The sequence below is a fragment of the Cupriavidus gilardii genome, assembly GCF_013347325.1.
GTDB lineage: Bacteria > Pseudomonadota > Gammaproteobacteria > Burkholderiales > Burkholderiaceae > Cupriavidus > Cupriavidus gilardii.
In genome coordinates this window covers 2,013,805-2,071,009 of record NZ_CP054626.1, presented here as the reverse complement: position 1 = coordinate 2,071,009, position 57,205 = coordinate 2,013,805, and the positions used below count along the sequence as shown (strand labels likewise).

The 57,205-nt window shown below is 68.7% G+C and carries 46 protein-coding genes, 1 tRNA gene and 1 pseudogene (1 of these 48 cut by a window edge); 27 read left to right on the top strand and 21 right to left on the bottom strand.

Features of this window, described 5'->3' with window-relative positions; all coding sequences use genetic code 11:
- Positions 1 to 30: 30 nt before the first annotated feature.
- The gene (locus FOB47_RS19540; RefSeq protein WP_174781882.1) at positions 31 to 432 is read right to left on the bottom strand and encodes a VOC family protein; all 402 of its coding nucleotides are present in this window, start codon (positions 430 to 432) and stop codon (positions 31 to 33) included.
- Positions 433 to 850: 418 nt separating this feature from the next.
- Here FOB47_RS19540 and FOB47_RS19535 point away from each other — a divergent pair, with 418 nt between their 5' ends.
- Both FOB47_RS19535 and FOB47_RS19530 read left to right on the top strand, forming a co-directional pair.
- Positions 851 to 1,522: a copper resistance protein CopQ gene (locus FOB47_RS19535; protein WP_174781881.1), complete on the top strand. Its 672-nt coding sequence runs from the start codon at positions 851 to 853 to the stop codon at positions 1,520 to 1,522.
- Between the two features lie 47 nt (positions 1,523 to 1,569).
- Positions 1,570 to 2,187: pseudogene (locus FOB47_RS19530) on the top strand (TetR/AcrR family transcriptional regulator); the annotation flags it as partial.
- A 115-nt stretch (positions 2,188 to 2,302) separates the two neighbouring features.
- On the opposite strand, the gene FOB47_RS19525 reads toward FOB47_RS19530, so the two are convergent.
- From FOB47_RS19525 to glpK, 13 genes are all read right to left on the bottom strand, one after another.
- Positions 2,303 to 2,572 carry a hypothetical protein gene (locus FOB47_RS19525; protein WP_174781879.1) on the bottom strand — a complete coding sequence of 90 codons (270 nt, stop codon included), beginning with the start codon at positions 2,570 to 2,572 and terminating at the stop codon, positions 2,303 to 2,305.
- Positions 2,569 to 4,170, bottom strand: a complete 1,602-nt coding sequence (bcsG, locus tag FOB47_RS19520) for a cellulose biosynthesis protein BcsG (RefSeq protein WP_174781878.1) — start codon at positions 4,168 to 4,170, stop codon at positions 2,569 to 2,571. The genes FOB47_RS19525 and bcsG overlap by 4 nt, the downstream gene beginning before the upstream one ends.
- 54 nt (positions 4,171 to 4,224) lie before the next feature.
- Complete coding sequence (bcsA, locus tag FOB47_RS19515; protein ID WP_174781877.1) at positions 4,225 to 6,792, bottom strand: UDP-forming cellulose synthase catalytic subunit; 2,568 nt, start codon at positions 6,790 to 6,792, stop codon at positions 4,225 to 4,227.
- On the bottom strand, positions 6,789 to 7,643 hold the full coding sequence (bcsQ, locus tag FOB47_RS19510; protein ID WP_174781876.1) for a cellulose biosynthesis protein BcsQ: 855 nt from the start codon (positions 7,641 to 7,643) through the stop codon (positions 6,789 to 6,791). The genes bcsA and bcsQ overlap by 4 nt, the downstream gene beginning before the upstream one ends.
- Positions 7,640 to 7,843 (bottom strand): hypothetical protein, encoded by a 204-nt coding sequence (locus tag FOB47_RS19505; RefSeq protein ID WP_174781875.1) that lies wholly within the window; start codon positions 7,841 to 7,843, stop codon positions 7,640 to 7,642. Before FOB47_RS19505 ends, bcsQ begins: the two co-directional genes overlap by 4 nt.
- 7 nt (positions 7,844 to 7,850) lie before the next feature.
- Positions 7,851 to 9,719 carry a cellulose biosynthesis protein BcsE gene (gene bcsE / locus FOB47_RS19500; RefSeq protein WP_174781874.1) on the bottom strand — a complete coding sequence of 623 codons (1,869 nt, stop codon included), beginning with the start codon at positions 9,717 to 9,719 and terminating at the stop codon, positions 7,851 to 7,853.
- Positions 9,720 to 9,735: 16 nt separating this feature from the next.
- Complete coding sequence (locus tag FOB47_RS19495) at positions 9,736 to 13,566, bottom strand: cellulose synthase subunit BcsC-related outer membrane protein (RefSeq protein ID WP_174781873.1); 3,831 nt, start codon at positions 13,564 to 13,566, stop codon at positions 9,736 to 9,738.
- On the bottom strand, positions 13,548 to 14,741 hold the full coding sequence (bcsZ, locus tag FOB47_RS19490) for a cellulose synthase complex periplasmic endoglucanase BcsZ (protein WP_244959340.1): 1,194 nt from the start codon (positions 14,739 to 14,741) through the stop codon (positions 13,548 to 13,550). The genes FOB47_RS19495 and bcsZ overlap by 19 nt, the downstream gene beginning before the upstream one ends.
- 46 nt (positions 14,742 to 14,787) lie before the next feature.
- Positions 14,788 to 17,082 carry a cellulose biosynthesis cyclic di-GMP-binding regulatory protein BcsB gene (bcsB, locus tag FOB47_RS19485; protein WP_244959339.1) on the bottom strand — a complete coding sequence of 765 codons (2,295 nt, stop codon included), beginning with the start codon at positions 17,080 to 17,082 and terminating at the stop codon, positions 14,788 to 14,790.
- Positions 17,083 to 17,742: 660 nt separating this feature from the next.
- Positions 17,743 to 18,126: a hypothetical protein gene (locus tag FOB47_RS19480; RefSeq protein ID WP_053822121.1), complete on the bottom strand. Its 384-nt coding sequence runs from the start codon at positions 18,124 to 18,126 to the stop codon at positions 17,743 to 17,745.
- Positions 18,127 to 18,209: 83 nt separating this feature from the next.
- The gene (locus FOB47_RS19475; RefSeq protein WP_174781870.1) at positions 18,210 to 18,602 is read right to left on the bottom strand and encodes an MliC family protein; all 393 of its coding nucleotides are present in this window, start codon (positions 18,600 to 18,602) and stop codon (positions 18,210 to 18,212) included.
- A gap of 62 nt (positions 18,603 to 18,664) precedes the next feature.
- Positions 18,665 to 20,275, bottom strand: coding sequence for a glycerol-3-phosphate dehydrogenase/oxidase (locus tag FOB47_RS19470; protein WP_151022861.1), 1,611 nt, complete (start codon positions 20,273 to 20,275; stop codon positions 18,665 to 18,667).
- Positions 20,276 to 20,391: 116 nt separating this feature from the next.
- Positions 20,392 to 21,966, bottom strand: coding sequence for a glycerol kinase GlpK (gene glpK / locus FOB47_RS19465; RefSeq protein WP_174781869.1), 1,575 nt, complete (start codon positions 21,964 to 21,966; stop codon positions 20,392 to 20,394).
- A gap of 95 nt (positions 21,967 to 22,061) precedes the next feature.
- Here glpK and FOB47_RS19460 point away from each other — a divergent pair, with 95 nt between their 5' ends.
- Together FOB47_RS19460 and purU are read left to right on the top strand one after the other, a co-directional pair.
- Entirely contained in the window at positions 22,062 to 22,922 is an 861-nt protein-coding gene (locus FOB47_RS19460) for an NUDIX hydrolase (RefSeq protein WP_174781868.1), read from the top strand.
- 84 nt (positions 22,923 to 23,006) lie between these two features.
- Entirely contained in the window at positions 23,007 to 23,873 is an 867-nt protein-coding gene (gene purU / locus FOB47_RS19455) for a formyltetrahydrofolate deformylase (protein ID WP_174781867.1), read from the top strand.
- 193 nt (positions 23,874 to 24,066) lie between these two features.
- On the opposite strand, the gene FOB47_RS19450 is transcribed toward purU, so the two are convergent.
- On the bottom strand, positions 24,067 to 24,834 hold the full coding sequence (locus tag FOB47_RS19450) for a DeoR/GlpR family DNA-binding transcription regulator (protein WP_053822117.1): 768 nt from the start codon (positions 24,832 to 24,834) through the stop codon (positions 24,067 to 24,069).
- Between the two features lie 207 nt (positions 24,835 to 25,041).
- Between FOB47_RS19450 and FOB47_RS19445 the strand changes: the two genes are divergently transcribed.
- The 7 genes from FOB47_RS19445 to waaC all read left to right on the top strand — a co-directional run bounded on the left by FOB47_RS19445 (position 25,042) and on the right by waaC (position 32,546).
- On the top strand, positions 25,042 to 26,235 hold the full coding sequence (locus FOB47_RS19445) for an ABC transporter ATP-binding protein (protein WP_174781866.1): 1,194 nt from the start codon (positions 25,042 to 25,044) through the stop codon (positions 26,233 to 26,235).
- Positions 26,236 to 26,239: 4 nt separating this feature from the next.
- Positions 26,240 to 27,373, top strand: coding sequence for an ABC transporter ATP-binding protein (locus FOB47_RS19440; protein WP_174781865.1), 1,134 nt, complete (start codon positions 26,240 to 26,242; stop codon positions 27,371 to 27,373).
- Positions 27,370 to 28,251, top strand: coding sequence for a carbohydrate ABC transporter permease (locus FOB47_RS19435; protein ID WP_174781864.1), 882 nt, complete (start codon positions 27,370 to 27,372; stop codon positions 28,249 to 28,251). The genes FOB47_RS19440 and FOB47_RS19435 overlap by 4 nt, the downstream gene beginning before the upstream one ends.
- The gene (locus FOB47_RS19430) at positions 28,244 to 29,065 is read left to right on the top strand and encodes a carbohydrate ABC transporter permease (protein ID WP_053822113.1); all 822 of its coding nucleotides are present in this window, start codon (positions 28,244 to 28,246) and stop codon (positions 29,063 to 29,065) included. The genes FOB47_RS19435 and FOB47_RS19430 overlap by 8 nt, the downstream gene beginning before the upstream one ends.
- Positions 29,066 to 29,092: 27 nt before the next feature.
- Entirely contained in the window at positions 29,093 to 29,401 is a 309-nt protein-coding gene (locus FOB47_RS19425; RefSeq protein WP_006576489.1) for a DUF2160 domain-containing protein, read from the top strand.
- 170 nt (positions 29,402 to 29,571) lie between these two features.
- Positions 29,572 to 31,323, top strand: coding sequence for an ABC transporter substrate-binding protein (locus FOB47_RS19420; protein WP_244959338.1), 1,752 nt, complete (start codon positions 29,572 to 29,574; stop codon positions 31,321 to 31,323).
- Between the two features lie 227 nt (positions 31,324 to 31,550).
- A complete protein-coding gene (gene waaC / locus FOB47_RS19415; protein ID WP_151022859.1) occupies positions 31,551 to 32,546 on the top strand; it encodes a lipopolysaccharide heptosyltransferase I in 996 nt (331 codons plus the stop codon).
- 198 nt (positions 32,547 to 32,744) lie between these two features.
- On the opposite strand, the gene FOB47_RS19410 is transcribed toward waaC, so the two are convergent.
- A complete protein-coding gene (locus tag FOB47_RS19410) occupies positions 32,745 to 33,491 on the bottom strand; it encodes a hypothetical protein (protein WP_053822111.1) in 747 nt (248 codons plus the stop codon).
- A 256-nt stretch (positions 33,492 to 33,747) separates the two neighbouring features.
- Here FOB47_RS19410 and FOB47_RS26210 point away from each other — a divergent pair, with 256 nt between their 5' ends.
- Positions 33,748 to 34,296: a DUF1801 domain-containing protein gene (locus tag FOB47_RS26210; RefSeq protein ID WP_174781863.1), complete on the top strand. Its 549-nt coding sequence runs from the start codon at positions 33,748 to 33,750 to the stop codon at positions 34,294 to 34,296.
- A gap of 96 nt (positions 34,297 to 34,392) precedes the next feature.
- Here the strand turns inward: FOB47_RS26210 and FOB47_RS19400 are convergent.
- The 4 genes from FOB47_RS19400 to FOB47_RS19385 form a co-directional block, all read right to left on the bottom strand.
- Positions 34,393 to 34,467, bottom strand: a tRNA-Val gene (locus FOB47_RS19400).
- A 124-nt stretch (positions 34,468 to 34,591) separates the two neighbouring features.
- Positions 34,592 to 35,317: a DNA polymerase III subunit epsilon gene (gene dnaQ / locus FOB47_RS19395; protein ID WP_053823139.1), complete on the bottom strand. Its 726-nt coding sequence runs from the start codon at positions 35,315 to 35,317 to the stop codon at positions 34,592 to 34,594.
- 10 nt (positions 35,318 to 35,327) lie between these two features.
- Positions 35,328 to 35,777, bottom strand: a complete 450-nt coding sequence (rnhA, locus tag FOB47_RS19390; protein ID WP_053822109.1) for a ribonuclease HI — start codon at positions 35,775 to 35,777, stop codon at positions 35,328 to 35,330.
- A gap of 129 nt (positions 35,778 to 35,906) precedes the next feature.
- Positions 35,907 to 36,710, bottom strand: a complete 804-nt coding sequence (locus FOB47_RS19385) for a class I SAM-dependent methyltransferase (RefSeq protein WP_053822108.1) — start codon at positions 36,708 to 36,710, stop codon at positions 35,907 to 35,909.
- 10 nt (positions 36,711 to 36,720) lie between these two features.
- On the opposite strand from FOB47_RS19385, the gene gloB reads away from it, so the two are divergent.
- From gloB to FOB47_RS19310, 15 genes are all read left to right on the top strand, one after another.
- The gene (gloB, locus tag FOB47_RS19380) at positions 36,721 to 37,530 is read left to right on the top strand and encodes a hydroxyacylglutathione hydrolase (RefSeq protein ID WP_151022857.1); all 810 of its coding nucleotides are present in this window, start codon (positions 36,721 to 36,723) and stop codon (positions 37,528 to 37,530) included.
- Positions 37,531 to 37,666: 136 nt separating this feature from the next.
- The gene (locus FOB47_RS19375; RefSeq protein WP_174781862.1) at positions 37,667 to 39,352 is read left to right on the top strand and encodes a transglycosylase SLT domain-containing protein; all 1,686 of its coding nucleotides are present in this window, start codon (positions 37,667 to 37,669) and stop codon (positions 39,350 to 39,352) included.
- 194 nt (positions 39,353 to 39,546) lie between these two features.
- Complete coding sequence (locus tag FOB47_RS19370; RefSeq protein WP_174781861.1) at positions 39,547 to 41,439, top strand: propionate--CoA ligase; 1,893 nt, start codon at positions 39,547 to 39,549, stop codon at positions 41,437 to 41,439.
- 170 nt (positions 41,440 to 41,609) lie between these two features.
- Positions 41,610 to 43,979, top strand: coding sequence for a bifunctional salicylyl-CoA 5-hydroxylase/oxidoreductase (locus FOB47_RS19365; protein WP_174781860.1), 2,370 nt, complete (start codon positions 41,610 to 41,612; stop codon positions 43,977 to 43,979).
- A complete protein-coding gene (locus FOB47_RS19360) occupies positions 43,976 to 44,782 on the top strand; it encodes an SDR family NAD(P)-dependent oxidoreductase (RefSeq protein ID WP_151022853.1) in 807 nt (268 codons plus the stop codon). The genes FOB47_RS19365 and FOB47_RS19360 overlap by 4 nt, the downstream gene beginning before the upstream one ends.
- A gap of 76 nt (positions 44,783 to 44,858) precedes the next feature.
- Positions 44,859 to 45,710 (top strand): enoyl-CoA hydratase family protein, encoded by an 852-nt coding sequence (locus FOB47_RS19355; protein WP_053822105.1) that lies wholly within the window; start codon positions 44,859 to 44,861, stop codon positions 45,708 to 45,710.
- A 15-nt stretch (positions 45,711 to 45,725) separates the two neighbouring features.
- Positions 45,726 to 46,946: an acyl-CoA dehydrogenase family protein gene (locus FOB47_RS19350; RefSeq protein WP_174781859.1), complete on the top strand. Its 1,221-nt coding sequence runs from the start codon at positions 45,726 to 45,728 to the stop codon at positions 46,944 to 46,946.
- A gap of 44 nt (positions 46,947 to 46,990) precedes the next feature.
- Positions 46,991 to 48,661 carry an AMP-binding protein gene (locus FOB47_RS19345; protein ID WP_174781858.1) on the top strand — a complete coding sequence of 557 codons (1,671 nt, stop codon included), beginning with the start codon at positions 46,991 to 46,993 and terminating at the stop codon, positions 48,659 to 48,661.
- Complete coding sequence (locus tag FOB47_RS19340) at positions 48,658 to 49,161, top strand: acyl-CoA thioesterase (protein ID WP_174781857.1); 504 nt, start codon at positions 48,658 to 48,660, stop codon at positions 49,159 to 49,161. The genes FOB47_RS19345 and FOB47_RS19340 overlap by 4 nt, the downstream gene beginning before the upstream one ends.
- Before the next feature lie 90 nt (positions 49,162 to 49,251).
- Positions 49,252 to 49,662, top strand: coding sequence for a RidA family protein (locus FOB47_RS19335; RefSeq protein WP_151022874.1), 411 nt, complete (start codon positions 49,252 to 49,254; stop codon positions 49,660 to 49,662).
- 512 nt (positions 49,663 to 50,174) lie between these two features.
- Positions 50,175 to 51,311 carry a glutamine-hydrolyzing carbamoyl-phosphate synthase small subunit gene (gene carA / locus FOB47_RS19330; protein WP_053822101.1) on the top strand — a complete coding sequence of 379 codons (1,137 nt, stop codon included), beginning with the start codon at positions 50,175 to 50,177 and terminating at the stop codon, positions 51,309 to 51,311.
- A gap of 49 nt (positions 51,312 to 51,360) precedes the next feature.
- Positions 51,361 to 52,062 carry a leucine efflux protein LeuE gene (gene leuE, locus FOB47_RS19325; RefSeq protein WP_174781856.1) on the top strand — a complete coding sequence of 234 codons (702 nt, stop codon included), beginning with the start codon at positions 51,361 to 51,363 and terminating at the stop codon, positions 52,060 to 52,062.
- A 68-nt stretch (positions 52,063 to 52,130) separates the two neighbouring features.
- Positions 52,131 to 55,379, top strand: coding sequence for a carbamoyl-phosphate synthase large subunit (gene carB, locus FOB47_RS19320; RefSeq protein WP_174781855.1), 3,249 nt, complete (start codon positions 52,131 to 52,133; stop codon positions 55,377 to 55,379).
- Between the two features lie 274 nt (positions 55,380 to 55,653).
- The gene (gene greA / locus FOB47_RS19315; protein WP_053822098.1) at positions 55,654 to 56,130 is read left to right on the top strand and encodes a transcription elongation factor GreA; all 477 of its coding nucleotides are present in this window, start codon (positions 55,654 to 55,656) and stop codon (positions 56,128 to 56,130) included.
- Positions 56,131 to 56,197: 67 nt separating this feature from the next.
- Positions 56,198 to 56,671, top strand: coding sequence for a DUF4149 domain-containing protein (locus FOB47_RS19310; protein WP_174782504.1), 474 nt, complete (start codon positions 56,198 to 56,200; stop codon positions 56,669 to 56,671).
- An 86-nt stretch (positions 56,672 to 56,757) separates the two neighbouring features.
- Here the strand turns inward: FOB47_RS19310 and FOB47_RS19305 are convergent, their stop codons facing one another.
- Positions 56,758 to 57,205 carry the 3' portion of a YhbY family RNA-binding protein gene (locus FOB47_RS19305; protein ID WP_174781854.1) on the bottom strand. It continues 53 nt past the right edge of the window, so only the last 448 of its 501 coding nucleotides appear in the window; the start codon falls outside the window, past its right edge; its stop codon occupies positions 56,758 to 56,760.

Here is a 57,205-nt window from a genome sequence, read left to right as displayed (position 1 = left end):
TACGTGACGCTCGTCCACTCACCATAAGTGTCACCAACTGACCACCACCGCCTCCACCGACCGCTGGTGCGGCCCGTGGTAGACCGCCTCCACATTGTTCCCGTCCGGGTCCAGCAAGAATGCCGCGTAGTACCCGGGATGATAGTCCCGCTCGCCAGGGCCGCCGTTGTCGCGGCCGTCGGCGGCGAGGCCGGCCTTGTAGAAGGCCTCGACCGTGTCGCGGTCCTTGGCCTGGAAGGCGAAGTGGGCATGGGTGATCTGGCCGGGCGTGCCTTCGTCGACCCACAGCTCGTCGGCGTAGAAATAGCCATCGCCGTCGGTGATGGCGATGCCAAGCACGCCCAGCACCGCGCCGTAGAAGCGGCGGGAGGCCGCGAGGTCGCGGACTTTCAGGTGGAGGTGGTCGATCAGGCGGCCGCGTTGGATCTGCATGGAAGTCTCCTCATGAAGGCAGGAATGCGCGGTCCGATCGGAGGCCGCTTCGGCCTCGATGCGCTCGCTCGATACAACTTGAGGCGACTCGGAGTGACCGCGTTAAGTGCATTTTCCGGCGCCCCGCAAAGGGCGGTTCAGTATCGAAGCATTATGGGCGCCAGCGACCCTGACGGAAGCGATCGAAAAAACTCCTTGACTATCTACCTAGTAGTAGATAAAGTAGACCACATGGACGCGACGCCGCACCGAAGAAGAAGTGAAGCGGCACTCAAGTCCACGCAACAACCCCGGGAATCCGGGTTTTTTTCGAGTCAGGTTATCTATCTACTGGTAGATGTGGTTCGTAGATTCGACAGCCGGATTCCACATTGACCGATTCGATCCGCCAGGCGCGGATCCCCGAAAGGAGCTGATCATGACCAACCGTACCTTCGCCAAGTCCCTGTTGACCGCCGCCACCCTTGCCGCCGCTTTCGTCGCCGGTACGGCTCAGGCTGCCACCGTTCCCGCCGACAAGTACGGCTACGAATTCCGCGCCGGCGAGCGCAGCACTTATGTCGACGGTGCACGCAGCGGCGACCGCAGTGCCTTCGTTGACGGCGCCCGCAGCGGTGACCGCAACACCTTTGTCGACGGCGCCCGCAGCGGCAAGGCCGATCCCTACACCGACGGCGCGCGCATCGTCGCCGGCCTGGATCGCACCGGCGTGTCGGCCAGCCCCGCCCGCAGCGTCGACCAGTACACCGACGGCGCCCGCAGCGTCGATCAGTTCACCGACGGCGCCCGCAGCGGCAAGTTCGATCCGTACACCGATGGGGCACGTGTGCTCGCCGGCCTGGACCGCACCGGCGTGTCGGCCAGCCCTGCCCGCAGCGTCGATCAGTTCACCGACGGCGCGCGCAGCGGCAAGTTCGACCCGTACACGGACGGCGCTCGCATCGTCGCCGGCCTGGATCGCACCGGCGTCTCGGCCGAGCCGTCGCGCAGCCCGTACACCGACGGCGCCCGCCAGGGCCGCTTCGATGTCTTCACCGAAGGCGCGCGTCAGGGTCAGTTCGACGTCTTCACCGAAGGTGCCAACGTTTGAAGGGCAATACCGCAACGGCCGCTCGTGGTAGCGGGGGAGGGCATGTCATGAAAGACGCTTCGACTTCCCGCTCCGCCGGCCGGGCTCATCCGGCCGGCGCGAGTTCGACGGTGCGCGATCGGCTGCTCGAACATACGTTCGACCTGATCCGCAAGCGGGGCTTCAACGGCTTCAGCTATCGCGATCTGGCCGAGCGTGTCGGCGTCAAGACGTCGAGCATCCACTACTACTTCCCGACCAAGGAAGACCTGGCGCTCGAAGCGGTGAACGCCTACAGCGAGCGTGCCGCGCGCTATCTGGCCGACATCGATCCGACGCTGCCGCCGCTGCAGCAGGCCGAACGCTATCTGGCATCGTGGCGGCGCGAATGTGGCGGGCAGCAGGTATGCCTGGCGGGCATGCTGTCGACAGAGGCGCTGTGCCTGCCCCCGGTGGTGCATCGCGCGCTGCAGGAGTTTCATCGGATCAACGAAAGCTGGCTGACGGCGCTGCTGGATCGCGCACGCGAGCAGAACGGGGCCGATGCGCAACCGGCAATCAGCTCGGCGGCGCTGGCGCAGGTGTTGTTCGCCGCGCTGCAGAACAGCCTGGTGTCCGTGCGATTGTTCAATCAGGCCGAGCGCCTCGAGCCGGCGGCGAATCTGCTGCTGGCAGCGGTGGCAGGGTCCAATGCCGCGGCGTTGGTCTCGGCGGCTTCCGTCGAAACCGGGGCGGACAACGAGCCGAACAACGACCCGGATATCGAGCCGAACAGCGAGCCGAACAACGAGCCGCAGGCCCTCAACGCGGCGTCGGCCTGAGCGCCGGCGCATCGACGAAGGCGTGATCTTCCGGCTCGCCGTCTTCCCCATAGCCCAGCCATCCCGCCAGCCGAGGCCAGCGCGTCGCGGCGGCGCGGGCCGCCTGGGCTTCCTGCTCGTCGACATAGCGTTGCGCGGCAAAGCCCGGCACCTTCATCGCCAGCGCCTCGATATCGTTGTTGGGCCGCGGCGTGTGCCGCGCCCGCAGGCCGCGCCGCGGTCCGCCGCGCTTGCGCTCGCCATCCGTCATTTGCCGTCCACCCATACGCCGTCGGGCGTGCGTACCACGTAGCCGGTTCCGCGCTTCATCATCACGGTCGCCTCGTTCTCGCCGACCATCCGCGTCTGCGGCAGGTCCGCCGCATACTGCGACGGCGCGGGCGCGCCTTGCCGGAACGGACTGTCCGCAACCAGATTCGACAACAGCTGCGACAGCGCCAGATAGCTGCTCGGCGCGTGGATCGTCACCGGGCCGGTGGCGGCCTTGTCGTTGCCGCCTGCATCGGCACCCTGCAACCCGATCAGCTTGACCCCCACCGGCACATGGACGATCCGCGGCGTGGGAATCTCCCGCATGCCGGCGATCTGGTTGGCATCGCCACGCAGCGCCGCGCCGTGCTCGGGCACGAACACCACCACCGCCTTGCGGCCAGACCGCGCGATCATCGCGATCAGCTTGTCGATATCGTCGAGCAGCCGCGTCAGCCGCAGCGGATACGACTGGATGCTGGTCAGCTTCGAATCCGGCAGGCGGTTGCCGTCGTGCAGCGTGACCGTGTTGTAGTACAGCGCCTGTGGTCCGCCGTTCTGCGCGAGCCGCGCCTTGTACCACTTCTCCAGTACCGCGAAGTCGCCGAGGATCGGCGAATTGTCGAAGGCCCGCATTGCCGGCGGCACGCCGTCGACCGGCACATGGGTGACGTTCGGAATGCCGATTTCCTTGTCGACGAAGCCACGGAAATTGTCGAAGCGGCCATCGTGGTTCATCAGCACGCGCGTATCGAAGCCGGCCTGCGCCAGCGCCTCGAACAGATGGCATTGCCCCTGCGCCGGGGAGTACAGCGCCTGGTGCGGCTGCTGGCCGCACGCCGCGCGCAGCAGCCGGATCGCGGCCGGACCGCTGTAGCTCGCCGCCGAGCTGAACTCGGTGAACAGATAGTCGAAGCGCGACAGCAGCGGGTGATTGCGCGCCTTGGCGACATCGAGATCGTCCCAGGACAGCGAACAGACGTGCAGCACGATGATGTCGAACTGACTGTCGGGCGAGGCGCCGAGCGGCGTGAACGCGACCTGGCGCGTGGCCTCCTGCGCGCGGAAGGCGTTCAGCTGCGCCTCGTTGTCGCCCACTTCGGCCGGGCTGTCGATCCGCATGGTCGGGGCCGGCCGTTGCGCGACCCGCGCCGCGCCGGTGCCGGTTGCCGCCGTCCCGGTCGGCACCGTGCCGGTGCCTTGCCACAGCGGCACCACGATCAGCGCGAGCAGCACGAAGGTGGTGACGCGGACCCAGCGGTTGATTACCAGATAGGCCAGCGTGACGACGATCGCGCCCAGCACCAGGTTCGGACTGACGAAGCGCTGCAGCAGCTCGAGCAGATAGGCAGGCGTAAAGGCGCTGAGGTTCGAGAACTGCGACATCACGCGCGCGAACGGCGGCAGGTTCGATTCGTGGTACAGCAGCGCCACGCCGACCACCACCGCCAGCACCTGGCGCAGCACGCGCAGGCCGCGGTGTTCGAGCGGCAGCACCAGCCACAGCGCGAACAGCAGGTTGAGCAGCCAGCGCGGCTGCACCTGTCCGATCGCGAACAGGTACAGCTTGGCGGCGAAGTAGAGGTTCCAGAGTCCCATATGGATCGCAGGATGTGCAGTTCGTGCGTGTGGTCTGTCGAGGCGGCCGCCGGCTCATGACTGGCGGGTTCGCCGCCGTGCCAGCGCGGCCTCGAGCATGTCGAGCGCGGCGTCGTACAGCCGCAGGAAGCCCTGATATCCCATCTCGATGACCTCCTTGAGCCCGCGCAGCGGCGCATCGCGCGGCTGGTCGTCGAGCCAGTCGATCCACGCGTCGGCACGGCCGAAGGTGCACTGGATCAGCTGGGTCTCGGCTTCCGGGCTCAGGTCCTGCATCCGCACGCCGAGGTGGCGGTTGACGTTGCGCGCCACCGTGGCGGCGAAGTGATATTCGCGCGCGCCCCGCGACAGGCAGACGCCGACGCGGTCGCCCTCGTTCAGTGCCACGTCGATCGGCAGCAGCAGCCCCAGGCCGCCGAGCGAATAGTTCTCGGTCTTGCAGGCCAGCGTGGTGCCATCCGGCAGCAGCAGCGTGGCCGGCACGCGCATCGGAATCCGGTGCGACACGCGCACCTGGCGCGCTTCCTTGGCGACGCCGATCGCGGCGCCCAGCATCAGCAGGTTGACGCTGGCCCAGACCATGTTCATCACCACCGTGCCCGGTTCGGTGGTCGTGCCCATCAGCAGCCGGCCCACGCCCATGCCGAGGCCGATCACGTTCAGTGCGAGCAGCAGCAGATAGGGCTTGGAGATCGTCCAGTCCAGATAGTCGTCCTCGATCCGCCCGCCCTTGGCCGTCACGTTGAACTTGCCCAGCCGCGGATTGATGAAGGCCATCGTGGTCGGCAGCACGATGTACCACGCGAGCACCGACTCGTAGACCTCGGCCCAGAACGAGTGGCGATACTTGCCCTGGATGCGCGAGTTCGTGATGTTGGCGATCACCAGATAGGGCAGCACGTAGGCCGCGATCATCGCCGCGGAAGTGTTGATCACGTGCATGCCGAACACCAGATAGGCGAGCGGCATCGTCAGGAAGATCAGCCGCGGGATGCCGTAGAAGAAATGCAGCATCGCGTTCGAATAGCACAGCCGCTGGAACAGCTTGAGCCCCTTGCCGAGCAGCGGGTTGTCGATGCGGAAGATCTGCGCCATGCCGCGCGCCCAGCGGATGCGCTGGCCGATATGGCTGGCCAGGCTTTCGGTGGCCAGGCCCGCCGCCTGCACCGTGCGCAGGTACGCCGTGTTGTAGCCGCGTCGGTGCAGCTTGAGCGCCGTGTGCGCGTCCTCGGTCACCGTCTCGACCGCGATGCCGCCGATCTCGGCCAGCGGCGCGCGCTTGATCACCGCGCACGAGCCGCAGAAGAACGCCGCGTTCCACAGGTCGTTGCCGTCCTGGATCAGCCCGTAGAACAGGCTGCCCTCGTTGGGCACGCGGCGGAAGGTATCGAAGTTGCGCTCGAACGGATCGGGCGAGAAGAAGTGGTGGGGCGTCTGTACCATCGCGCAGCGCGGATCGGCGATGAACTCGCCCATCGTCATCTGCAGGAAGGAGCGCGTCGGAATGTGGTCGCAATCGAAGATCGCGATGTAGTCCCCCTGCGTGACAGACAGCGCATGGTTGATGTTGCCGGCCTTGGCGTGGCGATTGTCACCGCGGGTCAGATAGTGAATTCCGGCCTGCTCGGCGAAGGCCTGCATCTGCGGCCGGCGGCCGTCGTCGAGCAGGTAGATGTTCAGCTTGCCGCTGGGCCAGTCGAGGCTGCGCGCGGCGTAGACGGTCGGCTGCACCACCGACAGCGGCTCGTTGTAGGTCGGGATATAGACGTCGACCGTCGGCCATTGCGCGGGGTCGGCCGGCATCGGCTTGGGCCGGCGCGACAGCGGCCAGGCAGTCTGCACATAGCCGAGGATCAGCACCAGCCAGGTGTAGGCCTCGGCGGCGAACAGCAGATAGCCGATGGTGACCTCGATCGGCGTGGCCAGGTCCAGCGTCTCGGTGGCGCGCCACCAGATATAGCGCAGCGTCATCAGCAGCGACAGCGCCATCATCGTCAGCGTGGGGAAGCGCCCCGGAATCTTGCGCAGCACCATTACCGCGATCCAGACCAGCGCGAACACCCTCAGCTGTCCGCCCAGCGGCAGCGGCGTGGTGCACAACACCAGTCCGGTCAGCGCGGCCAGTACCAGCAGCGTGGGCGCGAGGCCGCGCACCCGATGCACCAGCGCGGCCACATGTGCGAGGCCGCTGCTGGCGCGCATCCAGTCGACGCGCGGCAGCCGCGCCGCCAGCCGGCGCCGCTTGCGCGCGACGTAGCGGTAGGCCGGCTCGAGCCGGTGATCGAGCCAGCGGCGCAGCGCCGATTGCGGCGGCGGCTGTTCCGGCAGGCTGCGCCGGCGCGTCGGCGCTGCCAGTCGCCGGCGCGGGCGGGGCGGCCGTACGAAGAGCCGCCATACGCGGCGCGGCAGGCTGTGCCGCGGATCGATGCCGAGACGCTCGGCGCCGCGGCGCGACAGCCAGGCGGCGAACTCGGCCGGCCAGTCGCGCTTGCCGGGCCGCGCCGGGCGGAAGAACAGGCGCACCAGCCAGTCGCCGCGCGCCGGCTGCTCGCCAAGGTCCAGGCCTTGCGCCAGCGCGGCACGCAGCCGCAAGGTCAGGTCGAGCAGCACGCCGAGAATCATCGATGCGCCTCCGCATCGGCCGCGGCCGAGCCGAGCGATGCCGCGACCCACTGCGACAGCCAGGCCGCGATGCCCTGCAGATCGTGCGCGGCCTGCGAATGCGGCATCGCGCGGCAGAAATTCTCGCCGCGCGCGAGCGCTTCGGGCAGGCCGTGATCCAGGTGCACCTGATAGGGCAGCAGCCGCTCGCGCAGCCGGGTGCGCAGCAGCGCCAGCACATCGCCATGCAGCTGGCGCGCCGGCTGGACCCGCGTTGCGACCACGCGATAGGGCAGGGCGATCCGTTCCAGCGCGTGCTGCAGGCGCGGGAGCGTGGCGCACACTTCGGGCTCGGGCGGCGCCAGCACCAGTGCCAGATCGGCGGCCGCGAGCGCCTGCGCGGCATGCGGGGCCGGCCAGGCCGGCGTATCGACCAGCACGATGCCGTCGTCTGGCAGGTCGACCTGCGCCAGCAGCGTGCGCAGCCAGTGCGGCCGCTCGAGCAGGCATCGCGTGGCGGCGGCCTCGGGATTGGCGTCGGCATTGGCATCGGCGTCGGCATTGACGCCACCGTCATTGCGATCGGCGCCGCCATGCACACCATCGGCCTGACCCCACGGCAGCAGCAGCACGTCGTCGTCGCTGCGCAGCGCCGCTGTGGCCCAGTCGCTCGCCGAGGGCCGCAAGGTGGCGTCGACCAGCCCACGGGCGACCGGTTCGCGCAGGCCGAAATGCAGGCCCAGCAGATTGCGCGGATCGCATTCCAGCGCCAGCACGGCATGCCCGCGTCCGGCCAGCAGCGAGGCCAGCGCGGCGGTCACCGTGCTGCGGCCCGCGCCGCCGACCGGCGCGACGATGGCGATCGTCTTCATCGCGTGCCGTCCTTCGGCGCCTGCCACCGCTTGCCGCGGATCACGATGCCTTCGAGTTGAGGCGGCAGCCGCACCGCGCGGCGCTGGCGCGGCTGGAACCAGCGCGGCAGCGCACGCATCAGGTCCAGCTTCCAGATCAGCCAGGCGACCGGAGCGGCCAGTATCAGGCCCCAGACGAAATATCCGATAAAGACACGCATGGCGAGGCTATTCCCTGGCTTTGAGCGGCACCGCGGCCGGTGTCGGCACGGTGCGGGGTTTGGCATGCGAGGCGGCGTGGGCCGATGCGGACGGCCGCAGTGCATCGAGCGGGGACAGCAGCGGCAGCGCGGGCGCGGCGCGTTCGGCCGACGAGGTACCGGCCGCGGCGCGCGGGGTCTCCCTCACCGGCATCGTCGACACTGGTGCGCCGTCGCCGGGCGTCGCGTTCGCCTGTTCCCTTGCCTGCAGCCAGCCGCTGTAGTCGGGCAGTGCCCGCTCCTGCGCCTGCTGCGCGAATGCGTTCAGCGCGGCCTCGATGGTCGGCGCATCGCCGCAGCGCAGCTCGCCCGAGAACAGCGCCTCCAGCGGCCGCTGGAACACGCGCCGGCAGACTGCGTCGGCGTCGTCGAGCCGGCAGGCGAAGAAGAACACATAGATGCTGTCGGCGTCCGCGCTGCAGATGTCGCCGGTGCGGTTCATCCGGCAGGCGCGCAGCGCGTCGATATGCGCGACTTCCGGCAGCAGCGTGAGGCGCAGCAGCACATGCGGCAGCCGGATCGTGCGCCCCTGTTCGACGGCGCCGCGCACCGTGTCGATGAAACCGGCCGGCGGCACATAGCCGATCGCCGAGCCGGTCAGCACCGCCGAAAGCGCGGTGCGGTAGTCCGCCGGCAGCGGGCGCGAGAACACCTGTCCCTGCACGCTTTCGAGCATCGCCTGGACGCGCGCGAACGGCGTACGGCGAGCGATCACCAGGTTCGCGCCGAGATTGAGCAGCAGCAGCTCGTAGTGCTGCCGCATCGCCTCCTGGTCCTCGCGCACGACGATCTTCAGCGCGCTGCCGCGCGTGCGCCGCAGCCGGTGCACCTGTTCGGCCAGCGTCTCGAAGGCGCGGTTGCCGTGGTAGTGCAGCAGCACGGTCGCCGCCACCGCGCCGCTGGCGCTCGCCACCGCGGCCTCGTTGCTGTCGACCAGCTGCCAGGACTCGGGCACCCAGCGCTCGTGCGCGACCGCATCGCGGCAGACGATCACGCGGTGTTCGTCCGGCGCCAGCAGGCCGGCCGCCGCCGCATCGCCGCCTTCGCCTTCCACGCGGGCGCCGCTGACCATCAGCCGATGCTCGTCGGCCGCGAAGCGCAGCGGCAGCGAACGGCTGGCGAGCACCGCCTCGCGCTCGCGCCAGAACGCCACCTCCCAGGTGTATTGGCCCTGCACCTGCGCCAGATGCGCGGCACCGGCAAAGCGCGCGTGCAGGCTGCCGAGATCGGCGGGCCGCCGGGTATCGTCGATGTCGTCGGTCGGCGGGGCCAGCACCAGCAGCAGCGACAGCCGTTCGCGCTGGCACCATGCGGCCAGCCTGGCGCCTTCGCGCGACAGGCGGGCGCCGTCGTTCCATGAAAAGCAGGCCTCGGCGCCCTCGACCATCATCACGCTGTGGCGGGCCGCGCATTGGTCGGCCAATGCCTGCAATGCATCGATCAGCGTGTCGATGCCGGCGCCGCGCCCGCTTGCGCGCAGCCCGCACAGATTGGCGCGATGATGCAGCGCGCCGGCGACGTCGATATCGAGCCCGTGCTCGCGCAGAGCCTGGGCAATGCCGTCGGCGGGACGGGCGGACAGCACCGTGGCGGGTCCGCGCAGCGCAGTGGCGGCGGTTTGCCAGAACAGCGCATCGCGCGCCGGCGACGGCGCGGCGTAGACGATATGCACATGGCCCGGCGCCAGCGCCGCGAGTTCGGCGGGCAGGCCGTCGATCGCCAGCGCGGGCCGCGCCTGCAGCCGCGCGAACAGCGCCGAGCGCGGCGGCGCGGGCGCGGTCGATGCAGCCGAGTCCGGGGTCAGGGAAGTGGCGGCGGGCCTCGTCGATGGGCTCATCGTTCGTCGATCCGATCTAGTACGAGGAATACGGCCGCACCGGCTCGGGCGGGAAGGGCACCGGTCCGCGTTGCGGTTCGAAGTGATAGCGCAGGTAGGCGATCGCGCGATTGGGCGCGTAATCGCGCGAGCGGTCGATCTGCAGCGCCATGCCGGCGACCCACTTCGGCGCGAAGCGGTATTCGACCGCGGCCAGCGCGGTATAGCTGAAGCCGCCGCCATTGCCGCCGCCGAACGTCCGGTTGCCTGACAGCGCCTGCAGGTCCGGCCGCGTCGGATAGAAGGGCATGTCCTTCTCGTAGGTATCCGACCAGCCGGCCGAGCCGCCCAGCCGCCACGACCAGGCGCCGCGCCGCCCGGTCCATTCGAGCGGTACCGACAGCGACAGATAGCGCTGCGGGCTGTAGTAGCCGCCGTGGCCGAACGTGTAGTAGCGCAGGTTTTCCTGATAGCGCCAGTAGTTGACCACCAGGCCGCTGGTCACGCGCTGGTGGCGCGCCTGCAGCAGCGGCCAGTCGAAGCCGGCGCGCACCGTGAATTCGCGGTTGGTGCGGACGTTATGCCCGGTCAGCACGCCGGCGCCGACGGTGGCGAACACGCTGCCGCGGCCGACGTCGTGCGAATAGCCGAGCGTGACGCCGTTGCGCACCACGCCGCCCCAGCGTTCGCCGCTGGCCGGATCGATCGCGCCGGCGTAGGAGATCAGGCTGCTGGTGACCGCGCGGCGCGACACGTCGATGGTGGCCGCGGCGCGGTTCAGTTCGGCGCGATAGCGCAGGCCGCCGACCACGGACTGCTGCAGGAAGCCGAGCGGCGTCGTGCCGAGGTCGGCGCGCCAGCTGTCGTAGGCGCCGTTGTATGCATAGCCCGCGGCCAGCGCCACGCCCTTGTCGCTTTGTCCGCGCGGTGCGATGCCGGCGCTGCCGCGCGCGGCGATCTGGCCAAACTCTTCGGCACTGCTGGCGTCCATGCGCAGCGTGCCGGCATCGAGCAGCACGGTGTCGGCGTGGAAGAACGCGTGGCCGGTGTAGCCATGTGGAATCCGCACGTACAGAGGGATTTCGGTCGCGCTCAGCTCGGAAATGCCGCTGTCGCCCGACTTGCGCGAGAACAGCGTGGCGGTGGCGACCTGTCCGTCGCGGCGCGCATCGAGGTCCTGCAGCGCGCGCTGCGCGGCGGTGCCGCCGGCCGCGGGGGCCGCGCCGTCGGCCTGCTCGAGCATGCGGGCTTGCCGGTACAGCGAGGCCGCGTCGTCGAAGCGGCCGCCGGACTGCGCGATCCGTCCCTGCTGCACGACGATATCCGCGCGCTGCGGATAGCGCTGGCGCAGGGGTTCGACCACCGCGGCCGCTTCGCTTTCGCGGCGCAGCGCGGTCAGACGGCGCGCCGCCGACAGTCGCGTATCGATATCGTCCTCGGCCGTGCCGGCCAGCACCTCGCGCACGATGCGCAGCGCTTCGTCATTGCGTCCGCCGCGTTCGGCCAGCCGCGCCAGCGTCAGGCGCGCGTCGGCATCGTCCGGGTTGCGCGCCAGCACCGTGCGCGCGGCAGCGGCGGCGCCGTCGAGATCGCCCTGGCGCTCGCGCACGTCGGCGAGCGCCAGCGACCAGCGCGGGTCCTGTTGTTGCTCGGCCGGTACCGCCGCCAGCACGCGCAGCGCCCCGGCAGCATCGTCGTCATCGAGACGGCGGTCGGCATCGCGCAGCGCGAGCCGCAGCGCCTGGTCGCCGAGCGCGGCGCGCTGCGCGGGCTCGAACGCGCCGCGTTGGCCGCGGCTTTGCATGTCGCGATCCCGCAGGTCGTCGAGCCAGGCACGCAGCGCCTCGTCGCGCCCGGCGGCGGCGAGCAGTTCGCCGTAGCGCAGCCGCACGCCGATCGCCGGATCGTCGGGATGGGCGGCCAGCCACTGCTGCACCAGCCCGAGCCCATAGTCGGACTCGCCAAGGGCGATCGCTTCGCGGCCCACGGTGGCGAGCATCTGCGGATCCGCCCGCGTCGCCTGCGCGGCCTGCCGCAGCAGCGCACGGGCCTCCTCGGGCCGGCCGGCGGCCAGCGCCAGGCGGCCCTGTCGCAGCAACTGCTGCGCGCGCAGATTGCCGCCGAGCTCGCGCATGCCTTCGGTGCGCTCCGCTTCGGGAATCTGCGCGAGCAGCGCGGCCGCGGCATCCGGGTCGTCGACGGAATTCAGGTACAACGCGCTCGCATGCCGCATGTCGGCGTTCGGCGCGAGGCGCAGGCCCTGGTCCATGGTCTCGCGGCCCAGGGCCGGCAGCCCGAGATCGCGATAGGCCCGTGCCAGCGTGTAGCGTGTCCACGGTGCGTCGGGGGTCAGCCGCAGCGCTTCCTCGAGTCGGGCGATGGCCGGGCTCGCGCGGCGCTCGGCCAGCAGCTGGTCGGCCTGCCGCGTCAGCAGCTCGGCGCGCAGTTGGCGCAGCGTCTGCGCATTCGCCGGCGATGTCTGCAGGCGCGCCTCGGTGGCGGCCAGCAGCGGATCGATCTCGGCCCCGCGGCCGTTGTTCTGCAGCAGCGTCACCAGCCGGCGCAGCGCGCCGGGGTCGGGCGTGCGGCCGGCGAGCTGCTGGCGCAGCAGCGTCTCGGCCTCGGCCTCGCGCTGCTGGGCAACGAGCGCGTCGGCGAGGATCACCAGCGCATCGGCGTTGTCCGGTTGGCGCGCCAGCGCCTGTCGGGCCAGTGTCTCGGCTTCGCCGGGCTTGCCCTGCGTGCCGGCCAGCCGCGCACGGGCGATCGTGCCCCAGAAGGTGGCGGTGTCCAGCAGGCTGCGCCACTTGTTGCGCTGCTCGGGATCGAGCTGCAGCGCGCGGGAAAACAGCGCGCGCGCCTCGTCGTGACGGCCCTCGCGCAGCCGCACCAGCCCGAGGCCACCGACCACCTCGGCATCGTTGCCGCGTGTGCGCATCGCCTGCTCGAAGGCGGCCTGCGCTTCGGCGAGATTGCCGCGCTCGAGTTGGCGCAGTCCGCGCTGGCGCGCCTGGTAGGCGGGATCGGCCAGCATGCGCCGATGCGCCTCGCGCCTGGCCTCCAGTTCGGCCAGCGTCTGCCGCGCGATGTCGTCGTCGGGCACTTCCTGCAGATAGCGCTCGAACCAGACCGCGTAGGCGGGATCGTCGCTGACGCGATACAGCGTGCGGCGCCAGATATCGAGCGCGGTCTTGCGGTCGGCGTCGGTGCGCTGGCTCAGCCGGTACAGCAGGCCGAGGCCTTCGGCCCGCGTGGCGGGACGATCGGTCAGCAGGTCGCCCAGCACCAGCGCGAGGCGCGCATCGTCGGGCCGCTGCGCCAATTGCCGGCGCAGTTCCGCGATCGCGCGCGGACGGCCCGCGTCGGTGCCGGCCAGGATGCGGTAGTAGTCGATTCCCAGCTCGCCCTGCGGCGGCCCGTCGGGAAACAGCTTCTGCAGGCGTTCGAGCGCTTCCTTCTCGTTGCCGCCGCGCGCGAGCATGCGCACCGTCGCCATTTCGCGCTTGTCCTGCGTGGCGATGCGGTAAGTGTCCTCGAGCTCGCGGGTGGCCGGGTGTTTCGGATGGTGCTGGCGCAGACGCTGCAGGATCCGTTGGGCTTCGGCGGGGCGGTTCGAACGCAATTCGATCTGCGCCAGCAACAGCAGCGCATCGGGCTGCTGCGGCTCGATCGTCAGGATCTTGTCGAGCGCGTTGCGCGCCAGATCGGCGCGATTCTTGGCTTCCCACATGCGCGCCGACGACAGCAGGCGCGCCAGTTCAGCGTTGATGGAAGGGGCGACGGCGGGCGCAGCGGCGGTCTGCGCGGTGGCCGGCAGCGCGGGAACGAGCAGCACCGCGGCGGCGGAGATCAGCGGCGAGCGGGACATGTCGCGGTCCAGGCCGGCGTCAGCGCGCCATCGGCTTCGAAACGGTACAGGCCATCGAGATGGCCGAGCGCGAACAGCGCCAGCACCTGGCTGTAGTAGCCCAGCGGCTGCTCGGCGGCCAGCTTGCGCATCCGCTCGACCTGGCGCTGCGCCGCGCCGGTCTCGCCGAGCGCTGCCAGATACGGCGCCACGGCGGCGGAAAAACCGGCATTGCCGGAATTCGGCCCGACGGTGCCGGAGCGGGTATCGACGCGTTCGGGCGGGTGTCCCTGTGCGATGGTGTAGTCCGCCATCGGCCGATAGGTCTTCAGCAGCGGCGCGCGCAACGGGTCCTGCGGCGATAGCATGCCCGCCCACAGATAGACGCGGATCGCGTTGTAGGCGCCTTCCGCCTGCGTCTGCTGGTCCGGACGGAAGCCCGGCTTGGCGCCGCCGTGATACTCGACCCAGTCCGGCGAAAAGCCGCGCGGCGCGGTATCGAGCAGCAGCCGGGCGGAGCTCGACAGCAGCTGGATCCATTCGGGCTGTTGCGGCCACAGCGCGGCGAAGCGGCGCATCAGCTGCGGCGGCACATAGCTCGGATTGAGCCGCCACATCGTCGGCGAAGGATGAAAGCCCATTGGCCCCGGCAGCAGCGTGCGGCCCAGCCCCGGCAGCAGCGCGGTTTCCTGCCGCACCACCTGGCGCGCGATCACGGTGCCGAGCGCCGTGTAGCGGCGCTCCTGCCAGAGGCGGCCGGCCTCGAGCAGCGCGTAGGCGATCCACAAATCGGCGTCGGACGCGGGGTTGCCGTCGAGCACGCCCCAGCGTTCCGGCTTGCCCTCGGCGGCCTCGCGCTTGCCCCAGATCCACGCCGGCAGGCGCGAAGCGAGGTCGCCCTCGGCCAGGTTGTTCTCGGTCCAGGCCAGCAGCCGCTCGAACGTTGGCCGGTCGTTGGCGACCAGCGCGAAGAACAGCGCGTAGGCCTGGCCCTCGGACACCGTGGTCTGTTGCGGCGTGCTGGCGTCGATCACGCGGCCGTCGGCGCTGACCGTGTCGCGCTTGAAGCTGTCCCAGGCGGGCCAGGGGCAGGAGGCCGCGGCACAGCCGAGCGACGCTGTCAGCAGCGCCGCGCCGAGCAGCGCGCGCGAAGCCGCCGCGAGCCGGCGGAGGTTGCCGCGCAGGCACGCAGCCATCGCGAACCTCGGCATCGCGAACCTCGCCATCGCGAACCTCGCCATCTCAGCCTCCGTTGCGCCGTGCCGCCAGCCGGGACAGCGCCCAGAACGCGCTCAGCGCCACCGCGAGGCCGGCCAGGATGCCGGCGATGCCGAGGAAGACCGGGTGCGAGGACACTCGCACCCAGACCCGCGCATACCACGGAAAATCGCCGACGAAATAGCGCTCGCCGAGCCGCAGGCCTTCGACTTCCTTCGCACGCACCACGGTCAGGTCGCCGCGGATCTGCGCGATCTTGGTTGGATCGTCGAGGGCGTCGAGCACATCGCCGAGCCGGTCGGCCTCGGTCGCGGTCACCGCGACCACGCTGTGCCGTTCGCGAAAAGGCGATTCGAAGCCGACCAGCGCGGCCAGCGGACCGTCGGCCGACAGGATTGCGCGCCCGGCCGGCGTCATCGCCTCGGGTTCGCTGTCGCTGAGCCAGTTCGACCATGCGCTGGCGCGCTGGTCGCGCAGCGCCATCTCGGTCTTGCCGCGCGCGATCATCAGCGGCAGCGACTTGCCCCAGCGCGCCAGCAGCTCGCCCGCGCTGCCGTTGCCGACGATCAGCAGATTGCGCTGGCCGACCGCTTCGACGTCCTTCGCGGGCACCACCGACACGCGCAGCGCCGGCAGTCCGGTCCAGCGGCCCATATGGCCGAGCAGCGTCAGCAGGGCCTCCTGGTCGATCGCACGCGGGGCGTCGGGCAGCACCACCGCGGTATCGGCCAGATCGGCCAGCCGCGTGAACGGATAGCCGCTGTTGGCGAAGAAGGCGAGGTTCGGCATTGCGGCGTAGTGCGCGAAGCCGCTGAAGTCGATGCTCGAGTCGGGGTCGATCGCTGCGCGCGCGACCTTGGCCGGCGTCGAGGCGCACAGGCCGGTCTTCTGCGAATCCAGGTGAAAGCGGAACTGCATCTGGTTGTCGCTGCCGACGCGGAAGGCCGGCACGCGGATCTCGTTGGAGACAACCGCGTCGCTGCCCGACAGCAGCGGCACACTGACCAGATTCTCGTCGTCGCTGCCCGACAGCGGCCGCAGCCGATACGAGCGCACCAGCTGCTCGTTGATATCGACGTTCAGCACCGAGTCGTTGTACGTCGACGGTGCCGTATAGCGGTATTTGAGGTTCAGCGGCACGCTGCGCTGGTTCCACCCGTACAGGTCGGCCGGCACGCGCAGGTTGACGCGGATCGCCTGCGGATCGTTGCCCGACACCTGCAGCTGCTGCGGATCGGTGACCAGCTCGCGGAACAGCACCGGACGATCGACCGGCGCCCAGTTCGGCGCGTCATACGGCGCGCGCGGCGGCCCCAGGTCGACGGTCTGGATCGACGCCTGGCGGCCCGCCATCGCGGCCTTGCCGAGCACCAGCGCATTGGCGGCGGTCGTCAGTTCCTCGGCATTGCGGCCGGCGATGACCAGCAGCTTGTGGTCGGGACTGTTCGGATTGGGCATCACCGTGACCGTCGGGCCGGCGATTTCGCGCAGCCCCAGCGCGGCCGCGGCGGGGCCGGGCAGCGTCAGCATGATCGCGTGCTGGCCGGCCGGCGCGCTGCGCGCCACCGGGAAGCGCGCGCCGCGATAGTCCGCCAGCGCACCCAGCCACGATGCCACCACGCCGGCCGCGCGCAGCGTCGCCATGTCGGCGTTCTCCGCCAGTACGAACGGCACCGTGACGCGCCGGTTGTCGCGGCGATCGAAGAAAGGCAGCGGCAGCAGCGCCAGATTGTCCGGCAGCCGCAGCGCGGCGGTGGTCAGCGTCAGCGCGCTGTTGGCGCTGATATCGGTCCACAGCGCCGAATGGGCGGCGTCCTCGCAGTGGTCCACCGTGTAATGGCCGATGAATTCGATCGCCAGGCGATTGAAGTCGGTAAACAGCCGCGGCTCGAGCGCAATGTCGCGCGTGACCTGCTGGCCCGCGCGATTCGCTTCCAGCGGCAGCGTGGCGACGACCTCGTCGTTCAGCTTGATCTTCAGATGCGACAGCGGATAGATCAGCGACGGCGAATAGGTGTAGTGCAGCCGCAGCGTGGCACTGGTGACGACCTCGTCCGCACGGATGCCGACATTGAGCACGCGTTCCGGGTCCAGTCCGCGCAGCGCGATCGGGCCGTAGGCGCCCATCTCGGCGACCGTCAGCGTCTGCCGGCGCGTTGGCGTGCCGGCCGGCGCGGACGCGGCGGCGGGCGCGGCGCCGACGCCGGAGGTGGCCCTGCCCTGGCTGCTCGGACCTTCGACTGCGGAATTGGGGGAGGCGGGTTGGGAGTGGGCCGGCGGCAATGCCATCGCGGCCAGAAGCCATGCCGTGGTCAGCATGGCGCCACGCCGGCGCGGCGTGGCGACAGTCGAATCGATCCTCGTCATCAATGCCAAATAAACGATGAACGCCCGTTGTGCGTCCGTCTGGCCAGGTTCCCCTCGATAGCAGCGGCGGGGGCGGCGCTCTGTGGCAATACGATGCGCCTTGTCCGGCGGAGTCTACACGAATGTCGACGCGGGTCCGCTGTGGCGGGATGGCAAGGGGCAACAAAAACGTCCGCCTTGCGGGCGGACGTTGGATCGTTGCCACATGGGGCGTGGCCGGCGGCGAGATGGTCGACGAGACCGTCACGGAAGCCGCCGGCCATGTCGGGGGATCAGTGCGCGAACAGCCAGATCAGGACCAGCACGAAGGCCGGTACACCCAGCAACCAGGCGAGGATATAAGGCATGGTTTCGCTCCTTGTCGTGAACTCCATGGCTTCACTATAGGGAGCGCGGGCGGGGCCTACTGTCGGGACCGCTCCGCTAGGCTTGTAGGACTGGGCCGACCGGGTGTCCGCGGGGCTGCCGGTATCGCGGACGGGGATCGATGCGCCGCATCAATGCAGGCACGGGCCCATTTCCGCTTGATTTGGGCCCGCTTTCCGCCCGCTTCCCGCCCGCTTCCCGCCCGCTTTTCACCTGTTTTTCCGCATGTTGCCGGCGCGCTTGCGTTCAATCCTCGTCGTCTTCGCTGTCGAGGAAGTCGCGCCGGATCATCCAGTTGCGGATGGCCTCGTCGCAGACCTTCTTCAGCTTCTGGCGGTCCGGCAGCTTGTCGAACAGCTCGAAATTGACCAGCGCCATGCCTGCATCGGTGATGTAGAACAGGCGCGCGGGGTCGTCGTAATGGACGATGCGGCCGTCGATGCCCGACTCGTCGCTCTCGGTCGGCATGTCCTCGAGCTCGACCACGCGGCAGGTGAAGCGCGGGCTGCGGGTATGGGTCAGATACTCGAATTCGTCGTGCATCACTTCGCCCCCCTTGCCGGTGGCGATGGCGAAGCCCCAGATGAAGCGGGGCATCGGCAGATCGGACAGATCGTCTATCTCGTCCATGGTGTTCTCCCTGATTCGATGACCCGCATTATCGCTCGGACACCATGGCCGCGCCCACCCTCCGCCTGTCTGGCGCCGCGCCGCTATCGCCGGGCGCGGCAGTTCGCGTAGACCGGCGGCGCGTTTTCGCCCTGCGTGATGTCCTGCAGCATGCCCTCGTCGCCCTTGGTCCACCAGACGTGCTGGCCGTGCGCATAGCGTGCGCCCGATGCGCTCAGGACGGAGACGAACAGCAGCGGCTTGCCGTCGAGCCGCAGGATCGCGATCTGGTTGTCGGCGCTGTTGAAATAGCGCGCGGTCAGCTGCTTGCCGTCATCGCAGCGGTAGCGCACGGTGACCGGCGCATCGAAGCGCACGCCGTCGATGCCGGGACGGGCCTGTGCCGCCCCGGCGAAGGCGGCCGCGGCGAAGGCGGCGGCGAGCAGCGCGGCGCCGGCAAGCCGGGTGGCGCGGACAAAGGGCAGGGAGATGGCCATATCGGTTCGTTCGGCAGAGGGCGGTCGAGGGAATCGATGAGCAGGCTCGTCGCGCGTGACGCTCAACGTTGCCCGCCGGCATCGAGCCGATAGCTGGCCGCGAGCTTGCGCACGCTGTCGACCTCCGCCTGCTGCCAGGCGGTGTCGTGCCCCAGTTCTTCGGCGAGGATCGCCGCCACGCGCGGGGCCGCCGCCTCCGCCGCGCGGGCGTCGAGGAACAGCAGCCGATTGCGGCGCGCGACCACGTCCTCGACCTTGCGCGCCAGCTCATAGCGGGCGGCGAAGCGCACGTGCGCCTCGGTCAGGCCCGATTCCGGTGCGAGCACGTTGTCGGCGCCGGGCAGGCTGCGCAGCAGCCCGAGATCGCCGCCATAGTAGCGGTCCGGCGCGTTCAGGTTCGCCTGTTGTCCGGCCCACGCGCCGGCGCCATGCAGCGGCAGGTCGGCGGTCACGCATGGCGCGGCGCGCAGCATCTGGCGGCGAATCGCGGTGTCGATCACGTCCTCGGCCATCTTGCGATAGGTGGTCCATTTGCCGCCGGTCACGGTGATCAGGCCTGCCTTCGACACCACGATCGTGTGTTCGCGCGACAGCGAGGCGGTCGAGCTTTCGCCGGTCGCCTTGACCAGCGGGCGCAAGCCGGCCCAGACGCTGGTGACATCGTCGCGAGTGGGATCGCGCGACAGGTAGCGCGCGGCAGTTTCGAGGATGAAGTCGACGTCGTCATCCTCGGCGCGCGGCTCCAGCGGCAGATCGCGTCGCGGGGTGTCGGTGGTGCCGACGATGGTGTGGCCGTTCCAGGGCACCAGGAACAGCACGCGGCCGTCGTCGGTCTTGGGCACCAGGATCGCGCGATCGCCGGGCAGGAAGCTGCGCGGCAGCGTCAGGTGTACGCCCTGGCTGGGCGCGACCATCATCTGCGCGCGCTCGTCCTCCATGCGCCGCACCGCATCGACCCAGACGCCGGTGGCATTGATCACGCATTCGGCATGCAGCGTCAGTTCGGCGTCGCCGAGCGCGTCGCGCACCGTGACGCCGCCGACCACGCCAGCCTGCATCACGAGTCCGGTCACGCGGGCATAGTTCAGCGCGACGCCGCCCAGATCGAACAGCGTGCGCATCAGTGCGATCGCCAGCCGTGCATCGTCGAACTGGCCGTCGAAATACAGATTGGCACCGCGCAGCGGCCGGCCGCCGACATGCTCGGCCAGTGTCGGCGCCGCGGCCAGCGCCTGCTGGTGGTTCAGCCAGCGGCTGTCCATCAGATTGCGGCTGCCGGCCAGCATGTCGTAGACCTTCAGGCCGATGCCATAGAACGGCTGGTCGAACAGTTGGTAGGCGGGGACCACGAAGCCCAACGGCCACACCAGATGCGGCGCGTTGCGCGCGAGCATGCCGCGCTCCTGCAGCGCCTCGCGCACCAGGCCGATATTGCCCTGGGCCAGATAGCGCACGCCGCCGTGCACCAGCTTGGTGGCCTTGCTCGAGGTGCCCTTGGCGAAGTCGGCGGCCTCCAGCAGCAGCGTGCGGTAGCCGCGCGAGGCGGCATCGACCGCGGTGCCGAGGCCGGTGGCGCCGCCGCCGATCACGATCACGTCCCAGCGGCGCTCGCGCTCCAGCGCGGCGAGCAGCGCCGCGCGATCCGGGGGCAGGGTAGGGTTGGGTGTCTGCATGGCGAAGGTGAGCGGTGCGAATCGGATCGGTGGTGGCGGTGGCGGTTCTGCGGCGCGTCGGCCGATCGTCGGATCGTCGGTGATAGGCGATTATCTGGTGGTGCGAGCGAATGCGTTCAGCTGGTCGCCGAGGCAGTGGCGGATGCGGGATCATCGCGCGCCCAGTCCCGCGCGCGCTCCACCGCGCGATGCCAGCGCGCGAGCTGGCTGGCGCGCGCATCGGCGGACAGCCGCGGCTCGAAACGCTGTTCGATCTGCCACTGGCTGGCCAGTTCCTGCTGGTCGCGCCAGAAGCCGCTGGCCAGGCCCGCCAGATAGGCGGCGCCCAGCGCGGTGGTTTCGGTGACGCGCGGGCGCACGACCGCGGTGCCGAGCAGATCGGCCTGCATCTGCATCAGCAGGTCGCTGCGCGAGGCGCCGCCATCGACGCGCAGTTCGGCCAGCGCGATGCCGGCATCCTTCTGCATGGCGTCCAGCACGTCGACGCTCTGCAGCGCGATCGCCTCGAGCGCCGCGCGCGCGATCTGCGGGCGGCCCGTGCCGCGCGTGATGCCGATCAGCGTGCCGCGCGCAAACGCGTCCCAGTGCGGTGCGCCGAGCCCGGCGAAGGCGGGGACCAGCACCACGCCGCCGGTGTCGTCGCATTGCCGCGCCAGCGGCTCGACTTCGGGCGCGCTCTGGATGATCTGCAGGCCGTCGCGCAGCCACTGGATCGTCGCGCCGCCCATGAAGACGCCGCCTTCGAGGCAATACTGGGTGGTGGCTTTGCCGCTATCGCCGGCATGCGAACCGAGCTGCCAGCCGATCGTCGTCAGCAGCCGGTTCTGCGAGACCACCGGCGCCGAACCGGTGTTCATCAGCAGGAAGCAGCCGGTGCCGTAGGTGTTCTTCGCCATGCCGGGCGACAGGCAGGCCTGGCCGAACGTGGCCGCCTGCTGGTCGCCGGCGATGCCGGCGATCGGCAGCTCGGCGCCGAACACGCGCGCCGCGGTGCGGGCGGCCTCGCCGCTGGACGGCACGACTTCGGGCAGCAGGCTGCGCGGGATGTCGAGCAGCGCCAGCAACTCGTCGTCCCAGCGGAATTCATGGATGTTGAACAGCATCGTGCGCGACGCGTTGGAGACGTCGGTGACATGGCGCGCGCCATCGGTCAGCTGCCAGATCAGCCAGCTGTCCACCGTGCCGAAGGCCAGCTCGCCCCGCGCCGCGCGTTTGCGCGCGCCGTCGTAGTGGTCGAGCATCCAGCGCAGCTTGGTGCCGGAAAAATAGGCGTCGATGACCAGGCCGGTCTTCGCGCGGAAGCGCTCGCCATGGCCGTCGCGCTGCAGCGCCTCGCACATCGGCGCGGTGCGGCGGTCCTGCCAGACCAGCGCGCGGCCGACCGGCTCGCCGGTGCGGCGGTCCCACAGCACCGCGGTCTCGCGTTGGTTGGTGATGCCGATCGCGCGGATCTGGCGCGCGGACACGCCGGCGCCGTTCAGCACCTCGTGCGCGACCGCCAGCTGCGATTGCCAGATCTCGTAAGGGTCGTGCTCGACATGGCCGGGCTGCGGGTAATATTGCCGGAATTCGCGCTGGGCGATCCGCACCACATTGCCGGCATGATCGAACAGGATCGCACGCGAACTGCTGGTGCCCTGGTCGAGCGCCAGGATGTATTCGCCGCGCGCTGGCGTCGTGCTGTCGGTCATGGCTGCCATCCTGCTGATTTCAATGATTCCGTGGTTCCGTGTTTGCTGACAGCGGCGCCGCGAGTAGAACGTCCCTGCCGGGCGCCAACATGTCGATGTCCCGTTCCCACGATCTTGCCCAACGCATTGCCGCCAACCTGAGCGCGCGTTCGCGCTTCGATCCCGCCCAGCATCTGCGCCTGACCATCGACGGCCTGCAGGTCGGCTGGCTGCCGCGCCGGCATGCGCAGACGCTGCGCGAGCTGGAAGGGGCCGAGGGCATCGACTTCGCGGTGCTGGGCGCCGAAACGGCCGACGCGGTCGTCCTGCTGCCGCGGATCGATGGTTTCGATGCGCGTACCGCGGCGCTTGCCACGCTGGCCCGCCGGCTGGCCGCGCACAGCCTGCTGCGCGGCTGGCGCGATGAAGCGTTTGCCGTCACGCCGGCGCTGGACCATCCGGCGCTGGCGGTGATCGAACGCGCCGCGGCGCGCTATCTCGGCCTGTTGACCTTCGCCTCGCACATGAACGGCATCGTGGCCGGCGAGCGCACGCTGTGGATCGCGCGGCGAAGCGACAGCAAGGCCGTCGATCCCGGCATGTGGGACAACCTGGTGGCCGGCGGCATGCCGCATGGCAGCGATCCGCTGGCGACGCTGGTGCGCGAATGCGACGAGGAGTCCGGCATTCCCCCGTGGCTGGCGGCCCAGGCGCAGGCCCACGGCACGGTGCAGGTGCTGCGCGAAATCGACGAGGGCGTGCAGTGGGAAACGGTCTATCTGTACGACCTGGAACTGCCGGCCGACTTCGTGCCGCACAACCGCGACGGCGAGGTCGCCGAGCACCGGCGGGTGGGGCCGGACGCCGCCCTTGCTATCATGGCGGATGGCGCGATGACGCTCGATGCCACGCTGGTGACGCTCTGTGCGCTGCGCCGGCGCGGTTGGGCGCCGCCGGTACCGGGCTTCGCCGACTAGCGCAGCCGCGCTGTACCGGGCCCCGTACGGCGCGCGGCAAGGCGGCCGGTTCGCCGGGCGCGCCCCCTCCAGAGAACCCCAACGATGAGCAATCCAGGCTTTATTCTGACCATTTCGTGCCCCGATCAGCCGGGCATCGTGCATGCCGTTTCGGGACTGCTGTTCCAGCACGGCTGCAATATCGTCGATTCGGACCAGTACGGTGACGAGTACACCGGCCGCTTCTTCATGCGCGTGCATTTCACCGCGGCCCCGGGCGGTCCGGAGCTCGGCGCGCTCAAGAGCGCGTTCGCGCCGGTCGGCGAGCAGTTCTCGATGCAGTGGGAGCTGTTCGATGCCGCGATCAAGCCGCGCGTGATGATCATGGTGTCGCGCATCGGCCATTGCCTGAACGATCTGCTGTTCCGCGCCAAGAGCGGACAGCTGCCGGTCGAGATCGCGGCCATCGTGTCGAACCACCGCGATTTCTACCAGCTGGCCGCATCCTACGACATTCCGTTCTTCCATTTGCCGCTGATGAACGCATCGGCCGAGCAGAAGGCCGCGCAGGAGGCCAAGGTCTACGAGGTGGTGCAGGACCAGAAGATCGACCTGGTCGTGCTGGCGCGCTACATGCAGGTGCTGTCGAACGACCTGTGCCGCAAGCTCGAGGGCCGGGCGATCAATATCCACCATTCCTTCCTGCCCAGCTTCAAGGGCGCCAAGCCCTACTACCAGGCGCACGATCGCGGCGTCAAGCTGATCGGTGCGACGGCCCACTACGTGACCGCCGACCTCGACGAGGGCCCGATCATCGAGCAGGAGATCGAGCGCGTGGACCACAGCATGGACCCGGACCAGCTGACCGCGGTCGGCCGCGACGTCGAATGCGTGGCGCTGGCCCGCGCGGTCAAGTGGCATGCGGAACATCGCATCCTGCTGAACGGGCACAAGACGGTCGTCTTCAAGTAACGAGCGCTGTTGCCCGTTCCCCTGCCTCTGTCCCGCCTCTGCCGCATGCAGAGGGGAGAACACCGCCGGAACGGGCAGACGTTCGTTCTCCGTCGTCCCCGCGGCAGCCTCTGCGAATACCGGCGGCACGCGCACGCCGGTCCCGCCGCTCCCGCGGGCGGGAGAGGGGCAGGGGAGCACGCAGTGCCGCGCCTTATTCCCCCGCCACCACACACTTCACCCCGCTGTCCGCGACGATCTGCTCGAACGGCGCCCGCAACGGCTCGTCGGTGAAGAGCCGGTCGATCTGCGACAGGTGCGCCAGCTCGACCATCGCCTGCCGGTTGAATTTGGTCGCATCCGCGGCCAGCCAGACCTCGCGCGAATGCTCGATGATCGTGCGCGCCACCTTGACCTCGCGGAAATCGTAATCGCGCAGCGTGCCGTCGGCCTCGATCCCCGAGATGCCGATCAGCCCGATATCGACCTTGAACTGGCCGATGAACTCGACCGTGGCCTCGCCAATGATGCCGCGGTCGCGCGAACGCAGCACGCCGCCGGCCACGATCACCTCGCAGTCCTGGTTGTCGGCCAGGATATTGGCGACGTGCAGATTGTTGGTGATCACGCGCAGGCCGCGATGATGGACCAGCGCGCGGGCGATCTCCTCGACCGTGGTGCCGATGTTCAGGATCAGCGAACAGCCCTCGGGCACCGCCGCGGCCACCGCGCGCGCGATGCGCGCCTTGCCCTCGGCATTGAGCAACTGGCGCTGGCGATAGGCGATGTTCTCGGTGGTCGAGCCATCCATCCGCACGCCGCCGTGAAAGCGCGCCAGCATGCCGTTCTCCGCCAGCAGGTTGACGTCGCGCCGGACCGTTTGCAGGGTCACGCCGAACTTGCGTGCTAGCTCTTCGATCGAGGCGAAACCCTGGCTGCGGACTTCTTCCAGAAGAGCGGTCTGGCGGGGATTGAGCGTCATGCCGGGATTCTAGTTCAAACAAAAACGAAAACAAATGACGCATTGCACTATTGTTTTTTGTTCGCTTCTTTACTAAAACGAGCAAGCAAGCAATCGATGCGCGCCGGTGTTCCCTTTTGCGTCCCGTTCCGTGTCCGCTGATCGCGCGACCTTCCTTCGGGCCGAACCATGCCGTGCGCCGGGCAGCAGAACCCTGACGGAGACCGGATGCAGCTCAGACTGGAAGGCATCGCGCAGCAGGCAGGTTCGCAGGTCCATCTCTATCCGATGTCGCTGGCCCCGGTCCCGGGCGCGGTGACGATCCTGCTCGGCGCGACCCAGGCCGGCAAGACGTCGCTGATGCGGGTGATGGCCGGGCTCGATCGTCCCAGTGCCGGCCGCGTGCTGGTCGACGACGCTGATGTGACCGGCATGCCGGTACGCCAGCGGAACGTGTCGATGGTCTACCAGCAGTTCATCAACTACCCCTCGCTGACGGTGTTCGACAACATCGCTTCGCCGCTGCGGCTGCGCGGCGCCGACGAAATCGACCGGCACGTGCGTGCGCTGGCCGCGCGCCTGCATATCGACCATCTGCTGGAGCGCCATCCCGCCGAGCTGTCGGGCGGCCAGCAGCAGCGTGTTGCGCTGGCGCGGGCGCTGGCCAAGGGCGCGCCGCTGATGCTGCTGGACGAGCCGCTGGTCAATCTCGACTACAAGCTGCGCGAGGAGCTGCGCGACGAGCTGGCCCAGCTGTTCGCGCAGGGCGACGCCACCGTGATCTACGCGACCACCGAGCCCGGCGAGGCGCTGCTGCTCGGCGGCCATACCGCCGTGCTCGATGCCGGCGAGCTGCTGCAGTACGGGCCGACGGCCGAAGTCTTCCACTACCCCGACTCGCTGCGCGTGGCGCGCGCCTTCAGCGATCCGCCGATGAACCTGATCGCCGGCGAATGGCGCGACGGCGCCGTGCATCTGCCCGACGGCATCGAGGTGGCGCTGCGTCCGGATGACAGCGCGACCGACAGCGCGATCGGCAGCGCCATCGCTGGTGCCCGCGATGCGCTGCAGGGCTATGCCGGCCCGGTCACCGTCGGCGTGCGCGCCGGCACCCTGTGGCTCGATGGCGTATCGGACCGGCACGACGAGCTCGCGGTCGGCGTACCGCGCGCGCGCGAGGGCGTGCCGCTGCCGGGACGGGTGGCGCTGGCCGAGCTGTCGGGCTCCGATACCTTCGTGCACGTCGACACCGCGGTCGGCAACCTGGTCGCCCAGGTGCCGGGCGTGCTGGAACTGGCGCTGGGCGAGACGGTGACGCTGCGGCTCGATCCGTCTCAGCTCTATCTGTTCGATGCACAGGGCCGCTGCATTCGCGCGCCGCGCCGTGTGCATCTGCGGCCCGCCAACCGGCAGGGGAATTGAGGCCATGGCACGCATCGACCTGGACCTGGCCCATGCCTACGGCCCCGATCCGCGCAGCGACGAGGACTATGCGCTGCTGCCGCTGCGCTTTACGTTCGACGACGGCGGCGCCTATGCGCTGCTGGGGCCCTCGGGCTGCGGCAAGACCACGCTGCTGAACTGCATCTCGGGCCTGCTGCGGCCGTCGCAGGGCACGGTGTCGTTCGACGGGCGCGACGTCACCGGCGACTCGCCGCAGGCGCGCAATATCGCTCAGGTGTTCCAGTTCCCGGTGATCTACGACACCATGACGGTCGGCCAGAACCTGGCCTTTCCGCTGCGCAATCGCGGCGTGCCGCAGGCCCAGGTGCGCGAACGGGTCGGGCAGGTGGCCGAGATGCTGGACCTGTCGGCCGTGCTCGACCGCCAGGCCAGCGGCCTGTCGGCCGATGCCAAGCAGAAGATCTCGCTGGGGCGCGGGCTGGTGCGCCACGATGTCGCCGCGATCCTGTTCGACGAGCCGTTGACCGTGATCGACCCGCACCTCAAATGGCAGCTGCGGCGCAAGCTCAAGCAGATCCACCGCGAATTCCATCTGACGCTGATCTATGTCACGCATGACCAGACCGAGGCGCTGACCTTCGCCGATCAGGTGGTGGTGATGTCGCGCGGCAAGGCCGTGCAGGTCGGCACCGCCGACGCGCTGTTCGAGCGGCCCGCCCATACCTTCGTCGGCCATTTCATCGGCTCGCCCGGCATGAATTTCCTGCCGGCGCGCTGGCGCGACGGCTGGATCGAGCTGGCGGGACGGCGTTATGCACCGCCGTCCGACGCGGCCATCGCGCAGCGGCTGCAGGCGGCCGGCACCTTCAAGATCGGCGTGCGGCCCGAATATCTGCGGCTGGCGCGCTCCGATAATGAGCAGGCAGTGCCCGCGGTGATCGAGCGCGCGCAGGACATCGGCACCTACTGGATCGCCGCCGCGCGGCTGCAGGACAGCGGTGCCGGTGGCGCAAGCATCGACAGCCCCGTTGGCGCGCCGCTGCTGCGCGCCCGGCTCGGCGACGAGGCCGCCGCGCTGCGTTCGGGCGACACCGCGTGGTTCTCTGTCTTCCACCGCCATACCTGCTATTACGTCGACGAGGAGCTGGTCCGATGAAGCCGATCAACCAGAAGGCGTGGCTGCTGGTGCTGCCGGTGGTGATCTGCGTCGCGTTCTCGGCGATCCTGCCCCTGATGACCATCGTCAATTACTCGGTGCAGGACATCATCTCGCCGGAGCGGCGCGTGTTCGTCGGCACCGAGTGGTTCCGCGCGGTGCTGCGCGACGGCGAGCTGCACGACGCGCTGCTGCGGCAACTCGGCTTCTCGCTGGCGGTGCTGCTGGTCGAGATCCCGCTCGGCATCCTGCTGGCGCTGTCGATGCCGGCGCGCGGCTGGAAGGCGTCGGCGGTGCTGGTGATCGTCGCGCTGTCGCTGCTGATTCCGTGGAACGTGGTCGGCACCATCTGGCAGATCTTCGGCCGCACCGACATCGGCCTGCTCGGCGCCGCGCTGGCCGCGCTCGGCTTCGACTACAACTACACCGGCAACGCGCTCGATGCGTGGCTGACGGTGCTGGTGATGGACGTCTGGCACTGGACGCCTCTGGTCGGGCTGCTGTGCTACGCCGGCCTGCGCGCGATCCCCGACGCCTACTACCAGGCCGCGCAGATCGACGGCGCCTCGCGCTGGGCGGTGTTCCGCCACATCCAGCTGCCCAAGCTGCGCGGCGTGCTGATGATCGGGGTGCTGCTGCGCTTCATGGACAGCTTCATGATCTACACCGAGCCCTTCGTGCTGACCGGCGGCGGGCCCGGCAACGCCACCACCTTCCTGTCGCAGTACCTGACGCAGAAGGCGGTGGGGCAGTTCGACCTGGGCCCGGCCGCGGCGTTCTCGATCGTCTATTTCCTGATCATCCTGCTGCTGTGTTTCGTGCTGTACAACTGGATGCAGCGCGCGGGCACCGTCGCCGAGGAGGTTCCCCATGCATGATCCGGCCTCGCGCGGCGGCTGGTGGCGCGCCGCCTTCCTGCTGCTCTATCTGGTCTTTGCGATCCTGCCGATCTACTGGATGCTGAACATGTCGTTCAAGACCAACGACGAGATCCTGTCGACGCTGTCGCTGTGGCCGGCGCAATTCACGCTGGAGCACTACCGCACGATCTTCACCGATTCGTCGTGGTACTCCGGTTATATCAACTCGCTGATCTATGTCGCGCTGAACACCGTGATTTCGGTCACCGTGGCGCTGCCGGCCGCGTATGCGTTCTCGCGCTACCAGTTCATCGGCGACAAGCATGTGTTCTTCTGGCTGCTGACCAACCGGATGACGCCGCCGGCGGTGTTCCTGCTGCCGTTCTTCCAGCTCTATACCAGCGTCGGGCTGATGGACACCCACCTGGGCGTCGCGCTCGCGCACCTGGTGTTCAACGTGCCGCTGGCGGTGTGGATCCTGGAGGGCTTCATGTCGGGCGTGCCGCGCGAGATCGACGAGACCGCCTATGTCGACGGCTATTCGTTCCCGCGCTTCTTCCTGACGATCTTCTTGCCGCTGATCAAGGCCGGCGTCGGCGTCGCGGCGTTCTTCTGCTTCATGTTCAGCTGGGTCGAGCTGCTGCTGGCGCGCACGCTGACCTCGGTGGACGCCAAGCCGATCGTGGCGACGATGACGCGCACGGTGTCCGCATCCGGCATGGACTGGGGCGTGCTGGCCGCGGCGGGCGTGCTGACGATCGTGCCCGGCGGCATCGTGATCTGGTTCGTGCGGCACTACATCGCGAAGGGCTTCGCGATGGGCCGCGTCTGAGCGGGGGTGGCGATGGAAACGACGGCCATGTTCGGCTGGATGGTGTGGACCACGCCGGTCGCGGTGTTCTTCGTCTGCGTGGTGCTGATGCTGATCGGCATGACGATCTGGGAGCTGCGCTCGCCGACGCGCCTGCGCAAGGGCTGGCTGCCGATCGCCACCACGCGCGGCGACCGGCTGTTCATCGGCCTGATGTGCGCGGCATGGATCAACCTGGCGTGGGTCGGACTGGGCGAGGCGATGATGAACTGGTTCTCGCTGCCGGAAGAGCCGTCGGTGTGGATCAGCTTCGTCGTGTCGATGGCGGTGCTGGCGCTGGTGATGCGCAAGGGGTGATGTCCGGGTGATTTTCCGGGTGATTTTCCGGGTGAGTTCAAGGGCGATCCCCGGGGTTGTTCGCTGTGGTTCAGAGATGCATCTGGTCGGTATTCGCAGGTAGCGCGGCTCAATCCTTCCCCGGCCGCGACCCGCAACGCTATCGGGAAGGACTATTCCAGGAGACATCGATGACAGCGCTGAAGGGACAGGCAAGGCTTGCGGTGAAGCTGGTGGCGGTGGCCGCCGCGCTCGCCTGCGGCCATGCGGCCTGGGCGGGAGAAGCCGAGGCGAAGAAGTGGATCGACAGCGAGTTCCAGCCGTCCTCGCTATCGAAGGACAAGCAGCTGGCCGAAATGAAGTGGTTCATCGACGCGGCCGCCAAGCTCAAGGCCAAGGGCGTGACCCAGGTCAACGTGGTGTCGGAGACGATTACCACGCACGAGTACGAGGCCAAGACGCTGGCGCGCGCGTTCGAAGAGATCACCGGCATCAAGGTCAATCACGACCTGATCCAGGAAGGCGACGTGGTCGAGAAGCTGCAGACGTCGATGCAGTCGGGCAAGTCGATCTACGACGGCTGGATCTCCGATTCGGACCTGATCGGCACGCACTATCGCTATGGCGCGATCCTGCCGCTGACCGACTACATGAACGGCGCCGGCAAGGAATTTACCAATCCCGATCTCGACATCAAGGACTTCATCGGCACCAAGTTCACCACCGCGCCGGACGGCAAGCTGTATCAGCTGCCGGACCAGCAGTTCGCCAACCTGTACTGGTTCCGCGCCGACTGGTTCGCGCGCAAGGACCTGCAGGAAAAATTCAAGGCCAAGTACGGCTACGACCTCGGCGTGCCGACCAACTGGTCCGCCTACGAGGACATCGCCAACTTCTTCACCAACGACGTCAAGGAAATCGACGGCAAGAAGGTCTACGGCCATATGGACTATGGCAAGAAGGACCCGTCGCTCGGCTGGCGCTTCACCGATGCCTGGCTGTCGATGGCCGGAACCGCCGACAAGGGGCTGCCCAACGGCATGCCGGTCGACGAGTGGGGCATCCGCGTGGCCGCGGACAAGTGCACGCCGGTCGGCGCGTCGGTTGCGCGCGGCGGCGCCACCAACAGCCCTGCCGCGGTCTACGCGCTGACCAAGTACGTCGACTGGATGAAGAAGTACGCGCCGCCGCAGGCGATGGGCATGACCTTCTCCGAGGCCGGCCCGGTACCGGCGCAAGGGCAGGTCGCGCAGCAGATCTTCTGGTACACCGCGTTCACCGCCGACATGACCAAGAAGGGGCTGCCGGTGGTCAACGCGGACGGCTCGCCGAAGTGGCGCATGGCGCCGTCGCCGTATGGCCCGTACTGGAAGCAGGGGATGCAGAACGGCTACCAGGACGTGGGCTCATGGACGTTCTTCAAGAAGACCGATCCGAACCGCCTGGCGGGCGCGTGGCTGTACGCGCAGTTCGTCACGTCGAAGACCGTGTCGCTGAAGAAGTCGCTGACCGGGCTGACGTTCATTCGCGACAGCGACATCAACCACGAGTACCTGACCAAGAACGCGGCCAAGTACGGCGGGCTGATCGAGTTCTATCGCAGCCCGGCCCGCGTGGCATGGACGCCGACCGGCACCAACGTCCCCGACTATCCGAAGCTCGCGCAGCTGTGGTGGAAGAACGTTGCCACGGCCGTGACCGGCGAGAAGACCCCGCAGGCGGCGATGGACAGCCTGGCCGAGGAGATGGACCAGGTGATGGCGCGGCTGCAGCGCGCCGGCATGGCGACCTGCGCGCCGAAGCTGAACCCGAAGGGCGATGCGGCCAAGTGGCTGTCCGACGAGCACGCGCCGTGGAAGAAGCTGGCCAACGAGAAGCCGAAGGGCGAGACCATCGCCTATGAGAAGCTGCTGCAGGCGTGGAAGGAAGGCAAGGTGCGGTGATGGCCTGGTAGTCGACTGATTGGTCTGATCTGCTGAACGCCTTCGATTGGGCCACTGAAGTCCGCCCCTCTCCCGCTCGCGGGAGAGGGGCCAGGGGAGAGGGCAACCGCCGCCAACCCGTCCGCAAACTCCCCGTTACCTCCGGAAACGTCCAGCACGCATCCTCTGGTGCATACTACGGCCTTCGCAAAAACCCAGCCCCGCGGCGAAGGCCCGCTCCTGCACCCATGAAGCGCATCCTGGTTATCAAGATCACGTCCCTAGGCGATATGGCGCACACGCTGCCGCTGATCTGGGATCTGCGGCACGCCTATCCCGAGGCCAAGATCGACTGGGTCGCCGATGCCTCGTGCGCCGATATCCCGCGCTGGACGGTCGGCGTCGACCGCGTGATCGCGCCCCCGCTGCGCGGCTACAAGAAGTCGAAGCAATGGACGGACCTGCGCGCGATCCTCGCCGCGGTGCGCGAACTGCGCCGTGAGAAGTACGACGTGGTGCTGGACGTGCACGGCGTCTACAAGAGCGCCATCGTCGGCTGGCTGGCCCGCACCCGCCGCCGCTTCGGCTACGCCGCCAGGCATCTGGGCGAAGCGCGCGCCGAGATGTTCTACACCGACATCTTCGCGCCGCATGGCGACGCCACCGCCCGCCACAAGATGCGCCTGGTCGCCGCCAAGGCCCTCGGCTACGAACTCGACCCGAAAGAGCACTACGAGCTGCGCATCCCGGCCCCGGCCGCGCCGCTCAATACCGATGGCGTACCGCGCGCGATGCTGTTCCACGCGACCTCGCTCGAGATCAAGAAATGGCCGCCGGAGCGCTGGATCGCGGTCGGCCGCGAGCTGAACGCCCGCGGCTATCGCGTGCAGCTGCCCTGGGGCTCGCCCGCGGAAAAGGAGCAATCCGAAGTGCTGGCCCGCGGCATTCCCGACGCCGAGGTGCTGCCCAAGATGACGATCACCGAATGCGCCCAGCGCGTCGCCGCCGCGGACCTGGTGATCGGCACCGACACCGGCTTCGTCCACCTCGCCCACGCACTGGGCAAGCCGTCGGTGATGCTGTTCACCGCGACCTCGCGCGAGCACTTCGGTATCTCCGAGCCCGGCCGCGCGGTGTCGATCGGCAATGAAGGCGTGGTGCCGGATGTGCCGGAGGTGATCGGGGCGATTGATCAGGTGACGGGGAAGGTCGGGTTGGGCGCGCCGGCCGCTGCGGGGGCGTAGTTCCAAACAAGTGTCCCGCAAGAGGACGGTGGCGTCGGTCCACGCGTCCTCACCTGCGCGTAGTCTCCGTGCTGATGAAGTCCTCGCGAGGAATCACAGCAAGGAAGCGCGTCCAAATCAATTGTCGTATCACCGATACGACAATCTGCTGTGGTGCGCCATGCCGCCAAGACGCTGGCGACGTGGCGCCGTTACACCTTAGCGCGTGCCCACAAACAACACGCCCGCCGACCGGTCCGCGGTCGTGCCGGCGGCGATCAGGCTGCGATCTTCCGCGCTGTAATACGCGACCCCGCTCATCTTCTGTCCCGCGCGCGCGCAGGGCGACGGGCCGAAGGTCACGGTGATGTCGTAGGCGTTGCCGCGCGCGCGGGGCTTCGCCGTGCCGTCGATTCGGCAGCCGGAAGCGCCTGCGCCGCTGATCGCGCCCGAAGTGGAGACGGTGATCGTCGCCGATTCGCCGCCCTCGGGAATGACCGAGGTGCCGCTGTAGGTGCCGGCCAGCGTGGTGAGCGACGGCGCCAGCTCGTAGTTCTTGTCGTAGGTGCTGGTGAAGGTTGCCGTCTGGCCCGTTGCCGGATAGCGCACCGTGCCGTTCAGATTGCCTTTGGTCGCGTAGGTCCCGTTGATGGCCACATCGAAGATGCCGCGCGACGTCACGCTGAAGTCCTTGCCGTCGTTCGACGAGAAGGTGCCATTGGTGGCATTGAGCTTGCCCTGGATCACGCCCAGCGAGATGGGGGCCAACGAGGTGTAGATCACGTAGTAGGTGCCGTCGTCGAGCACCAGGCCGGCGATGTCCTGATTTGCCGAGGTCTTGCCCGTGTACAGGCCTTCGGCAGCGGAGGTGGCCGGTTGCGGCGCGGGACCGTCGTCGTCGCCGCCGCCACCGCCGCAGGCGGCGAGCGCCAGTGCCATGGAAGCAATCAGCAGGGTTTTGTTCATGGATTTCTCGAAGGGTTGTCTTTGTTGTTCTATCGGGATGGCGCCCTGGCATAGCACCGGGGCGCGGCAATCCTAGAGGCTGGCCGCGGCGCCTGCTATTCCCGATTGGTGGGGTGTTGCACTTTCCCGCGAATCGTCAGACGGCCCGGGCGGGTTGTTGACGGCCGGCGTTCGACATAGCATCGGTCCGGTTCCGTGGCGGACCCTCGAGGTCCGCCCTCGACAGGCACAACTTGTGACGTTGGGGGTGAATACGATGGCAACAAACAACACGCCTGCGAAACCGGTGAAAGCCGCGGCGAAGCCGGCAAGAAAATCGGCGGCAAAACCGGCCGAAGAATCGGCCCGGAAATCGGCCCGGAAATCGGCCAATAAATCGGCCCATAAACCGCCCGCCGACGGCAAGCCGGTCCTGCTGTCGGGCGGCAATCCGCAGATCCCGAAGGGCGACGGCGATGCCCCGGTGCAGGCCTACATCGCGGCCATGCCGGACTGGAAGCGTGAGGTCGGCGAAAAGCTCGACGCGCTGATCGTGCGCACCGTGCCGGACGTGCGCAAGGCAGTGAAATGGAATTCGCCGTTCTATGGCGTGGAGGGGCAGGGCTGGTTTCTCAGCTTCCATTGCTTCACGCGGTACGTGAAGGTGGCGTTTTTCAAAGGATCGTCGCTGCGCCCGCTGCCGCCCGGGGAATCGAAGGACCCGAATACGCGGTATCTCGACATTTACCAAACCGACGAGATCGACGAGAAGCGGGTGGGGGACTGGATACGGCAGGCGGCAGAATTGCCGGGATGGGTGCCTTGAGGCGGGTCAGGGCAAAATGAAGGTCAATTCAAGACGAAAAGAAAAAGGCCCTCGACGTTCGTCTGAGGGCCTTTTTCATGCGGTGTCCCGCGAATCTGGTGGGTGGTACAGGGATTGAACCTGTGACCCCTGCCGTGTGAAGGCAGTGCTCTACCGCTGAGCTAACCACCCCTGCTGCTGCGCTTGAAACTGCCGTGCAGCAGAGAAAGCGAGATTATGTCAGTGCCGTTGTATCTTGTAAAGCCCTTCGGCGAAATTTTTCACCCAGTGCTTGCCGCAGCGAGGCGGCCTGGCCTCAGGCGGCCTCTTCGAGCGGGGCTGCCTCCTGCCATACCGTCTTGCCGCCGCTGGCCTTGTCGAGCTCCTTCAGCACCGCGGCGTGCGCCGCCAGCTCGTCCTCGGTCGGCTCCAGCACCGGCAGGCGCAGCGCCGACAAGTCCGTCGCGGCCACGGCGGCCGGACCGGCGCCCGCGCTGGCGTCCATCATGTCGATCACCAGCGAGTTCTGGCCGCGCGTCATCGCCAGATAGACCTCGGCCAGCAGCTCCGCGTCCAGCAGTGCGCCGTGCAGCGTCCGGTGCGCGTTGCTGACGCCCAGCCGTTCGCACAGCGCATCGAGCGAGTTGCGCTTGCCGGGGAACATCTGGCGCGCTTCGAGCAGCGTATCGATCACGCTCGCGACATGCTTGCGGAAGGGCGGCAGGCCCAGCAACTGGAATTCCATGTCGAGGAAGCCCAGGTCGAACGCGGCGTTGTGGATGATCAGCTCGGCGTCCTGCACGAAATCGCGGATCTCGTGGACCACCTCGGCGAACTTGGGCTTGTCCGCCAGGAATTCGACCGTCAGCCCGTGCACCGCGATCGCGCCGGCGTCGATGTCGCGCTCCGGGTTGATATAGAAATGCAGGTTGCGTCCGGTCAGCCGCCGGTTGACCAGTTCGACGCAGCCGATTTCGATCAGCCGGTCGCCGGTGGCGGCGTTCAGGCCCGTGGTTTCGGTGTCCAGTACGATTTGTCGCATGGCGGGCATTCTACTCAACCTGGGCGCCGGTGAGCGAGGCGACACCGCGATTGGCCAGCGCATCGGCCCGTTCGTTGCCCGGGTGGCCGTTGTGGCCGCGCACCCAGTGCCACGAGATGTCGTGCTCGGCCGCGGCGGCGTCGAGCGCCTGCCACAGGTCGGCGTTCTTGACGGGCTTCTTCTCCGCGGTCTTCCAGCCGCGCGCCTTCCAGCCGCGGATCCACTCGGAGATGCCTTTCTGCACGTACTGGGAGTCGGTCCAGACCTGCACCTTGCACGGCCGCTTCAGCGCGCGCAGCGCCTCGATGACGGCGGTCAGCTCCATCCGGTTGTTGGTGGTATTGGCCTCGCCGCCGAACAGCTCCTTGACGTGGCCATTGGCGACCAGCACGGCACCCCAGCCGCCGGGGCCGGGATTGCCTTTGCAGGCGCCATCGGAATAGATCGTGACTTCTTGCATCGATGAACGGTGGGAACCGGTGCGGCGGGAGGCCGCCGGCGCCGGGTGTCCGCCGGGGCGAACGGGGTTGGAAATCGGTCCGAGCACGCAGCGCCCGGAAATGGGGTGATCCGGCGGGGCGCGGGCCCCTCACTTCTCTTCGTCGGGGGACTTGCCGTGCGTGCCGTTCGGCGTGGCGACCGGCGCCGCCACCGGGGCCAGCGCGGCCTTGGGCGTCTTCCAGGCCGGCCCGACCAGGCGGATGTTGCGCACGCGCTTGACCGCCGACAGCATATAGACCGCGCCGAAGATTGGCCACCAGCGATCGCCGGCCTTCTCCATGAAGGCGGCCCGCTGCAGCCAGCGGTCGGTGCGGTAGGGCGGGCAATAACAGCCGAAGCGGCCGCGGATGATATCGAAGCCGAGCAGCTTGAGCCAGTCCTTGATGCGGACGAACCCGATCGACTGGGCGTCGGTCGGCAGGAAGGGATCGGCGCCGAGCCGGTTCAGGCCCTGGCGCGCGCCCCACAGGCTCATCGGATTGAAGCACGACACCACCACGCGCCCCTCGGGCATCAGCACGCGGGAGACCTCGCGCAGCACCTCGTGCGGATCCTCGGAGAATTCGAGGACATGCGGCAGCGTGACCAGGTCCAGGCTCTGCGTATCGAAGGGCAGTTCGTCGAAGCGGCACAGCAGCTGCGGGCCAGGGGCGATGCCGGTTTCCGCGGCGCGCGGACCGTGCGGGCCGCTGCGGGCGTCCAGCGCCAGCGCGCCGAACGGCATGCGGTTCTCGCGCAGCGTGTCCAGCACCGGCATGCCGAGCTGGACCGCGTGGTAGCCGAAGATGTCGGCCACGGTGCGGTCGTACTGGCCTTCCTCCCAGCGCAGCATGTACTGGCCGGGCGGGGAGGCCAGCCAGTTTTCCCAATCTATAATCGGACGCTTGGACATAGGAGCACGCATGTTGAGGGTGGAGCCGATCCCCGCTTTCCAGGATAACTATATCTGGGCGATCGACGACGGTCATGCCGCCGCCGTGGTCGATCCGGGCGACGCCGCGCCGGTGCTCGCCTATCTGGCGCGGACGGGGCTGGTCCTGGGCGCCATTGTAATCACCCACCACCATGGCGATCACCAGGGCGGCGTGGCCGATCTGCTGGCCGCCTATCCGGCGGGACCCGACGGCGAGCCGATGCCCGTGATCGGGCCGGCCGCCGAGCGCATCGGCCATCGTACCCGCGCGGTGCGCGAGGGCGACGAGGTCGAACTGAAGGCGCCGGCGCTGCGGCTGCGGGTGCTCGATGTGCCCGGCCACACCGCCGGACACATCGCCTACACCGGCGAGCTGCCCGGCATCGGACCCGTGGTGTTCTGCGGCGACACGATGTTCGCCAGCGGCTGCGGGCGGTTGTTCGAGGGCACGCCGGCGCAGATGCTGGCTTCGCTCGACAAGCTGGCCGCACTGCCCGACGCGACCCGCGTCTATTGTGCCCACGAGTATACGCGCAGCAATGTGCGCTTCGCCCGCGCGGTCGAGCCGGACAACGCCGCGCTGGCCGCCTGGGACGAGCGTGTCGAGGCGCTGCGTGCCGCCGGCGAGCCCACCGTGCCGACCACCGTCGGCCATGAGCGGGCGGTCAACCCCTTCCTGCGCTCGCGCGAGCCGTCCGTGCGCCGGGCGCTCGCCGCGCAGGGGGTGCAGGGCGCGCAGGCGGGCGACGATGCCGCGGCGTTCGGCGCGCTGCGCGCCTGGAAGGACGGCTTTCGCTGACGCACCTTCGCCTTGACTCTCCGCCAGATCTTCCTCGCGGCCGTCCACGGCCGCGGAATGCGGAAAATCCGATTGACGCACGAGCCGCTTTGTCTTTAGCATCAGCCAATTTTTAGCGTCACGATCCGAGAACTTGATGAGAATTGGTCGATACCTGGCGGCCGTAGCCTGTGCGGCGCTGCTGGCGGCTTGTGCCAGCACGCCCGTCCCGCCTGACGAAGCCGGCACGGCCGGCTCGCCGACCGCCCTGGCCTCCGCCACCAAGCCCAAATCCGGCCTTCCCCCCACCGATCCGCTCAACTCGATCCACCTGCCGCCGACCATCGCGCGCGAGACCGCGCCGATCAATGTCGACGAAGACAGGATCGACTGGACCCTGGGCCAGTCGCAGGACATCTGGGTGCGCATCCGTCGCGGCTTCTCGATGCCGGACCTGGAAGGCACGCTGGTCGAGGACCGCACGCAGTGGTATGCGGCGCGGCCCGACTATATGGAGCGGATGATCGCGCGGTCCAGCAAGTACCTGTACCACATCGTCGCCGAGCTGGAACGGCGCAACATGCCGACCGAGCTCGCGCTGCTGCCCTTCGTCGAGAGCGCGTTCAATCCGGAGGCGGTGTCGAGCGCCAAGGCCGCCGGCATGTGGCAGTTCATTCCGAGCACCGGCAAGCACTACAACCTGAAGCAGAACATGTTCCGCGACGAGCGCCGCGATGTGCTGGCCTCGACCGAAGCGGCGCTGGATTACCTGAGCCGGCTGCATGACATGTTCGGCGACTGGCATCTGGCGCTGGCGGCGTACAACTGGGGCGAGGGCGCGGTGTCGCGCGCGATCGCGCGCAACGAGGCGCGCGGGCTGCCGACCGACTACGCCAGCCTGACGATGCCCAACGAGACGCGCTACTACGTGCCGAAGCTGCAGGCGGTCAAGAACATCGTCAGCAATCCGGCCTCCTATGGCGTCACGCTGCCGCCAATCCCGGATCATCCGTATTTCGTCACGGTGACGACCTCGCGCGACATCGACGTGACGCTGGCGGCCAAGCTGGCCAACATGCCGCTGGAGGAATTCCGCGCGCTCAACCCGTCGTTCAACAAGCCGGTCATCCTCGGTGCGTCGAACCCGCAGATCCTGCTGCCGTTCGAGAATGCCGAGCGCTTCCAGTACAACCTGAACACCTATCGCGGCGGCCTGTCGAGCTGGACCGCGGTGACGGTGGACGGGCGCGAGCGCGTCGAATCGCTGGCGGCGCGGCTGAACGTCGATCCGGACACGCTGCGCGAGATCAATCGAATTCCGAAGGGCATGCGGCTCAAGCCGGGCTCGACCGTGATGATCCCGCGTTCGGGCCGCCACACCGAGGACATCAGCGCCAAGCTGGCGGAAAACGCGATTCTGGCGATGGAGCCGGACCTGCCCGAAGCGCGCCGGCTGGTGGTGCGCGCGGGCAAGCGCGACACGGTGGCCTCGGTGGCGCGCCGCTATGGCGTGTCGGTCAGCCAGGTCCGGGCGTGGAACAAGCTGTCGGGCTCCAAGCTGGTGGCAGGCCAGAGCCTGGTGCTGAACGTGCCGGTCAAGCGCGCACGGGCGATCGTCGAGCGCGACGACGAGGTGCGGGTGATCCGCGTATCGGGCAAGGGCGGCCGTGCCGTCAGCGCGCGCCAGCGCGTGGTGGTCGAACCGCACGGCAAGGCCGTGCGGGCCTCGTCGAGAAGCACGGTCAAGGCCATGGCCAAAACCGGCGCCAAGGCGTCCTCAGGCCGTGCGAGCGCCAAGGCCAGCGCGGCGCCGAAGGCGAAGGCCAAGGGCAAGGCGCGCTAAGGGCCGACACCGCAGCGGATACCGCAGCAGACACGTGAAAGGGCATGCCGAGGGGCGTGCCCTTTCTGATTGGCGCGACCGGTCCGGCCAGCCGGGCCGGGTGACCGTGTGGACATTGCGGATGGCGAAGCCGGTGCCGGTGGTGGCAAACTGATGGTCCAACGATAACCGCCGCCCCAGCGGAGGAGACAGCAATGGCCACCACCCGCGCCCTGCACGCGCGTTCCCTCGTCGATCCCGACGCCTTCTGGGCCGAGCAGGCCCGCCGCATCGACTGGCAGACCCCCTGCGAACAGGTCCTCGACTACAGCCGGCCGCCGTTCGCGCGCTGGTTCGTCGGCGGCCGCACCAATCTCTGCCATAACGCGGTCGACCGGCACCTGGCCAAGCGGGCCGAGCAGCCGGCCCTGGTCCATGTCTCCACCGAAACCGACCAGCGCCGCAGCTACAGCTATCGCGAGCTGCATGCCGAGGTCAACCGGATGGCCGCCGTGCTGCTGGCGCTGGGCGTGCGCCAGGGCGACCGCGTGCTGATCTACATGCCGATGATCCCCGAGGCGGTGTTCGCGATGCTGGCCTGCACGCGCATCGGCGCGGTGCATTCGGTGGTGTTCGGCGGCTTCGCCTCGGTCAGCCTGGCGGCCCGTATCGACGACGCCAGGCCGCGCGTGGTCGTCAGCGCCGATGCCGGCTCGCGCGGGGGCAAGGTCGTGCCCTACAAGCCGCTGCTCGACGAGGCGCTGCGGCTGGCGCAGAACCCGCCCGACAAGGTGCTGCTGGTCGACCGCGGCCTCGCGCCGATGGAACGGACGCCGGGCCGCGACGAGGACTACCTGGCCTGGCGCGAGCGTGTCGGCGCGACGCAGGTGCCATGCGAATGGCTCGAATCGAGCGCGCCGTCCTACATCCTCTACACGTCGGGCACCACCGGCAAGCCCAAGGGCGTGCAGCGCGACACCGGCGGCTACGCGGTCGCGCTGGCCACGTCGATGGAGACCATCTTCTGCGGCAAGCCCGGCGACACGATGTTCTGCACCTCGGACATCGGCTGGGTGGTCGGCCACAGCTATATCGTCTACGGCCCGCTGCTGGCCGGCATGACGACGCTGCTGTACGAGGGCACGCCGGTGCGGCCCGATGCCGGCATCCTGTGGCAGCTGGTCGAGCAGTACCGCGTTAACGTGATGTTCAGCGCGCCGACCGCGATCCGCGTGCTGAAGAAGCAGGACCCGTCCTGGCTGACCCGCTACGACCTGTCGAGCCTGCGCATGCTGTTCCTGGCCGGCGAGCCGCTGGACGAGCCGACCGCGAGCTGGATCCAGTCCGCGATCAACAAGCCGGTGGTCGACAACTACTGGCAGACCGAGACCGGCTGGCCGATCATCGCGCTGCAGCACGGCATCGAGGCGCTGCCCGCCAAGCTGGGCTCGCCGGGGCTGCCCGTGTACGGCTACGACGTGCGCATCGTCGACGAGCAGACCGGCGCCGAATGTGCACCGGGGCAGAAGGGCGTGGTGGCGATCGAGGGGCCGCTGCCGCCCGGCTGCATGAGTACCGTCTGGGGCGACGACGAGCGCTTCGTCAAGACCTACTGGTCCGGCTTTCCCGACAGGCAGCGCTACTCGACCTTCGACTGGGGCGTGCGCGACGAGGACGGCTATCTGTTCATCCTCGGGCGTACCGACGACGTGCTGAACGTGGCAGGCCACCGGCTGGGCACGCGCGAGATCGAGGAAAGCATCGCCTCGCATCCGGCGGTGGCCGAGGTCGCGGTGGTCGGCATCGCCGATCCGCTGAAGGGGCAGGTCGCGCTGGCGGTCTGCATCCTGCGCGATGCCGGACGCGCCGCCACGCCGCAGGACCGGATGGCGCTGGAGGGAGAGATCATGCAGACGGTGGACCGCCAGCTCGGCGCGGTGGCGCGGCCCGCCCGCGTGGTGTTCGTCGGCGCGCTGCCGAAGACGCGCTCGGGCAAGCTGCTGCGCCGCGCGATCCAGGCGGTGGCCGAAGGGCGCGATCCTGGCGACCTGACGACCATCGAGGATCCGTCGGCGCTGGCGCAGTTCCGGGAGGCGCTGCAGGGCTGATCGCCCGCCGGCGAGCGGCACGCCGTGGCCACGCCGCGGGGCCGCTTGCCAAGCGGCCAGCCTCGCCCTATTATTTTAGGTATAAAATATTTAGGGCTGTATTGATTGCGGCACAGCGCCGGAGCATTCGCGGCGGCGGCAGCGGCCACCACGCCGCGAGGAGACGACAGATGCGAATACTGTGTATTGGCGGCGGACCGGCCGGCCTGTATTTCGGCCTGCTGATGAAGCGGCAGGACCCCCGCCACGAAGTGGTCGTGGTCGAGCGCAACCGGCCGTACGACACCTTCGGCTGGGGCGTGGTGTTCTCGGATGCCACCATGGACAACCTGCGCGAGGCCGACCCCGAGAGCGCGCGCGAAATCGACGCGGCGTTCAATCACTGGGACGACATCGACATTCACTTCCGCGGCCGCACGATGCGTTCGAGCGGGCATGGCTTCATCGGCATCGGCCGCAAGCGCCTGCTGAACATCCTGCAGGCGCGTTGCGAAACGCTGGACGTGCAACTGGTGTTCGAGACCGACGTGCAGGACGACCAGGCGCTGGCGGAGAAGTACGGCGCCGACCTGGTGATCGCCTCCGACGGCGTCAACAGCCGTGTGCGCACCCGCTACGCGCAGACCTTCGCGCCGGACATCGATACGCGCCAGTGCCGTTTCGTCTGGCTTGGCACGAAAAAGCGCTTCGACGCCTTCACCTTTGCCTTCGAGCAGACCGAGCACGGCTGGTTTCAGGCGCATGCCTACCGCTTCGACGACGACACCTCGACCTTCATCGTCGAGACCCCGGAATCGGTCTGGCGTGCCGCCGGCATCGAGCAGATGGACCAGCAGCAGGGCATCGCCTACTGCGAGCGGCTGTTCGCCAAATACCTCGATGGCCAGCCGCTGATCAGCAACGCCACCCACCTGCGCGGCTCGGCCAACTGGATCCGCTTCAACCGCGTGATCTGCAACACCTGGGTCCACTGGAACACGCTGGCCGGCGGCCGCCGCGTGCCGGTGGTGCTGATGGGCGATGCCGCGCACACCGCGCACTTCTCGATCGGTTCGGGCACCAAGCTGGCGCTGGAGGATGCGATCGATCTGGCCACCAATCTGCGCGGCCTGACGCAGCCCGGTGCGGACGCGCTCGACGAGGCGCTGCGCCGCTACGAGGCCACCCGCAGCGTCGAGGTGCTGAAGATCCAGAACGCCGCGCGCAATTCGACCGAATGGTTCGAGAACGTCGAGCGCTACGCGCGGCTGGCGCCCGAGCAGTTCGCCTATTCGCTGCTGACGCGCTCGCAACGCATCTCGCACGAGAACCTGCGGTTGCGCGATCGTACCTATGTCGAGGACTACGAGCGCTGGCTGGCGCGCCAGGCCGGCGTGCCCGAGGAAAGCCTGCGCGCGCACGACGGCGCCTTGCCGCCGATGTTCACGCCTTACCGCGTGCGCGGCCTGACGCTGAAGAACCGCGTGGTGGTGTCGCCGATGGCGATGTATTGCTGCGTCGACGGCGTGCCCGGCGACTTCCATCTGGTCCATCTGGGCGCGCGTGCCCAGGGCGGCGCGGGCCTGGTGATGGCCGAGATGACCTGCGTGTCGCCGGACGCGCGCATCACGCCGGGATGCCCGGGTTTGTGGAACGACGTGCAACGCGACGCCTGGCGCCGCATCGTCGATTTCGTCCATGCGGGCACGGGGCTGTCCAGCGGCGCGCGCATCGGCATGCAGCTCGGCCATGCCGGCCGCAAGGGCTCGACGCAGCTGGGCTGGCAGGCGATGGACCATCCGCTGCCCGAAGGCAACTGGCCGCTGATCTCGGCCTCGCCGCTGCCGTATCTGCCCGGCATCTCGCAGGTGCCGCGCGCGATGACGCGCGAGGACATGGATCGCGTGCGCGACGATTTCGCCGCCGCGGCGCGGCGCGCTGCCGAGGCCGGCTTCGATTGGCTGGAGCTACATTGCGCGCACGGCTACCTGTTGTCGTCGTTCATTTCGCCGCTGACCAACCGCCGTGATGACGAGTACGGCGGCTCGCTGGCCAACCGGCTGCGCTATCCCCTCGAGGTGTTCGCCGCGGTGCGCGAGGTATGGCCGTCGCAGCGGCCGATGTCGGTCCGCATTTCGGCGCACGACTGGGTCGAGGGCGGCATCACGCCCGACGACGCGGTCGAGATCGCACGCGCCTTCAAGGCGGCCGGCGCGGACCTGATCGACTGCTCGTCGGGGCAGGTCAGCCCCGAACAAACGCCGGTCTATGGCCGCATGTACCAGACGCCGTTCGCCGACCGCATCCGCAACGAGGCGGGCATTCCGACGATCGCCGTCGGGGCGATTTCCGAAGCCGATCACGTCGACAGCATCATCGCCGCGGGCCGTGCCGACCTGTGCGCGATCGCGCGGCCGCATCTGGCCGATCCGGCCTGGACGCTGCATCAGGCCGCGCAGCTGGGCTATCGGCCGGTCGACTGGCCGGTGCAATACCAGGCCGGCAAGCGGCAGCTGGAGACCAACCTCGAGCGCGCCGCGGCGCTGGCGGGGGCACGATGAGCGCCGATCGTTCGTCGTTGCCGCTGCAGGGTCGCCACGCGCTGGTCACGGGCGGGGCGCGCGGCATTGGGGCCGCCATCGCCGGCCGCCTGCTGGCCGAGGGCGCCGGCGTGACGCTGCTGGGCCGCGACGGCGACGCGCTGGCGCGCGCCGTGGAGCGGCTCGGGCAGGACCATCCCGGTGCGCGGCTGCATCGAGTGCAGGCGGATGTCGGCGACGCCGACAGCGTGGCGCGCGCGTTCGACGCCGCGGCGCAGGCGCTGGGACCGATCGCCGTGCTGGTCAACAACGCCGGCCAGGCGCACAGCGCGCCGTTCGCGAAGACCGACCTGGCGCTGTGGCGCCGCATGCTGGACGTGAATCTGACCGGCACCTTCCTGTGCACGCAGGCCGCGCTGCCGGCGATGCGCGAAGCGGGCTGGGGCCGCGTGGTCAATGTCGCGAGCACCGCCGCGCTGACCGGCTATGCCTATGTGACGGCCTACTGCGCGGCCAAGCATGGCGTGCTCGGCCTGACGCGCGCGCTGGCGCTGGAGCTGGCGCGCAGCGGCATCACCGTCAATGCGGTGTGCCCAGGCTATACCGATACCGACATCGTGCGCGAGGCGGTCGCCAATATCGTCGGCAAGACGGGCCGCACCGAAGCGCAGGCGCGGGCGGAACTGGCCGGCCGCAACCCGCAGCGCCGGCTGGTGGATCCGGACGAAGTGGCCGACGCGGTCGCCTGGCTGTGCCGGCCGTCGGCCAGCGCGATCACCGGCCAGGCGATCGCGGTGGCGGGCGGCGAGGTGATGGCGGGCTGAGCAGACCTGCGCGGGCACGGACAACGAACGCTACATCGACACATCGACACATCGACACATCGACGAGAGAACGCAGATGAACGAGATCGCACTGGACATGCGCCACCACAAGCGCGGCTTCGCAGACTTCGCGCCGCGCCACTTCCTGTGGTCGGTATCCGCGGACGGCAAGGTCGGCACCGTGACGCTGAATCGCCCCGAGCGCAAGAATCCGCTGACCTTCGACGCCTACGCCGAACTGCGCGATCTGTTCCGTGCGCTGGTCTACGCCAGCGACATCAAGGCGGTGGTGGTGCAGGGCGCCGGCGGCAACTTCTGCTCGGGTGGCGACGTGCACGAGATCATCGGCCCGCTGACGAAGATGGCGATGCCGGAGCTGCTCGACTTCACGCGGATGACCGGCGACCTGGTCAAGGCGATGCGCGCGTGTCCGCAGCCGATCATCGCGGCTGTCGATGGCGTCTGCGCCGGCGCGGGCGCGATGATCGCGCTGGCCTCGGACATGCGGCTCGCGACGGAGTCGGCGCGCACCGCCTTCCTGTTCGTGCGCGTGGGGCTGGCCGGCGCCGACATGGGCGCCTGCACGCTGCTGCCCCGGATGATCGGCCAGGGCCGCGCCAGCGAGCTGCTCTATACCGGCCGCGCGATGAGCGCGCAGGAGGGGCTGCAATGGGGCTTCTTCAACGCGCTGCACGCGCCCGAGCGGCTGGGCGACGAGGCCGCCGCGCTGGCCGCGCAGCTTGCCGCGGGCCCGACCTTCGCGCATGGCGTCACCAAGAAGCTGCTGCACCAGGAATGGAACATGGGGCTGGACGAGGCCATCGAGGCCGAGGCGCAGGCCCAGGCGATCTGCATGCAGACCGGCGACTTCCGCCGCGCCTACGAAGCCTTCGTCGCCAAGGCAAAGCCGGTGTTCGAAGGAAACTGAGCGAGGAGAACCGAAATGCCCGCCTGGGACGATGATCTGACGCTGCCGTTCTTTGACGATGCGCATCGCACGCTGGCGCGTGAGCTCGACGCCTGGTGCGCGCGCTCGCTGTCGGCGCAGCCGCACGCCCCTGGCGCCGATGTCGACGCGGACTGCCGTGCGCTGGTGCGCCAGCTCGGCGAGGCCGGCTGGCTGCGCTACTGCGTGCCGCGCGCCTACGGCGGCGCGCTCGACCAGCTCGATTCACGCGCGCTGTGCCTGCTGCGCGAGACGCTGGCGCGCCACGATGGATTGGCCGACTTCGCCTTCGCGATGCAGGGACTGGGCTCGGGCGCGATCACGCTGGCGGGCGACGAGACGCTGCGCCACCGCTATCTGCCGCGCGTGGCGCGCGGCGAGGCGATCGCGGCCTTCGCGCTGTCGGAGCCGGAGGCCGGTTCCGATGTCGCGGCGATGCAGTGCAGCGCGACGCTGGACGGCGATCACTACGTGCTCGACGGCGCCAAGACCTGGATCTCGAACGGCGGCATTGCCGACTTCTATTGCGTGTTCGCGCGCACCGGCGAAGCGCCTGGCGCGCGCGGCATCACGGCCTTCGTCGTCGATGCCGATACGCCGGGGCTGCAGATCGCCGAGCGCATCGACGTGATGGCGCCGCACCCGCTGGCGACGTTGCGCTTCGACGGCTGCCGCGTGCCCGTCGCGCAGCGGCTGGGCGAGCCGGGGCAGGGCTTCAAGCTGGCGATGATGACGCTGGACATCTTCCGCGCCTCGGTCGCGGCGGCCGCGCTGGGCTTCGGCCGCGCGGCGCTCGATGAAGCGATCGGGCGGGCCACCGCGCGGCCGATGTTCGGCGGCAAGCTGGCCGACCTGCAGCTGACGCAGGCCGCGCTCGGCGAGATGGCGACCGCGCTCGACGCGGCCGCGCTGCTGACCTGGCGTGCGGCGTGGCTCCGCGATACCGGCGCGGGCCGCAGTCAGGGCGGCACCCAAGGCGGCGCTCCGGTCCGCACGACCCGCGAGGCGGCGATGGCCAAGATGACCGCCACCGAGAACGCCCAGATGGTGATCGATCGCGCGGTGCAGCTGTTCGGCGGTCTCGGCGTGCGCATCGGCAGCCGGGTCGAGAGCCTGTACCGCGAAATCCGCTCGCTGCGCATCTACGAGGGCGCCACCGAAGTGCAGAAGCTGATCGTCGCGCGCGAAACGCTGGCCGCGCGGCAACCGCGGTCCTGACCGCGCGCTCCACAGAACGAGCGCCGCCCATCAAGGAGACAGCCATGGCGAGCACAGCCCATCTCGATACCTTTGCCCAGGACCGCCTGCCGCCGCGCGAGGCCTGGCCGCAGTTCCTGTTCAACGACGACACCCGCTATCCCGAGCGGCTCAACGCCGCGGTGGAACTGGTCGATCGCCATGTGCGCGAGGGCCGCGGCGAACGCATCGCGATCCGCTATCCCGATGCCGGCGGCGCCGGTGGCTTTCGCACCGTCAGCTATGCCGAGCTGGCCGCGCTGACCAACCGCATCGCGCGCGTGCTGACCGAGGACATGGGATTGGTGCCCGGCAACCGCATCCTGCTGCGCGGGCCCAACAACCTGATGATGGCCGCGAGCCTGCTGGCGACGCTGAAGGCCGGCCTGATTGCGGTGCCGACGATGCCGCTGCTGCGCGCGCGCGAACTGAAGCAGGTGATCGATCGCGCCGAGGTGGGCGCCGCGCTGTGCGATGCGCGGCTGCGCGAGGAGCTGGACGCGAACATGCGCGAGGGCGGCGAGTTCCACTGTCCGACGATGCGGCAGGTGCTGTGCTTCAACGGCAGCGGGCCGGGCTCGCTGGAGGCGGCGCTGCAGGGCAAGCCCGACGATTTCGCCGCCTGCGATACCGCGAGCGACGACATCTGCCTGATCGCCTTTACCAGCGGCACCACCGGCCAGCCCAAGGGCACCGTGCATTTCCATCGCGACGTGCTGGCGATGTGCGATCTGTTCCCGCGGCATGTGCTGCGGCCCACGGCCGACGACGTGTTCTGCGGCACGCCGCCGCTGGCCTTCACCTTCGGCCTCGGCGGGCTGCTGTGCTTTCCGCTGCGAATCGGCGCGTCGACCGTGCTTGCCGAGAAGCTGACGCCGGACACGCTGCTGGCGCTGATCCAGGACGCGCGCGCGACCATCGTCTTCACCGCGCCGACCTTCTATCGCCAGATGGCCGCGGCGGCCGAGCGCTACGACCTGTCGAGCCTGAAGAAGAGCGTGTCGGCCGGGGAGGCGTTGCCCGACGCCACGCGCCAGAGCTGGAAGGCCGCGACCGGCATCGAGATGATCGACGGCATCGGCGGCACCGAGATGATGCATATCTTCATCTCGAGCGCCGGCGACGAGGTGCGGCCCGGCGCGATCGGCAAGGTGGTGCCCGGCTATGTCGCGCGCATCGTCGACGAGAACATGCAGACGCTGCCGCCCGGCGTGCCCGGCAAGCTGGCGGTGCAGGGCCCGACCGGCTGCCGCTATCTGGACGATCCGCGCCAGGCCAACTATGTGCGCGACGGCTGGAACCTGCCCGGCGACACCTTCGTGATGGACGCCGACGGCTACTACTTCTATCAGGCCCGCTCGGACGACATGATCGTCTCGGCCGGCTACAACATCGCCGGCCCCGAAGTCGAGGCCGCGCTGATGCAGCACGAAGCGGTGGCCGAGTGCGGCGTGGTCGGCGCGCCCGACGATGGGCGCGGGCAGGTGGTGGCGGCCTATGTGGTGCTGCGTCCGGGCTTTCACGGCGACGATGCGATGCGCGTGACGCTGCAGGAGTACGTCAAGCGGCAGATCGCCCCGTACAAGTATCCCCGCCGCATCCACTTCGTCGAGGCGCTGCCGCGCACCGAAACCGGCAAGCTGCAGCGCTTCCGGCTGCGGCAGATGGCCGAGCAGAACGGGACACCGGCGTCATGACGGCACCGAGCTTCCGCAACACCGTGCGGGTGCGCTTCAAGGACTGCGATGCCGCCGGCATCGTGTTCTTTCCCCGCTATTTCGAGATGCTGAACGATCTGGTCGAGGACTGGTTTCGCGAGGCGCTCGACTGGCCGTTCGAGCGCATGCACGGCGCCGACCGGGCCGGCGTGCCGACCGCGGACCTGCAATGCCGCTTTGTCGCGCCGAGCCGGATGGGCGAGGTGCTGACGCGCGAGCTGGCGGTGACGCGGCTGGGCAGCTCCAGCTGCACGCTGCGGGTGCGCTTTCTCGGCGCGCAGCACGACGGACGGGCGGACCTGCGTGTCGAGTTCACCCAGCGCCTGGTCTGCGTCGATACCGCACGCATGGCGCCGCGACCGTTTCCTGCGCCGGTGCGCGAGGCGATGGCCCGCTTTGTCGACGAGATCGGCAACGAAGCGCCTGCTGCCCGATCGGCCGCCTCGGCCGCCTCGGCCTCTCCTTCATCGAATTCCTGACGAGTCCAAGCTATGAACGATATCGTGGCGCCCACCGCCGAATCCTCGACCACCGCGAACACTGCCGCCGCTGCGCAGCGGGGCCAGCCGATGGCCGTGCTGCAGCCCCCGGGCTGGGCCGCGCCGCGCGGCTATGCCAACGGCATCCTGACCGAATTCCAGGCCGGCAGCCGGCTGATCTTCGTCGGCGGCCAGATCGGCTGGAACGGCCAGTGCGAGTTCGAAAGCGACGACTTCGCGGAGCAGACCGCCCAGGCGCTGCGCAATGTGATCGCGGTGCTGGAGCAGGGCGGGGCCCGCGCCGAGCATATCGCGCGGATGACCTGGTATGTGAAGGACAAGGCGGAATACGTCGCTGCCTATCCCGCGATCGGCAAGCACTACCGCGAGATCATCGGCCGCCATTTCCCGGCGATGACCGCGGTCGAGGTCGCGGATCTGATCGAACCGCGCGCGCGGGTCGAGATCGAAGTGACGGCGGTGGTGCCGCCGGCGGCATAAGGACAAGCTCGCGGGTGTTCTCCCTGCCGCTTGCGGGAGGGGGACGAGCATAGGGACGGGCAGAGGGAACTGGGCGGTCGCGGCGACCGCAAAGTCTCGCAGAGCCAACGCTGCGCCCTCTGCCCCGACCTCTTCCCGACCGCTTCCCCGACCTCTCTCCCGCATGCGAGAGAGGGTGGTAGTCCGAGGGCAAATGGCAAGGACCTGGCATACGCAAGTCCTTGAAAACTTGAGAAATTGGCCGGCGTGAGGTAGAATCCGAAAGTTTCGCTTTCAGAACCCTTCACCCTAGCGCCAACCGCATTCCACCTTCCGCCGCCCTGACCGCTGCCCTGCGGATTCGCGCCGGAGCGCCGTGCCGATCGCCGTCGACACCCTCTGCGCACCGATGCCGAATCCCGCGCAGCCCGGCCCGACCGCCCCGGCTCGCTGCCGGCGCGCTCGCCGTCAGATTCGGGGCACGAGGCGTCGAGAGAGGTCGGTCACGGGGTGAATCCAGCAGGAGCCTACCCGTGTTACCGTCTTTTCCGCCCGCCATCCTTGCGCTAGCAGACGGCACGGTCTTTCGTGGCTATTCCATCGGCGCCTCCGGCCATACCATCGGCGAAGTGGTGTTCAACACCGCGCTGACCGGTTACCAGGAAATCCTCACCGACCCGAGCTATTCGCGGCAGATCGTCACGCTGACGTACCCGCATATCGGCAATGTCGGCGTCAATTCCGAGGATGTCGAAGCCACCAAAGTCCATGCCGCCGGCCTGATCATCAAGGATCTGCCGCTGCTCGCCTCGAACTTCCGCAAGCAGCACACGCTGCCGCACTACCTGAAGCAGGAGAAGGTGCCCGCGATCGCCGGCATCGACACCCGCAAGCTGACCCGCATCCTGCGCGAGAAGGGCGCGCAGAACGGCTGCATCCTGGCCGGCGAGGACAACGCGCAGAAGGCCATCGACCTGGCGCGCTCGTTCCCGGGCCTGGCCGGCATGGACCTGGCCAAGGTCGTGTCGGTCAAGGAACCGTACGAGTGGAACCAGACCGAGTGGGCGCTCGAGCGCGGCTACGGCAAGCTGGAGAACCCGCGCTTCCACGTGGTCGCGTTCGACTACGGCGTCAAGTTCAACATCCTGCGCATGCTGGCCCAGCGCGGCTGCCGCATCACGGTGCTGCCGGCCCAGTCGAGCGCCGCCGACGCGCTGGCCTACAAGCCGGACGGCATCTTCCTGGCCAACGGCCCGGGCGACCCCGAGCCGTGCGACTACGCGATCCGTGCCACGCAGGAATTCCTGCAGCGCGGCATCCCGACCTTCGGCATCTGCCTGGGCCACCAGATCATGGGCCTGGCCGTCGGTGCGAAGACGGTCAAGATGCCGACCGGCCACCACGGCGCCAACCATCCGGTCAAGGACCTGGATGACGGCCGCGTGGTGATCACCTCGCAGAACCACGGCTTTGCGGTCGACGCCGCAACGCTGCCGGCCAACGCGCGCGTGACCCACGTCTCGCTGTTCGACGGCACGTTGCAGGGCTTCGCGCTGAACGACAAGCCGGCCTTCTGCTTCCAGGGACACCCGGAAGCGTCGCCCGGCCCGCACGACGTGGCCTATCTGTTCGACCGCTTCACCAGGCTGATGGAGGAGGCCCGCCAGTAGGGCGGACCTCGACATCGAGAGCGGAACGAGACGACACAGGATCGCGACCATGAACGCCCTGATGCACGCTACCTTCGGCATTACCGACTTCTGGACCTATCTGCTGGGCACGATCTTCATCGTGCTGCTGCCGGGGCCGAATTCGATGTACGTGCTGTCGGTCGCCGCGCAGCGCGGCGTGCGTGCCGGCTATCGCGGCGCCTGCGGCGTGTTCCTCGGCGACGCGATCCTGATGGTGCTGTCGGCCGCCGGCGTGGCCTCGCTGCTCAAGGCCAGCCCCGGGCTGTTCTACGTGATCAAGTACATCGGTGCCGCCTATCTGGCGTGGATCGGCTTGCAGATGCTGCGCGGCGCGCTGCGCAGCTGGAGCGGCCACGGCAAGGGCGGGAAAGGCGCCGAGGCCGCGGGGCAGGGCGAGGGCGCGGGACAGGCGCAGGTCGCCGACCCCGCCAACCCGTTCCGCAAGGCGCTGCTGATCAGCCTGCTGAACCCCAAGGCCATCCTGTTCTTCGTCTCGTTCTTCATCCAGTTCGTCGATCCGCAGTTCGCCTATCCGGTGCTGTCGTTCGGCGTGCTGGGGCTGATCTGCCAGGCCTGCAGCTTCGCCTACCTGACCGCCATCATCTTCGTCGGCGCGAAGCTGGCCGAGGCCTTCCGCCGCCGGCGCAGGCTGTCGGCCGGCATGGCGAGCGGCGTGGGCGCGATGTTTATCGGCTTCGGCGCCAAGCTGGCGACGGCCACCCTGAACTGAATATTGATATCCGGCGCGGTGCGCCTGCTCGCGAGCGAGCGCGGACCGGCCGACAAAGAGAGCGTGCAATGCCAAAACGCACAGACATCCAGAGCATCCTGATCATCGGCGCGGGCCCCATCATCATCGGCCAGGCCTGCGAGTTCGACTATTCCGGCGCGCAGGCGTGCAAGGCGCTGCGCGAGGAAGGGTTCAAGGTCATCCTGGTCAATTCGAATCCGGCGACCATCATGACCGACCCGAACACCGCTGATGTGACCTACATCGAACCCATCACCTGGGAAGTGGTCGAGCGCATCATCGCCAAGGAGCGCCCCGATGCGATCCTGCCGACCATGGGCGGCCAGACCGCGCTGAACTGCGCGCTGGACCTGCACCGCCACGGCGTGCTCGACAAGTACAAGGTCGAGCTGATCGGCGCCTCGCCCGAGGCGATCGACAAGGCCGAGGACCGCCAGAAGTTCAAGGACGCGATGACCAGGATCGGTCTCGGTTCGGCCAAGTCCGGCATCGCCCATTCGATGGAAGAGGCGCTGGCCGTGCAGTCGCAGATCGCACGCGAGACCGACACGAGCGGCTATCCGATCGTGATCCGCCCCTCGTTCACGCTGGGCGGGACCGGCGGCGGCATCGCCTACAACCGCGAGGAATTCGAAGAGATCTGCAAGCGCGGCCTGGACCTGTCGCCGACGCGCGAGCTGCTGATCGAGGAATCGCTGCTGGGCTGGAAAGAGTATGAGATGGAAGTGGTCCGCGACAAGAAGGACAACTGCATCATCGTCTGCTCGATCGAGAACCTGGACCCGATGGGCATCCACACCGGCGACTCGATCACCGTCGCGCCGGCCCAGACCCTGACCGACAAGGAATACCAGCTGCTGCGCAACGCCTCGCTGGCGGTGCTGCGCGAGATCGGCGTCGATACCGGCGGCTCCAACGTGCAGTTCTCGATCAATCCGAAGGACGGCCGGATGATCGTGATCGAGATGAACCCGCGCGTGTCGCGCTCGTCGGCGCTGGCGTCGAAGGCCACCGGCTTCCCGATCGCCAAGGTCGCCGCCAAGCTGGCGGTCGGCTACACGCTGGACGAACTGAAGAACGAGATCACCGGCGGCCAGACCCCGGCGTCGTTCGAACCGTCGATCGACTACGTGGTCACCAAGGTGCCGCGCTTCGCCTTCGAGAAATTCCCGCAGGCCGACAGCCACCTGACCACGCAGATGAAGTCGGTCGGCGAGGTGATGGCGATGGGCCGCACCTTCCAGGAGTCGTTCCAGAAGGCGCTGCGCGGCCTTGAGGTCGGCGTCGACGGGCTGGACGAAAAATCGACCGACCGCGACGAGATCGTCGAGGAGATCGGCGAGCCGGGTCCGGACCGGATCTGGTACGTCGGCGATGCGTTCCGCCTGGGCATGTCGCTCGAAGAGGTGTACGCCGAGACCGATATCGATCCGTGGTTCCTTGCCCAGATCGAGGACATCGTCAAGACCGAGGCCCAGGTCAAGGCCCGCACGCTGGCCAGCCTGTCGGCCGCCGAACTGCGCTATCTGAAGCAGAAGGGCTTCTCCGACCGCCGTCTGGCCCGGCTGATGAAGACCGACGCCAAGGCCGTGCGCGAAGCGCGCCTGACCAACAACGTGCGTCCGGTCTACAAGCGCGTCGATACCTGCGCGGCCGAGTTCGCCACCAACACCGCCTACATGTACTCGACCTACGAGGCCGAGCATGGCGAGTGCGAGGCCAACCCGACCGACAAGCGCAAGATCATGGTGCTGGGCGGTGGCCCGAACCGGATCGGCCAGGGCATCGAGTTCGACTACTGCTGCGTGCACGCGGCGCTCGCGCTGCGCGAGGATGGCTACGAGACCATCATGGTCAACTGCAACCCGGAGACCGTGTCGACCGACTACGACACCTCCGACCGCCTGTACTTCGAGCCGCTGACGCTCGAGGACGTGCTCGAGATCGTCGACAAGGAAAAGCCTGTCGGCGTGATCGTGCAGTACGGCGGCCAGACCCCGCTGAAGCTGGCGCTGGATCTGGAGGCCAACGGCGTGCCCATCATCGGCACCAGCCCCGACATGATCGATGCGGCCGAGGACCGCGAGCGCTTCCAGAAGCTGCTGCAGGAGCTCGGCCTGCGCCAGCCGCCGAACCGCACCGCCCGCACCGAGGACGAGGCCCTGAAGCTGGCCGAAGAAATCGGCTACCCGCTGGTGGTGCGCCCGTCCTACGTGCTGGGCGGCCGTGCGATGGAGATCGTCCATGAGCCGCGCGACCTCGAGCGCTACATGCGCGAGGCGGTCAAGGTGTCGAACGACTCGCCGGTGCTGCTCGACCGCTTCCTCAACGATGCGATCGAGTGCGACGTCGATGCGCTATGCGACGGCAAGCGCGTCTTCATCGGCGGCGTGATGGAGCATATCGAGCAGGCGGGCGTCCACTCCGGCGATTCGGCGTGCTCGCTGCCGCCGTATTCGCTGTCGCAGGCGACCGTCGACGAACTGAAGCGCCAGACCGCCGCGATGGCCAAGGCGCTGAACGTGGTCGGCCTGATGAACGTCCAGTTCGCGATCCAGCAGAAGGACGGCCAGGACATCGTCTACGTGCTCGAAGTGAATCCGCGCGCCTCGCGCACGGTGCCGTACGTGTCGAAGGCCACCGGCCTGTCGCTGGCGAAGATCGCCGCGCGCTGCATGGCCGGCCAGTCGCTGGACGAGCAGGGCATCGGCGCCGAGGTGGTGCCGCCGTACTACAGCGTCAAGGAAGCGGTGTTCCCGTTCAACAAGTTCCCTGGCGTCGATCCGGTGCTCGGACCCGAGATGCGTTCGACCGGCGAAGTGATGGGCGTGGGCAAGACCTTCGGCGAGGCCCTGTTCAAGAGCCAGCTGGCGGCCGGTTCGCGCCTGCCCGAGCGCGGCACCGTGCTGCTGACCGTCAAGGACAGCGACAAGCCGCACGCGGTCAGCGTCGCCCGCATGCTGCACGACATGGGTTATCCGCTGGTGGCGACCCGCGGCACCGCGTCGGCGATCGAAGCGGCCGGCATTCCGGTGCGCGTGGTCAACAAGGTCAAGGACGGCCGCCCGCATATCGTCGACATGCTGAAGAATGGCGAACTGGCGCTGGTGTTCACCACGGTCGACGAGACCCGTACCGCGATCGCCGATTCGCGCTCGATCCGGATCTCGGCGCTGGCCAACCGGGTGCCGTACTACACGACGATCGCCGGCGCCCGCGCCGCGGTCGAGGGCCTGAAGCAGATGCAGAACCTGGAGGTCTACGACCTGCAGGGCCTGCACGGCTCGCTGGCCTGATTCTGCGACGCTTCCCACGGCGCGGCGGCTTGCCTTCTCCCTTCGGGGAGGGGGCGCCCCTTGGCCCTGGTTGATGTGCTTCGGCGTCTTGACCTAAACTAACGGGAATTTCGGCGGACCCAAGTCATCAGGGGCGCCCGAAAGCTGAGCAATCAGAGCCTGGTCGTACAATCCAAGAACCACCCAAAAGCCGCGGTTGAGCGGAGGTGTGCCGGCAAGACCGCTGCGTACATCGCCCGCTGCGCTGCGGCTCATTTTTTTGCCTGACGAAGACATGAGCACCATTCCGATTACCAAGCGCGGCGCAGAACTCCTGAAAGCGGAGCTGCAACGCCTGAAGGCTGTCGAACGTCCCGCGGTGATCAATGCCATCGCCGAGGCGCGTGCGCAGGGCGATCTGTCGGAGAACGCGGAATACGACGCCGCCAAGGAAAAACAGGCCTTTATCGAGGGCCGCATCCTCGAGGTCGAAGCCAAGCTGTCGGCCGCGCAGATCATCGATCCGACCCAGCTCGATACCGACGGCCGCATCGTGTTCGGTGCCACCGTCGACCTGGAAGACCTGGAATCCGGCAAGTCGGTCCGCTATCAGATCGTCGGCGAGGACGAAGCCGATCTCGAAAGCGGCAAGATCTCGGTCAGCTCGCCGATCGCGCGGGCGCTGATCGGCAAGTTCGAGGGCGATGTCGCGACGGTGCTGGCCCCCGGCGGCGAGCGCGAGTACGAAGTCATCACCGTCCGTTACATCTGAGGCGGCGCGCGCCGTGGTGTCGCCGTCCTCCCCGCTGCCGGGCCCGGTGTCCGCCGGTCAGCCGCTGCTGCCGCACCGGCTGTTTCTGCTGCTGACCGTGATCTGGGCGGGCAGCCTCTGGACCATCGGCTATCTGGTCGCTCCCACGCTGTTCGCCGTGCTGCCGAGCCGCGAGATGGCCGGCATGCTGGCCGGACAGCTGTTCCGCACCGAGGCTGTGCTGGGCGTGGTGATCGGCGTGCTGCAGCTGGTGCTGTGCAACGTGATGATCCGGCGCGGCGCCACGCGCTACCGGGGGCTGCGCTGGCTGGTGCTCGGCATGCTGTGTTGCGTGCTGATCGGCTACTTCGGGCTGCAGCCGTTCATGGAGAGCCTGCGGCACAAGGCGCAGGCGATCGGGCTCGGGGTGTCGGAGTCGCCGTTCCGCGCGCGTTTCGGCATGCTGCACGGCGTCTCGAGCGCCTTCTATCTGCTGCAGAGCCTGCTGGCGCTGGTGCTGGTCTGGCGCCTGGCCGGCCGGCGGACGGTGGCGGAGGACTGAGGGAGGGCGGCCCCCCAAGCGTCGTTTTTTCTCCTCTCTCCCGCTTGCGGGAGAGGGAGTACAGCGCCGTGGGGCACAGGAGCCGCTCAGCCCAGCGACTTCTTCTTCTGGCTGGCCTGGCGGGTCCGGGCGCGCTTGACGTTGCCGCCGGCGGTCACGCGCTCGTTGCCCAGCAGGCGGACCTCGTTGCGGGTCGGGCGGCCGCCCGGCTTGGCGGCGGGCTTGCGCACCGTGACGGTGCGCGGTGCTGCGCCGCGGCGGGCCGGTGCCATGCGGCCGAGGTCCTGCGGCTGGTTCTCCTTCAGCCGGGCCGGGCCCGGACGCCAGACCACCAGCAGCTTGCCGATGTGCTGGATCGGGGCGGCGCCAAGTTCATCGCAAATGGCTTCGTAGATGGCGATGCGGGTGTCGCGCTCGTCGCCGAACACGCGGATCTTGATCAGATCGTGGGCCGCGAGGCTGCGGTCGATCTCGGCCAGGACGGCAGGGGTCAGGCCCTCGGCGCCGATCATCACGACCGGGTTCAGGCCGTGG

Excerpts from the sequence above, each read along its gene's own strand:
- FOB47_RS19540 (WP_174781882.1), bottom strand. The coding sequence starts at position 432 with ATGCAGATCCAACGCGGCCGCCTGATCGACCACCTCCACCTGAAAGTC.
- FOB47_RS19535 (WP_174781881.1), top strand. The coding sequence starts at position 851 with ATGACCAACCGTACCTTCGCCAAGTCCCTGTTGACCGCCGCCACCCTT.
- FOB47_RS19525 (WP_174781879.1), bottom strand. The coding sequence starts at position 2,572 with ATGACGGATGGCGAGCGCAAGCGCGGCGGACCGCGGCGCGGCCTGCGG.
- bcsG (WP_174781878.1), bottom strand. The coding sequence starts at position 4,170 with ATGGGACTCTGGAACCTCTACTTCGCCGCCAAGCTGTACCTGTTCGCG.
- bcsA (WP_174781877.1), bottom strand. The coding sequence starts at position 6,792 with ATGATTCTCGGCGTGCTGCTCGACCTGACCTTGCGGCTGCGTGCCGCG.
- bcsQ (WP_174781876.1), bottom strand. The coding sequence starts at position 7,643 with ATGAAGACGATCGCCATCGTCGCGCCGGTCGGCGGCGCGGGCCGCAGC.
- FOB47_RS19505 (WP_174781875.1), bottom strand. The coding sequence starts at position 7,843 with ATGCGTGTCTTTATCGGATATTTCGTCTGGGGCCTGATACTGGCCGCT.
- bcsE (WP_174781874.1), bottom strand. The coding sequence starts at position 9,719 with ATGAGCCCATCGACGAGGCCCGCCGCCACTTCCCTGACCCCGGACTCG.
- FOB47_RS19495 (WP_174781873.1), bottom strand. The coding sequence starts at position 13,566 with ATGTCCCGCTCGCCGCTGATCTCCGCCGCCGCGGTGCTGCTCGTTCCC.
- bcsZ (WP_244959340.1), bottom strand. The coding sequence starts at position 14,741 with ATGGCTGCGTGCCTGCGCGGCAACCTCCGCCGGCTCGCGGCGGCTTCG.
- bcsB (WP_244959339.1), bottom strand. The coding sequence starts at position 17,082 with ATGCTGACCACGGCATGGCTTCTGGCCGCGATGGCATTGCCGCCGGCC.
- FOB47_RS19480 (WP_053822121.1), bottom strand. The coding sequence starts at position 18,126 with ATGGACGAGATAGACGATCTGTCCGATCTGCCGATGCCCCGCTTCATC.
- FOB47_RS19475 (WP_174781870.1), bottom strand. The coding sequence starts at position 18,602 with ATGGCCATCTCCCTGCCCTTTGTCCGCGCCACCCGGCTTGCCGGCGCC.
- FOB47_RS19470 (WP_151022861.1), bottom strand. The coding sequence starts at position 20,275 with ATGCAGACACCCAACCCTACCCTGCCCCCGGATCGCGCGGCGCTGCTC.
- glpK (WP_174781869.1), bottom strand. The coding sequence starts at position 21,966 with ATGACCGACAGCACGACGCCAGCGCGCGGCGAATACATCCTGGCGCTC.
- FOB47_RS19460 (WP_174781868.1), top strand. The coding sequence starts at position 22,062 with ATGTCCCGTTCCCACGATCTTGCCCAACGCATTGCCGCCAACCTGAGC.
- purU (WP_174781867.1), top strand. The coding sequence starts at position 23,007 with ATGAGCAATCCAGGCTTTATTCTGACCATTTCGTGCCCCGATCAGCCG.
- FOB47_RS19450 (WP_053822117.1), bottom strand. The coding sequence starts at position 24,834 with ATGACGCTCAATCCCCGCCAGACCGCTCTTCTGGAAGAAGTCCGCAGC.
- FOB47_RS19445 (WP_174781866.1), top strand. The coding sequence starts at position 25,042 with ATGCAGCTCAGACTGGAAGGCATCGCGCAGCAGGCAGGTTCGCAGGTC.
- FOB47_RS19440 (WP_174781865.1), top strand. The coding sequence starts at position 26,240 with ATGGCACGCATCGACCTGGACCTGGCCCATGCCTACGGCCCCGATCCG.
- FOB47_RS19435 (WP_174781864.1), top strand. The coding sequence starts at position 27,370 with ATGAAGCCGATCAACCAGAAGGCGTGGCTGCTGGTGCTGCCGGTGGTG.
- FOB47_RS19430 (WP_053822113.1), top strand. The coding sequence starts at position 28,244 with ATGCATGATCCGGCCTCGCGCGGCGGCTGGTGGCGCGCCGCCTTCCTG.
- FOB47_RS19425 (WP_006576489.1), top strand. The coding sequence starts at position 29,093 with ATGTTCGGCTGGATGGTGTGGACCACGCCGGTCGCGGTGTTCTTCGTC.
- FOB47_RS19420 (WP_244959338.1), top strand. The coding sequence starts at position 29,572 with ATGACAGCGCTGAAGGGACAGGCAAGGCTTGCGGTGAAGCTGGTGGCG.
- waaC (WP_151022859.1), top strand. The coding sequence starts at position 31,551 with ATGAAGCGCATCCTGGTTATCAAGATCACGTCCCTAGGCGATATGGCG.
- FOB47_RS19410 (WP_053822111.1), bottom strand. The coding sequence starts at position 33,491 with ATGAACAAAACCCTGCTGATTGCTTCCATGGCACTGGCGCTCGCCGCC.
- FOB47_RS26210 (WP_174781863.1), top strand. The coding sequence starts at position 33,748 with ATGGCAACAAACAACACGCCTGCGAAACCGGTGAAAGCCGCGGCGAAG.
- dnaQ (WP_053823139.1), bottom strand. The coding sequence starts at position 35,317 with ATGCGACAAATCGTACTGGACACCGAAACCACGGGCCTGAACGCCGCC.
- rnhA (WP_053822109.1), bottom strand. The coding sequence starts at position 35,777 with ATGCAAGAAGTCACGATCTATTCCGATGGCGCCTGCAAAGGCAATCCC.
- FOB47_RS19385 (WP_053822108.1), bottom strand. The coding sequence starts at position 36,710 with ATGTCCAAGCGTCCGATTATAGATTGGGAAAACTGGCTGGCCTCCCCG.
- gloB (WP_151022857.1), top strand. The coding sequence starts at position 36,721 with ATGTTGAGGGTGGAGCCGATCCCCGCTTTCCAGGATAACTATATCTGG.
- FOB47_RS19375 (WP_174781862.1), top strand. The coding sequence starts at position 37,667 with ATGAGAATTGGTCGATACCTGGCGGCCGTAGCCTGTGCGGCGCTGCTG.
- FOB47_RS19370 (WP_174781861.1), top strand. The coding sequence starts at position 39,547 with ATGGCCACCACCCGCGCCCTGCACGCGCGTTCCCTCGTCGATCCCGAC.
- FOB47_RS19365 (WP_174781860.1), top strand. The coding sequence starts at position 41,610 with ATGCGAATACTGTGTATTGGCGGCGGACCGGCCGGCCTGTATTTCGGC.
- FOB47_RS19360 (WP_151022853.1), top strand. The coding sequence starts at position 43,976 with ATGAGCGCCGATCGTTCGTCGTTGCCGCTGCAGGGTCGCCACGCGCTG.
- FOB47_RS19355 (WP_053822105.1), top strand. The coding sequence starts at position 44,859 with ATGAACGAGATCGCACTGGACATGCGCCACCACAAGCGCGGCTTCGCA.
- FOB47_RS19350 (WP_174781859.1), top strand. The coding sequence starts at position 45,726 with ATGCCCGCCTGGGACGATGATCTGACGCTGCCGTTCTTTGACGATGCG.
- FOB47_RS19345 (WP_174781858.1), top strand. The coding sequence starts at position 46,991 with ATGGCGAGCACAGCCCATCTCGATACCTTTGCCCAGGACCGCCTGCCG.
- FOB47_RS19340 (WP_174781857.1), top strand. The coding sequence starts at position 48,658 with ATGACGGCACCGAGCTTCCGCAACACCGTGCGGGTGCGCTTCAAGGAC.
- FOB47_RS19335 (WP_151022874.1), top strand. The coding sequence starts at position 49,252 with ATGGCCGTGCTGCAGCCCCCGGGCTGGGCCGCGCCGCGCGGCTATGCC.
- leuE (WP_174781856.1), top strand. The coding sequence starts at position 51,361 with ATGAACGCCCTGATGCACGCTACCTTCGGCATTACCGACTTCTGGACC.
- carB (WP_174781855.1), top strand. The coding sequence starts at position 52,131 with ATGCCAAAACGCACAGACATCCAGAGCATCCTGATCATCGGCGCGGGC.
- greA (WP_053822098.1), top strand. The coding sequence starts at position 55,654 with ATGAGCACCATTCCGATTACCAAGCGCGGCGCAGAACTCCTGAAAGCG.